Here is a 55,126-nt window from a genome sequence, read left to right on the forward strand (position 1 = left end):
CGTTGTACGGGCCGTAAGGGCCGTCGCTGCTCGAACCCCTGCCCCGGCCGCTGCGGCCGCCACCCGGGAGGGCTCGGATCGCCGGGCGTACGTCGACCATGTAGACGATCGTCGCGACGAGGCCGATGATCGGCAGGAACGACAGGATGTTGAAGATCAGGTTCACCACGAAGGCGAGCCCGAGGATGATCAGCCAGAAGGGCTTGGTCTTCTTGTCGGCCGCTCGGTAGGCGTCCTCACGGCGGATGGCGGCGTCGAACAGCGCGAAGCCGCTGAAAACGATCAGGGCCATGCTCAGCAGCCACATGAAGCCTGCGAACCCCTGCATCAGCACAACGTCCACCACCCGATTCGGCTCTTCAATTCGCGATTACGCGGTAACCGTACCCGTTCCCGCAAGGTCGCTACCCGCACAACGGGCCGGGCACTCGGTAAGTGCCCGGCCCTGAGTTCAGAAGCGTCCCGCGGTGCCTTACTTGGCGGGCGGGGTCTTCTTCGCCGTGGTGGTCTTGCGCGGCGTGGTCTTCTTGGCGGTGGAGGCGGTCGCCGTCTTCTTCGCCGGGGCCGCGGCGGCGGGCGTGACCGGCTTCGCGACCGGGGTCGCGGGCACCGGGTCCTTGACCTCGACCGGCTCGGCGTTCGGCTCGACGGCGATGGCCAGTTCCTCGATCTCCTCGGCCGCCTCGCCCCGCCAGGTCTTGACGGCCTGCTCGCCGTGCTCGGCGACCTTCTCGTAGGTCTCGCGGGCCTTTACGGCGTACTCGGCGGCGACGCCGACGCTGCGCAGGGCGAGGTCCTGGGCGGACTCACCGAGCTTCTTCAGGTCCGCGTCGATGGTGGTGCCGAGCTTCTTCAGGTCGCCGTCGAGGCTTGTGATGAACTCGCCGACCTTGGTCTGCAGGGTCTCCTGCGTCTCCTTGACCTTGGCTCCGGCCTCCTTGGCACGGGCCTGGGCCTTCTCCTGGACCGCCTTGGGGTCGGTGCCGCGCACGGCCTCGATGCGGGCCGGCGCGTCGGCGCGGAGCTGCTCCACCAGACCGGGCACCTTCTTGGCCTCCTGGAGGGCCAGGTCGCCGGCGCCGGCGAGGAAGTAGAGCGGGGTCGGGTCCTTGACGGCCTTGCGGATGTCGTCGGTGATGGCCATGGTGATGGTCCTCCCGGATCACTTGCTGATGAGGGTTTTGGGTCCCGCGGCACCTGTCGGCGTGTGCCGGGCCGTGCCGAGCCGTGTCGGGCTCAACTGGCCGTCTGCTGCGGGTCGGCGTCGCTGCCGTCGGTCTTGGGGGGCTTGCGGGTGGTGCGGGGTCTGCGGGTGGTGCGCGGCCGGCCGGCCTCCCGTATCGCGGTGCCGTCCGGCCGTATCGCGGTGCCGTCCGGTTCGCCGTCGTCGGGGACGTCGCCGTCCCGAAGGTCCCGCTGGGCGTCCGCCGTACCGCCGCCCATGCTGTCGCCCGGGCGGTCGCTCTGCCCGTCGCCCGGCGCGGGGGCCGCGCCCGGCGGGGCGATCTCGAAGCCGTTCTCCTTGCGGAAGGACTCGTAGATCTGGAGCAGCACCTGCTTCTGCCGCTCGTTGAGCGTGGGATCGGCGAGGATGACCGCACGTGTCTCCACGTCGTCCCGGTCGCGCTCGGCGTCGAGGATGCCGGCCCGCACGTACAGCGTCTCGGCGGAGATCCGCAGGGCCTTGGCGACCTGCTGCAACACCTCCGCGCTCGGCTTGCGCAGCCCGCGCTCGATCTGGCTCAGATACGGATTGGACACCCCGGCGGCATCGGCGAGCTGCCTGAGCGACAGCTGCGCGCTGCGCCGCTGCTCACGCAGATAGTCACCGAGATTGCCGACGTTGAGCGATGCCATGCGTCCACTGTGCCCCACCCGCGCTAACTATTGCAAGCAGCCGCTTGCAATAGTGCGCCGTGCCACTCGGACGGCGGAGTCGTCGATACCGGTGATACCGGTGATACCGGTGCTCGCGCGCTCGGCGGTCAGTGTCCTGTCTCTGTGATGTCCGGGCAGTCTCGGAGAACTCCGATCCCGGTCGGCATTGACAACCGCCCTCACACCCCTCCACCATCATTCCACTAATCAAGTAGTGGAATGATGGTGGTGATCGTGGAGTACCGCATCGACAGGCGGAGCGGGGTCCCCGCCTTCCAGCAGATCGTGCAGCAGACCAAGCAGGCCCTCCGGCTGGGTGTACTCGTGCCGGGTGACCGGCTGCCCACCGCCAAGGAGGTCGCCGCGACCAGCACGGTCAACCCGAACACCACCCTCAAGGCGTACCGCGAACTGGAGCGCGAGGGCCTGGTCGAACCGCGACCGGGCCAGGGCACCTTCGTACGCCGCACGCTGGGCCGCCCCGAGACGGGCACCGACTCGCCGCTGTACGTGGAGCTGGTGGCGTGGATGTCGAAGGCGGCCGGGGCCGGTCTGGAGCAGGAGGACGTGGCCGCGCTGGTCGCGTCGGCGATGGAGAAGCAGTACGCCGCCGGGAACGTGGCGGCAACGCGGTCCACGACAACGGGGTCCACGGGGGCCACGACAACTAGGAGCACAGGTGAGTGAAGGTACGTACGCGGGGGAACCGGCGATCGAGGCGTATGGGCTGGGGATGCGCTACCGGCGGGGCTGGGCGTTGCGGGACTGCTCGTTCCGGCTCCCGGCGGGACGGATCTGCGGCCTGGTGGGACCCAACGGGGCGGGCAAGACCACGCTGCTGAGCATCGCGGCCCATGTCCTGCAGCCGACGAACGGCTCGATCAGCCTGTTCGGTGAGGCTCCGGGCTCGGTGGAATCCGGTCGGCGCACAGCGTTCCTCGCCCAGGAGAAGCCCCTGTTCCGCCGCTTCACCGTGGCGGAGACCCTGCGTCTGGGCCGGGAGCTGAACCCCGGTTGGGACCAGCGCGCCGCCGAGGACATCATCCGCGCGGGCAACGTGCCCTTCGACGCGAAGATCAGCACCCTCTCCGGAGGCCAGCGCACCCGCGTCGCCATCGCCCTCGCCTTCGGAAAGCGCCCCGACCTGCTGATGCTCGACGAGCCGATGTCAGACCTCGACCCGGTCGTGCGCCACGAGATCATGGGCACCCTCCTCGCCGAGGCCGCCGAGCGCGGAACCACCGTGCTGATGTCCACCCACGTCCTGGCCGAACTGGAGAACGTGTGCGACTACCTCGTCGTCGTCTCCGGCGGCGGAGTGCGCCTCGCCGGTGACGTGGACGAGCTGATGTCCGTGCACACGCTGGTCACGGGCGCGAAGGAGGGTGACGGCATGCCTCCCGCCCTCACCCTCGGGCACCACACCCTCGTCGAGTCCCGGACCAGCGGACGGCAGTTCACCGCGCTCATCCGCCCCGAGGGCCCGGTCACCGGCCCCTGGGACATAAACGCCCCGAACATGGAAGAACTCCTGCTCGCCTATCTCCGCTCACCCGACGCACCACCGCTGATCACCCCCACCGCACAGGTCCATGGCCAGGGGTTCGGCACCGGGGCGGTGGCGGCATGAGCACCTTCACTCGCAGCTCGACCAGCACCTCGACCGGCTCCACGAGCGACGGCAAGAACGGGACCATGAACGGGACCATGAACGCGACCACCACGGAGGCCAACCGGCGCCCCCGACTCAGCGGTATGACCTGGCTGGTCTGGCGCCAGCACCGGGCCGCGTTCTGGACGATCCTCGCCGCCACCGCGCTCTCCGTGGCCTGGATCGTCTACCAGCGCGGCCAGTTGGTCGACTTCCTCGACGGCTACGGCTATCCCGGCAAGAGCCTCGACGAGGCGGGCAGCAAGTTCCAGCAGTACAACGACGCGTTCTCCTTCGTCTCCATGGGTCTCCAGGCGATACCCATCCTGCTCGGTGTCTTCCTCGGCGCCCCGCTCATCGCGGGCGACCTGGAGAACGGCACCGCCAAGCTGGTCGCCGCCCAGTCCACGAGTCGGACCCGCTGGCTCGCCACGAAGCTGGCGCTGGCCGGACTGGTGGTCGTGGTGAGCACGGCCGTGTTGTCGGCGGTGTTCGGCTGGTGGTGGAACCCCGTCAAGTCCGAGGTCGCGGTCATGGACTGGACCTCGGGCGCCGCGTTCAACACGACGGGCCCGATGCCTGTCGCCCTCACCCTCTTCTCCGTCTTCGGCGGGGTGGCGATCGGTGTGGTGCTGCGGCGCACGCTGACGGCCATGGTGGTCACCTTCGGTTTCACCGTCGTCCTCCAGCTCGCCTGGGGCTACTTCCTGCTGTCGCTCGGCAACGTCGTCACGGTCACGACGAACAAGGGCGTCACGGGCGAGAACGTGTCCCCGTCGCTCCCCCACGGCGCCTACGAAATCGACCAGTCGTATCTCACCGGCAGCGGGGATCTGGTGGGATGGGGCACCTGTTCGGGGTCGCAGACCGACGCGGCACGGCAGGCGTGCCTGGACAAGGCCGACGTCGTGGGCTGGTCGGTGGATTACCTCCCGATGTCGCAAATGAACGGTATGCAGTGGTTCGGGGCGTCGATTCTGTTCGCCCTGACCGCCGGTGTAGTGGCGTTCCTCTTCGTCGGGGGTCGTAAGCGGCTCGTCTGAGTCCGTACGCCCCGCGCCCCTTTGCGAAGGGCGCCTCTGTCCCCCCGAGGGGAGGAGGGGAGCTGAGCAGGAAGCCGCCGTGGGCGGCAGCGCCACCGAAATGGATCTGCTGCGCGCCGAGGCGAACACAAGCTGAACCGTCTCACTGATCTCCGGGCACCGCAGGTCACCGACTCCCGCTACCCGGACGTACCTGAGACCGGACAGTCAGGATGGCTGGACCTGGTCGAACTGGGCGATGGCTTCGGCGGGGTCCGGGCTCACGAGGCGTTCCAGACCGGCCGTGGTGATCTGCGCCCACTTGCCGGCCCGTGCCCACATCCGTTCCTCGAAGGCGCGGACCGCCTTGTCCAGATCTTCGGGGCCGGCGGCGATGACCTCGGCGAGTTCGGCGCCGTCCAGCATCGCGAGGTTCGCGCCCACCCCCAGTGGGGGCATCAGATGGGCGGCGTCGCCCAGGAGCGTCACCCCGGGCACATGGGTCCAGGTGTGGGACACGGGCAGGACGTAGCAGGGGCGGGAGATGAAAGCGGTGCCGTGGCGGAGGAGGTCGCGGACGGGAGCGGCCCAGCCGTCGAACAGAGCCAGCAGACTCGATCGCACGGCCTCGACGTCGGCCAGGTCCAGGTTCGTGTGCCAGTCCAGGGGCGCGCGGAACCTGGCGTACACCTTCACGTGGCCGCCGCTGTTGCGCTGGGCGACGAGGCCACGGTTCACGCCGTACACGGCCACGGAACCGTCGCCGATCAATCGGGCGAGGTCGGGGTGGCGGGTGTCGACATCGTCGAGGGAGGTCTCGATCGCGGTGATGCCGGTGTAGTGCGGCGTCACCGACGAGACTGCCGCGCGGACCCGGGACCGTGCGCCGTCCGCGCCGACCACGAGGTCGAACGTCTCCTGTCCCCCGTCCGCGAAATGGACCTGCGCACCGTCCCGGGTCCCCGGCACCACCCGCGTCACGCCCCGGCCCCACTGGACGTCGAGAGATCCGAGCAGCAGGTCACGGAGTTGTCCGCGGTCGATCTCGGGATTGGCCCGGTCATCCGGGCGGGGTCGCCAGTCGCGCAGGACCGTCCCGTCCGTGTCCAGGATGCGCATGGCCTGCCCCTCCGGGCGGGACAGCGCTTCGAACTCCGCCAGCAGCCCCGCCTTCTCCAGCGCGAGCTGGCCCATCCCCGCGTGCAGGTCCAGCGTGCCGCCCGGAGGTCGGGCGTCGGGGGCGGGATCGCGTTCGAGGACGGCGGCGGGGTGGCCATGGCGGTGCAGGACGCGGGCGAAGGCAAGACCGGCAGGACCGCCGCCGACCACTGCGATGCGATGTCTCATGGCGATACACCGTATTGGTTCTGTACGTCGTATCGCAACGGTACGGTGAGAGCATGACTGTCTGGGACCGGCCGGAGCCGCCGACTCGCCCCGTGCCGCTCGACCGGGAGCGCATTGTCGCCGCCGCCATCGCACTGGCCGACGAGGGCGGGCTGGAGGCGGTGTCGGTGCGCAAGGTCGCGGCCCACCTGGACGCCGGTCCGATGCGGCTGTACAGATACATCTCCACCAAGGAGGAGCTCTTCGACCTCATGATGGACGAGGTCCAGGCCGAGATTCTCCCGGAGGAGCAGCCCGGTGACTGGCGGGAGGCGCTGCGCGTCCTCGCCCGGCGCACCAGGCAGGCCGCCCTCCGTCACGAATGGCTGGCCGACCTGCTCGGCGGTCGCCCGGCCCTGGGGCCGAACGGCCTCGCCGTGACCGAGGCCACACTGGCCGCCTTCGACGACCTCACCGATGTCGACACCGTCATGCGCGCCGTGGAGACCGTCAGCGCCTACTTCATCGGCGCGATCAGGCGCGAGGTCGCGAACCTGCGGGCCGAGCGCGCCACGGGCCTGTCCAAACACGACTGGCAGCGCGCCCACGGCCCGCATGTGACGAGAATGCTGGCCACCGGCCGCTTCCCGGCGCTGGCCAAGGCCGTGTACGACGGCACGGACGTGGACGCCGAGACATCCTTCGCGACCGGCCTGGACTGGGTACTCGACGCCGTGGCCGCAAAGCTCACCCGGCCGCCGGCGTGACGCTCGGCTCTTGCAGAAGGTGAGCGGGTCCGGCCGGGCCGAAGTCCCGGGGCCTCTCGTCGAACCTTGTCGACGCGGGGCGGTGCATAGGATCGGCGGCATGGCACTGCGACCTGTTCAGGTGAACGTGAAGGCTGTGGACGGGGCGGCGGTCGGTCGGTTCTGGGCGGAGGCGCTCGGGTGGAGTGCCTACAGTCCCGGTGTGACCACCTACGTCGGCCCCGCGGGCGGCCTCGTGTGGCCGGACCCGGTCGAGCTCGGTATCGACGTCGTTCCCGTCCCGGAACCCAGGACGGCGACGAAGAACCGCCTGCACCTCGATCTCGCCACCACCTCCGTGTCTCATCAGGCGGAGCTGGTCGCGCGGCTGAAGACGCTGGGCGCGACGCCCGCCGACGTGGGTCAGGGCGATGTTCCGTGGACGGTCCTCGCCGACCCCGAGGGCAACGAGTTCTGCGTGCTGGAGCCTCGTGAGGTCTACCGGGACACCGGGCCCATCGCCGCCGTGGTGGTGGACTGCGTGGATCCGCGGGCCATGGCCCGGTTCTGGGGCGCGGCGATCGACTGGACCGTGCACGAAGTGACCGACGGCCAGGCGGTGTTGCGTTCCCGCGAGGGGACGGGCCCCTATCTCGAGTTCCTCCGTACCCTCGACGTGAAGACCGTGCCGGACCGCGTCCATCTCGACCTGCTGCCGTACCCCGGTGACGACAAGGCCGCGGAGGTGGCCCGGCTGCGTGCCCTCGGCGCCACCGACCTCGACCTCGGCCAGGGCGACGTCCCGTGGACGTGCCTGTCCGACCCGGAGGGCCACGAGTTCTGCGTCCTGGCCCCGTCCTGACACAGAGCCTCCGGCGGCAACCGTGACAACGTTCCGCTGCCAGGCAGGTCGGGCAGGTCGGGCAGTTGGGAGGCGTCCCCGTGGATCCAGCGCGCCCGCTCACTCCCCTGCTTCCCCCGGGCCACGTCGAGCGAGGCCAGGGCGGGATCGACCCCGACGACCTCGACGCCCCGTCCTGCCGGCAGCAGCGTGAACACCCCTGTCCCGCAGCCGACGTCCAGCACCTGCCGTGCCCCGAACTCCTCCACCATGCGGAGATATGCGTCGAGGTCGCTGCGATCGGGATCGAGCGCGTCGTAGACCGCAGCCGGCCGTGGATGCGTGAAGCCTTCGTCAGCCATGCGGGCGACCGTAGAGGGAGCGGGCTGCGCCGGCCACTCGATATCGTCCGGTCACCGTCCCTCTCTCGTCAGCCACTCCTCCAGCACCGAGAAGTCCCCTTCGGTGAGCCCCACTCGGTGATCGACCCGGTGCAGGAGAGCCGGTTCGGGATGGTGGGCCGCCACCCAGACCCGGTCGGCATCGGTGATCTCGTCGTCGATCCAGACAAACGGTCGTCCGGCCGCCCAGGAGACCAGAGGGCGGGTCTTCCAGTGCAGGTCGCCCGCCTCGTCGTCGTCCGAGTCCGGCCAGTCAACGAGCGGCAGCGTGGGCAGCCCGAGCCAGGGCGCCATAACGGCGTTGGCGTCGTCACCCCAGGTCGTGGCCCACACCAGCGCACAGCCCAGCGATGTCAGACGGGCACCGAGCGCGGGGTTTACGCGAGGCAGCAGCGGATGGCCGGTGACGTCATCCGGCAGCGCAGACGCGGGCCCGTACAGCGGATACGGCTCCGCCGCCCCGAACGGCAGCAGCGTCCCGTCGACGTCCAGGAAGAGCAGCACGCTCACCCCTCGACCCCGCCCTCCGCGAGGAGCTCGTCGATGCGGGCCCGGTGCGCCGCCTCCCACTCGTCGAGCGTCTCGGCCGCCTCCTTCGCCAGCTTGGCGCGGGCAGCGGCGAGGACGTCGGCCCGTCGCGCGGCGGGGACCGCGACGACCCCCTCCTCGTCGGCGACCACCACGTCCCCGGCCTCGACCCGCACACCACCACACCGCACGCCCCCGCCCAGCGGCGTCACGGCCTTCTTCGCGCCCGGGATCGGAATGACCCCTCGGGCGAACACCGGGAACCGGGCCTCCCGCACCTCGGCGAGGTCGCGGATCAACCCGTCCAGGACGAACCCGGCGATGCCCCGCCGCTGCGCGACCGCGCACACGTTTCCGCCGGCCAGGGCGTGGTCGAGGTCTCCCGACTCGACCACGACGACCGAACCGGCCGGCGCCCGGTGGATCGCCGCGTGCAGCATGAGGTTGTCGCCGGGAGGGCACCGTACGGTGAACGCGCGCCCCGCCACCTGCGGCACCGGCCCCCACAGCGGCCGGATCCCGATGTCCATGACCTGGTCACGACCGAGCAGATCGGCCAGGGTGGTCGTGGGAATGTCCGCAAACTCGGTGGTCTCGGTCATGCCCCGGACGTTACCGTGCCCGCATGACTGCCGGGTCGGCCTTGTGCCGTGAGCGAGTTGGGTGCCCGGCCTCTGAGTGAGGCCGGGGAGGGCGAGGAGCCCTCCGCTTTCTCTGAGTCGTCCAGGAAATGACCGGAGACCAGAGAGAGCAGAGAGAGTGACCAACCCCATCCAGGACTTCAACCAGCGGATCATCGACGAGTTCCGCGCGAACCACGGCCGGGTCGGCGGCCCCTTCGAGGGCGGCCGCCTGATCCTCCTCACCACCACCGGGGCCCGCACCGGCACCCCGCACACCACCCCCGTCGGCTATCTCCCCGACGGCGGCGACCGCATCCTCGTGATCGCCTCGGCGGGCGGCTCACCGCGCCACCCCGACTGGTACCGCAACCTCGTCGCGCACCCTCAAGTCACCGTCGAGAGCGGGGTGTTCACGTACGAGGCGCAGGCGGTCGTGCTTGCGGGCGAGGAGCGGGACCGAGCCTTCGCGCGTGCCGTGGAAGCGGATCGCGGCTGGGCCGTGTACCAGGAGAAGACCGACCGCGTCCTCCCCGTGATCGCCCTGCACGAGATCGCCCGCCCGGGCCCGCCGAACATCAACGCCTCCTCCCCGGGCGAGGCCATCAGGCTGGTACACGACGCCTTCCGCCGCGAACTCGCCCTGATCCGAGCGGAGTTGGCCTCCGGGACCACTACCCTGGGCGCCCAACTCCGCGTCAACTGCCTGACGTTCTGCCAGGGCCTGCACAACCACCACACCGGTGAGGACGTGGCGATGTTCCCCTTCCTGGCCGACCGCCACCCGGAGGCGGCTGCGGCCATCGACCGCCTGCGCGCCGAGCACGAGCACATCGCCGGGCTGGTCGAGGAGTTGCGGGAGGCGCTGTCCGGCACGGATCTCGGCTCCGTCCGGACGGAGGTCGACCGCCTGACGACCGAGCTGGAGTCCCATCTGACCTATGAGGAGGAGCAGTTGCTCCCCCTCTTCGCCCACGCCTGACCCACCCGCGAGACGGAGCACCTCAAGCTGCCCGCGCGAGGCGGCCGCCACCCCCGACTGCCCGCGCGAGGCGGCCGTCACCCCGGAACACCCACGCGGGACGGCCGCCGCCCGGGGGGCGTTCGGGCGCTAGAACGGCAGCGGCCGCCCGTGCACCACCACCAGCCGTGACACCGCCCGGGTCAGCACGACATACAGCCGGTGCGGCCCCCGCTCCTCCGCCTCCGCGATCGCCGCCGGCTCGACGGCCACGACATGGTCGTACTCGAGTCCCTTGACCACACCGGCCGGTACGACGCTCACCCGTGCGCCCAGCTCGTCCGGCCCGGCGGCGGCGATCCCGGCCGCGTCGAGGGCCTGCCGTACGCGGTCCACGTCCGCGTCGGCGGCGACGACCCCCACGGACCCCTCGTGCGCGAGCGATTCGCGTACGGCGTCCACGACCGCGCCCGGCACGTCGTCCGGGGAGGTGGGCCGGATCCTCAACTCCCCGTCCCCGCGCAGGGATCGCCCCTCCGGCACATCCACATCCAGCTGCGCGAGAAGCCGGTTGGCGAGCCCGACGACGGCCTGCGGCACCCGGAACCCGATGGTCAGCGGCACGACGGCCGCGTCCGGCTTGCCGAGATGGCGCAGCACGGCGTGCCACGAGCGGGCCGCCCAGGGCGTGGTCCCCTGTGCCAGGTCACCGAGCACGGTGACCGACCCGAATCGGGCCCGGCGCGCGATCGCCCGGCACTCCATGGGAGACAGGTCCTGCGCCTCGTCGACGACGAGATGGCCGTACCCCTCAGGATGCTCCACCAGCCCGGCGACCTCGTCGAGCAGCACCAGATCGGCCGCCGACCACCGAGCCGACTTCCACGACCTCGGCGGCTTCGCCCACAGCAGGTTCTTCTGCTCCTCGGCGTCAAGAATCCCCTTGGCGGCGACCGCCAACCCCGCACCGTCACCGAGCAGTTCGGCCACGACCTCCTCGGGCCGCACCTTGGGCCACACGGCGTCCAGGAACGCCCCGATCACCCGGGACCGCGAGACCCGCTGCACCCAGGCGCCGTTCTGCGGCCCGGCCCGCCGTTCGGCCTGCAACTGCACACTCCGCACCACCCGACTGCGCACCCGCTCCCGCCCGGTCCCGTACGGCGGCTCCTCCTGTCGTACATCCGCCACGATCCGCCCGAGTTCACCGACGCCGACCCGCCAGCTGTACGAACCGTCTTTGATCTCCAGGGAGTTGACCGGACCGGTCGACACTCGGGCGTAGAGCGCCCGGCGCAGCACCTCCGCCATGCGGGGGTCGTGCTTGAGGACGGCGGTGGGGTGGGCGTCGGTGGCGGTGACCGGGTGGCGGGCGATCTCGTCCTGGAGTGTGGACTGCCGTACTCCGCTCTCGCCGAGCGCGGGCAGCACCTGGGAGATGTAGGAGAGGAAGGTCCGGTTGGGCCCCAGGACGAGCAGCCCGCCGCGCCGCATGCGCTGCGGGTCGGTGTAGAGGAGATAGGCGGCCCGGTGCAGCCCGACGGCGGTCTTGCCGGTGCCGGGAGCACCTTGGACGCAGACGGAGACGGCGAGGTCGCTTCTTACGAGATCGTCCTGCTCGGGCTGGATGGTCGCGGCGATGTCCCGCATGGGTCCGACGCGGGGCCGTTCGATCTCCCGGGTCACGATGTCGCTGACCTGCGGCGGGCCGCCGTCCTGGAGATGCTCGTCCTCCAGCCCGGTGAGATCGGCGGACTCCCCCTTGCTGCCGGGCGCCCAGCCGAACCGCCGCCGCACGGCGACCCCCTGGGGGTCGCGGGCGCTCGCCTGGTAGAAGGCGCGGGAGACGGGCGCGCGCCAGTCGACGACGAGGGGCGGGGCGGCGGGGTGCTCGGTGATCCGCAGCCGGCCCAGGTGATACGCCTGCCCGGCGTGGTCGCCGCGGTCGAACTCCAGCTTCCCGAAGAACAAGGGCCCGTCGGGCAGCTCCCGCATCTCCTTGGCCTGACTGCGCAACTGGTACCCGAGGACTTCGGCATCCGCCCCGGAGGCGGACACGTCCTCACCGACGACGACCTGCTCCTGAGCCCCGTCGACCATGGCGGCGAGGGCGGTACGGCAACGGTCGTGGTGGACGCGCTCGCGGTGGAGGGACTCTTTCAGGGCTGGATCGGGAGCGGGGCCGGCTGAGGTCATGAGGACGAGAGTACGGGAAAAAGTGAGACCGGGTTAAATTTTTTACGCTGACTCTGTTCTCGCTCGGGTGAGCCACGGCAACCCGTCCGCCAACACCCCGAACGCGCGCTCGGCCGCGGCCACGGCATCCCCCCGCACGTCCTCGAGCGGCTCCCCCGCGGCGATCCGCCGCCAGTTCTCCATGGCGAGGATCCGCCGCACGGCGATGATCTGCCCGGCTGCCAGCCGCGCGTCGAGATCACCTCCGAGCACCTCGGCGAGCGCGGCCTCCTGCCGTTCCAGGTGCCCGTGGGCCCGGGCGACGAGGGCGGGAGTGCCGTAGAGCAGCGAGTGGAAGGCGAGAACGCCCGGGTGATCATTGAGCCCGGTGACGGGGTCGTCCCGCTCCAGCCCTTCCAGGAAATGCCGGCAGAGGGCTACGAGAGGCGCCTCGTCCGACTGGGCCACGACCCGCGCGGCCTCGTCCTCGTGATCGGCGATCCGGTGGAGGACGAGGTCCTCCTTGGCCGGGAAATACCGGAAGAGTGTCGGCTTGGAGATCTCGGCGGCGGCGGCGATCTCGGCCACGGAGACGGCGTCGAAGCCCTTCTCGAGAAACAGCCGGATGGCGATCTCGGACACGGTCTCGTACATCCGCTGCTTCTTGCGCTCACGCAGGCCGGGGGCGGTCATGGGGTGAGCCTACGCAGGAAACCCGGGACGGGGTCCGGAGCTGTGCCCTGATGCCAGTGGGGTCCCCCGGCCCGTGCGGCGACGATCCTCAGTGGTCTCCGTGCGGCAGGGCGAGGACCAGATAGGGATTGGTCGTCAGCTTGGCCCGCAGACCGAGTGTCGCGGTCGCCGCGGTCAGGGTCATGGCATATGTCCCCACAGCACGGCTCACATTGGGTGCGTCGAGGCTGTCGCGGGTCATCAGCCGGTCCAGGTCCACATAGGCGGAGCGCACCGTCTCGATCCAGCGGTACACGCGCCAGTCGAGACGCCATCCTCTCGTGCAGTCCTCCGGCAGGAGCTGCGCCCACCGGTCGAACATGCGCGTACGGATCTCCGGGAGAGTAGGCGTCAGGTGCATGTGGCGGACAAGATCGTAGAGGGGGTCACCCACCATCGCCATTTCCCAGTCGATCAGGGTCAGACCCGTCCCGTCCTCGCGGCGAATCATGTTCCACGGATTGAGGTCTCCGTGCAGAAGCACCGAGCGTCGAGGAGTCACCGTGTGCCGACGGAGGATCTGTTCGAGACGGAAGCCGCTGGTGGGCAGCCCGAGTTGCCCCGCCAGCTGAAGCGTTTCCTTCGGAAGGCCCGACACCATCCGGATCAGCTCGTCACACAGCTGTTCGTGGAACCCTCTGCCCGGCGCGTACGAGTCGTCCGTCAGCTTCGTGCAGTCGATCTGTGTGAGGGCGTGGAGCTGGTTGACGAGGTCGTCCGCCTCGTGGGGCAGAAGGCCACCCTCGGGGTGATCGGGAGCCTGGATCTCCCCCTCCGGCCCTTCGAAGGAGTGGATGGTGAACTGGTCTCCGAGTTCACTGGTCCCCAGTGCCAGCACGCGCGGCGCGCGCACCGCCACGCCCGAGTCCTCGATCGCCCGCAGCACGACGTGCTCGTTCAGGAACCGGCGCTCCCGGGAGTTGGCGGTTCCCACCTTGCGCCGCACCATCACCGGGTACGGCACGCCTTCCACGCGCACCGCCGTGCTGAGGTGTGCCGTCCCCTTGAACACCCGGTCGGCCAGAGCAGCCCCCTCCTCGAAAAGGGCTTCCTGCACGGCCGACTCGGAGAACGCCGGATGCGCGGGGACCCGCTGATCGCGTACCCAGGAGATGGACGACACCGCGCGGTCACGGCTGTGACGCTTGCCGTGTGAGACGTTCCAGCGGAAGAGGATACGTTCGATGGCCTTCTCGTCCGGCACGCTCTTCAGCCGCAACGGCTCTTCAGCGGCCTGCAAGGCCCAGTACACCGCCTCGGTCGCGGCGTCCAGATCCTTCTGGTCGAACGACGCTCCGAGGGACGTCACGGCACGCATCACGTCCGGATAGACCGACTGGGCGCGTTCGAAGGCGACATAGTGCCGCAGGTCGCGCTCCAGGCCGTTGACCGCCTTGGGGCGCCGCGACATCATCGCCGAGCGCCACGCCTCGACGGCCTCGTCCCACTGACCGGGCGGGTAACCCATGCGCACCAGATGGGTGGCGAGATCGTGCAGCGGATCGCCGTAGCTCGACAACTCCCAGTCCACGCAGATCAACGGCGGGCCGGCCTCGTACGAAACGATGACGTTGTCGCGGTGCAGATCTGTGTGAAGGAGGCTGAAAGGGCGGCTGATCATCGCGGGCACGCGCTCGGCGAACCGCACCATGGCGTCCTCGGGGATGCCGAGCATCGCGAACAGACCGCCGAACCGGTGCCAGTTGCGCTGACGGACCTGTGTCTCCGTGGCCAGGGCCAGTGTGCGCAGAAAAGCCCGGCTGTCCCGGCTGGACCGGGGCCAGGACTGCGGCAGGGGAGGCAGTTCCTTGCGGCCGACTTGCGTCATGTCCGCCAGCAGTTCGGCCAGGGCCCGGACCAGATGCTGGTCCACGGGCTTGCCGTTGGGGCAGACGCTCGACAGGGGCACGCCGTCGACATAGCTCATGACCGCGATGTCGCCGTACTTCAACAGGCACCGGGGTACGTGGGGAAGGACCCCGCCGATCGCCTCGAGGATCGCCGCTTCGTCCTGCCAGGTCCGGATCACCACGGGCAACGCGGAGCGCTGACGCTCGCGCACCATGACGAACTTGAGATCCGCCAGCCCGTCAAGCCAGGGTGGGGGCGGAACAATGTAGTTCAGGTTGTGATGGCCACGGGTGAGTTTCCCCTGGGACCGGGCGTGGGAGACCAGTTCGCCGAGCGCCTCGCGGACCGCCCGCCCCGCGAACGCGGCAGCGGGCCCGGATGGAACACCCACAGGCACTCCTGAGCAACTATGCAGCGCCTCCGATTTTCATGCGCAGCACGAGAGGACCACACTGTAGTGCCCAAGTAACACCTGACACGGGCGTTATTCGGAATTGACTACCCACCTGAGACAGTCTTCACTCCTTGGCCTCACACCGTTCGAGGTCATGGACGAACAACGAACACGATCAAGGCAGGTCATAGCGGTGCCAGCAGGAGTCGAACCACTCCTGCCAGCTCTGCATGAAAACGGATCCGACGGCGTTGGGGTCACCCTCGTCATGGACGAGGCGTATCAGGGTCGAGCCGAGTCCCAGGACGTCCCAGGCGTCGATCTCCGTGTCGTCGTCCATCAGGATCCTGCGCTCCACGATCTTGTACGGGCCGATCAGCCCCTCGACGCCACGCCGTAGATACAGCTTGTGCGTCGGCACCAGTGGAACCTCACGGACCTGCACATCCACGTCTGGCACCAGACCGTCTGTCTTGAGGTTGCGTAGGGCATTGCGCAGGGAAGAGGTATGCCTCCGGATGATTTCCCGCGTCCGGACCTGCAGGATCCGGTCCAGTTCCGTCACCTCGGTGGCGGACTTCTTGGCCGCTCTGGCCCGTGGATACGGCAGCTCGGTGTCGTCGGAAGGCAGCAGTATCCGAAGCGCGATGCGCTCCGGTGCGACGATCTGACCGTTGCGGATCCTCTCGGCCTGGAGCCGCATGTGGGTGTCGAGGCTCTCCGACGTGAACGTGAAGACGTCCAGCTCCACAGCAGGTTCGGCAAAGGCGCGGTCGACGAAAGGCCCCAGGGCTATACGGCCAGGGGGCACCTTCGGCTGCGTCGTCACGTGGATGGGAAGCGTCACTCGGACCTTCGAGCCGCTGCCCTGTCGGGACTCGATCCAGCCCTCGGTCTTCAGCTCCTCCAGGACACGCTGGATCGTGTCGCGCGAGACCGCGAACTCTTCGGCGAGAGCGCGCTGCGGGGGCAGGTTGTAACCCGGCCGGTAGTCCCCGCCGGAGATCCGGGACCGCAGCGTCGCCAGGATCGTGGCTCCCTTTCCGCGTTCTTCGCTCACACCGCGACCGTACCTCCTTCACCGCGCACACAAACCGAAGTGGCGGCCCGCTTTTGGTCCACAGGCAGTCCAGCCCGTCGGGCCAACAGCCCAATATTTGCTTGGGGGTTAGACGATCAACCAGTCAGGGCACAACCAGATTTGAAGAGATCAGTCCAATTGGACCGCTATTGATCAGTCTTATCAAAGTGGACGGCGGGTGGACGACATGGTGGACCGGTTACATGCAGGGAGCGGCGACACCTCAGGACCGGGTGCGCAGGACGTCCAGCACTTGCTTCATGGAGCTCACGACCACCTCGGCCCCGGCGTCCCTCAGGAACCGCTCCTTGTCCTCGTTACGCGCGTAGCCCAGGAACGCGACCCCCGCCTGGCGCGCGGCATCGAGGTCGGTCGTGGCGTCGCCGATCATCAGCGTGCCCGAGGGAACGGCTCCCATTGCCTTGATCGCCTCTTCCAGGCAATGCGGGTTCGGCTTCATCAGATCGAGATTCGGCGTGCGGCCGTAGACGTAGGGGAAGCAGTCCGACAGTCCGCGGCTCTCCACATACGCGGCCGCTGCCTTGGCGGAGTTGTTGGTGGTGATGGCGAACCTCACGCCGTACGACCACCACGTCCTGATCAGCGGATCGGTGTGCGGGGTGGGAAACGCCCCGGGAACGGCGTCCAGTTCGCGCCGGGTGAGCCACTCCTCCAGTTCGAGGACCAGATCGCTGCCCGGACGCTGCTCGTGGAAGGCTCGCAGGGTGTCGTGCGGGTCCTCGCTGGATCGTTCCTGCTCGGTCAGCAGTCCGCCCATGCCCAACTGGTCGATCTTGGCGACCAGTTCACCGGCTATCTGGGGCGCCGGATACCTCGCGAACAACCGGCAGATCGGCCCGTCCAGGTCCCAGAGCACGTACCGAGCGGAGGCGACCAGTGATGCGAGTCGTGCTGTCTGTGCTGTCACCGGTTCAGTGTGCGTCGTCTCAGGAGTCACTAGGAGAGTGTCAGGTCCGTCGTGATGGTTTCCCAGAGGGCGTCGAACCACTTCTGCGATTGATCGACGAACGCGGCGTCGCGCTCGCCGGAGTTCCTGTCGAAGGAGAAGAGCAGGGACTCCGTGCCGAGGACGTCGTACATGTCGAGCATCCCCGCGTCGGTGGCCTCCTCCCGGCGCGCGACCATGTAGTACGCGATCAGCGCCTCCACGCCGTTGAGCAGGTACAGCTTCACCGGCGGGGTGAACGGCAGCGCCCGGAACCTGACGTTGACGTCGATCCCGTGGGAGGAGCGCAGGGAACGGAGATTGTGGCGCAGGACGTGACCCTGGGCGTTGCGCATCTCCAGCCAGCGCTGGTGGACCGGGTTGTCGTCGTCGGGGGCCTCGACCGGCACCGGGAAGGCCAGGTTGATGTCACGGGAGGGCAGCAGGATGCGGACGTCGATGGACTCGGGGTGGATCCGGCCCTCGTGGATGAGGCGGACCGGTTCGCTCAGGGCCACCATCAGCGTCTCCGCCGTGAGACAGGCCGCGTCGATCCGGACCTTGGGGCCGGCGAACGCGTCGGCCAGGCGGGGTGCCAGGGCCACCATCGTCGGCTGCGGGCCGCCCTGAGTGACCGGCACCTCCGCGATCCGCGGCGGACTCCCCTTGCTCACGTTGCTGAGCAACCCGTCGTCCTGCAGCGCGCGCAGGGCCTGGCGGACCGCGCCCCGTTCCACCCCGAACTCCTCCGCGAGTTCGGCCTGGGTGGGGAGGCGGTCGCCGGCTTTGAGATCGCCGGTGCGGATGCGTTCCCGCAGGGTGTCGGCGATTTCCTGGGGCGAGAGCCTTCTGCTGCCGTTCACTGCCACGTTCTCCTGGGTCACGACCAAACGTTACAACTCCAATCCATCTATGGGGAGTTGTTCCGAAGTTGTTTATCAACTGCCACCAAGTGGGGACAACATAGTTAGAGTTGGTTGCCAACTTACTTGAGTTGGTGGAAGTTTTGCCTCCGCACTGCCCGCCTCGCCCGCACGAAGCCCGAAGGGGGAACCACCATGCCGGCCCTCGCTCTCCTCTCCGCCGTCTTCGTCGTCGGCGTCGAGCAGACCCTGCAGTGGAAGTACGGTGCCAGCGGCATCATCGGGATGCTCCTGCTCACCATCGGTATCAAGGCCAAGAACCCCGCGATCAGCTCGACCGGGGCCGTGGTGCTCGCCCTGCTGGTCGCGGGACCCGCCCTATGACCCGAGCACACCGGGATCCGCCCCTGTGGGAGACCTCAGTTCGTGAGCGCCAGCTCCGAACTGATCGTCTCCCACAGTGCGTTGAACCACAGGTGGGACTGCTCCACGAACGTGGTGTCCCGCAGGCCGGCCCCCTGCTCGAAGGCGAACAGCATCGACTGGGTGCCCTCGGAGTCGTACAACTCCAGGTGCTCGTCGTCGATCTCCTCCCTGCGGCGGGTCAGCGTGTAGTACGCGAAGAGCGCCTCCATACCGTTCAGCAGGTACAGCTTCACCGGTGGTGTGAAGGGCAGGGCGCGGAAGGTGACGCGTACGTCGATGCCGTGGGTGGCGCGCAGGGCCAGGAGGTTGTGCTGGAGGACCTGCCCCTGCGCGTTGCGCTGGGCCAGCCAGCGCTCGTGGACCGGGTCGCCGTCGCGGCCGTCCACCCGCACCGGGAAGGCGAGGTCGACGTCCCGGCCCGGCAGCAGGACACGGACGTCGATCTTGGCCGGATTCAGTCGTCCGGCGTGGATCTGACGCAGTCCCTCGCCGATGGCGAGGTTGAGGGAGACCGACGTCAGGCACAGGGCGTCTATCTCGACGTGCGAGGCCGCGAAGGCGGCGGCGATCCGGGGACCGAGGGTGACCATCGTGGGCTGCGGCGCGGCCCCGGGGCCGGCGGTCGCCCCGCTGAGCCCCAGGTCGGGGGCGACGGTCGCCGGGCTGCCCTTGGAGACGTTGGTGAGCAGGTGTTCCGTCTGCAGCAGATACAGCGCCTGCCGTACGACCCCCCGTTCGACGCCGAACTCGTCGGCCAGCCGCGCCTGTGTCGGCATGCGCTGACCTGCCCGCAGCGTGCCGGACCGGATCCGGGCGCGGAGCTCGTCGGCCACCTCGCGATGTGTCCTCTGTGGCCGCTGCGACCTCTTCCGTCCATTGACGGGGGCGTGTTTCGGGTCCACGACCAAACCCTACAACTTCCCGCCATCTTTGGGCAGTTCACTGGAAGGTGGTTATGAGCCGCATCCAAACGGAGATAAGTACAGTGAAGTTGGTCGCCAACTTGGTCAACCTTGAGAAACATGGTCAAAACTTCACAGGGTTGGCCAACTCGACGGTCAACAGGTGCCACCGTCCCGAAGGGGGACCGTCATGCCGTTCATCGCTGTCGCCATCGCCTCCCTCGCAGTCGGCTTCGAAGCGCTCGTCCAGTGGAAGTGGGGCGCGATGGGCATCATCGCGTTCCTCGCGCTGACCATCGGCGTCAAGTCGAAGAACGTCGCGATCGGCGGCATCGGAGCGGTCATCCTCGTGATGCTGCTCGCCCAGTCCGGATGACGCCCGCCCGCCGGGCCCAGGATCCGGCTGACCGGGCTCCCCCCTGGAGGGGAGCCGGGAGCCCGGTCGGTCTGCACAGCCACAACTGAACACCGACAACTGAACAGCAGCCTCGGCTGCACCCACTCGCACAGCCACAACTGAACAGCTCGCTACGGATGCGAAAGCACCACCAGGAACACCGTCCGCCCGCCCCCGCCAGAAGGGAGCGTCAGAACATGTCCGGGCACCAAGGTCGCCTGGACGTACGCAGCAGGGCGTCGGCCCCCCGGCCGGCGCCCGCTCGTTCTTCCCGCACCCGCCCCAGCGCCGCGAGCCGCACCGCGGACTCGTCCCCGAGCCACAGCGTCGCCAACTCGCGTACGTCCAGCGTGAGATCCGCGCTCCGGGTGGTCGCCGTACAGGAAGCTCCCTCGGGCGAGGCCTCCAGCCGGTACCGGCCGCCCGTCATCCCGGAGCCGTCCACGACCTCCAGCACCAGCGCCCCCTCCCCCTCGTACGTCCGCGCCTCCAGGGCCCGTACGACGTCCAGGATCCGCACCCACAGCCAGTCCGCATGCATGGTGATCCCGGCCGCCGGGGGGTTAGGCAGGAGGTGCGGGAGCAGGTCGTCGGGGGCCCGCCAGCCGCTCTTGACCCGCATGACCCAGTCGATCGAGCACAGGTAGTGCCACAGGGCGCGCTCGGCCGCCGGGGTCGAGGCGATCAGGCTCCGCACATTCGCCGTGTTCGACGGCTGCATGGTGTCGGCCCACTTGTCGTCGACGTCGTACGCCATCAGCCCCTCGACCGTGCCGTCCGCAGTCCGGTACACCGCGAAGAACGGCTCGGTCCACCCCGGCTCGGTGCGCACGGCGCCCGTGTTCAGCCGCCACCACCAGTCGTCCCGGCTGATCGCCCCGGGCGTGGCCCGGCGCATCCGGTCGTGCAGTTCGGGACCGAGCTTGCGTACCTCGTCGGGGTCCACCAGGTCGATACGGCCGCCGTCCAGATCCGGGCCGCGGGGGTCGAGGCCGGCGCGCGGCACATCGATCGTCCACTCGGTGCCCGAGGTGGCGGGGCCGAAGCCGTAACGGCCGTAGATCCGGTACTCGGCGGCGATCAGCGTGGCCAGGACGTCCCCGCGCTCCCTCGCGGCGGCGAGGTCCTCGCTCATCATGCGGGTCAGGAGACCGCGTCGGCGGTGGGTGGCGGTCACGGTGACGCCGGAGATCGCGTCGGCGGCCACGAGCCGGCCCCCGACCGCCGTCACCTCCTGATCGAACGAACGGAAGGTCGCCACACAACGGTCCCCGTCGAAGGCCCCGATGTACCGGCCGGGCTCGAACTGTCCCCTACGGGCCTCCAGTTCCGCCGCCGACACGACCGGCTCCCGCAGAAACCCGGCCCGCAGGGCACGCAGCCACTCCGGGTACTCGGCCTCGGCGATCGGACGGACGGCCAGGTCGGCTGGGGCGCTCATGTGGTCACGGTAGGCGGGCGGGGTGGGAGGTGTCGCGCCGTTTTCCGCACCCCGGACGGCCGCACGCTTGCTAGGTCAGCAGATCCTCCACCTGCGCCTCTCCCTCCCGGTACCGCCGGGCGATCTCCCCGCTGCACTCGTCCGCCGTCCGCTGCAGCCGCTGCCGTCGCCCCGACACCTGCTGCTCGTACCGCACGAGCCGGCCCATCGCGGTACTCAGTTCCAGGTCGGTCCGCGCGCAGAGGTCCGAGAGCTCGACCTCGGCGAGCATCTCGGCGGCCAGTAGCCGGTACTCCTCGCTGAGCGGGGTGCCCAGCCTGACATGGCGGGCCGAGGAGCGGTGCCGGGCCGGGGCGTCGGTGAGGATCTCCGGGAGCCGCTCGAACACCGAGGCCTCCGGGAGCCGGTCGGGCACCGAGCCCGTCGGGGACCGGCGGAGCAGCTCCGCGCGAAGGATGTCGATACGGCCCTGCAGCAGCCGCCGGACATAGCTGAGGTCGGCCTCGTCCCGCTGGGCGTCCCTGCGCAGGGTGCGCAGTTCGGGCAGGCTCAGCGTGGCGAGGTCCTGTTCGGGTGGGTCGGAGGGCAGCTGTGGGCTGTCCGTACGCTGCGCGGGCGGCCGGGGTGGTTCCGGCTCCGCCCTGTGGGCAACGCGGACGGGCCCGAAATGCTGCCCGGTACTCGGTGTGCTCATGCGCCTCTACCGTCCCCTCGACCGGCGTGTGGAAGCATCGTCCCACCCCAAGTGGCCGCTATGTGACCGAGTGCCCCCGAACGGCCCCGAACGGCCCCAGATGGGGGGTTAAGGATCAAATACAAACCCGAACACGGGCCCTTGCCGCGGGACCGGCATGATGGGGCGCATGCGTGCAGTGGTGCAGAGGGTGGACGGCGCGAGCGTCGTCGTCGACGGTGAGACGGTCGGGGAGATCAGCGGCGAGGGACTGTGCGTCCTCGTCGGGGTCACGCACGAGGACACCAAGGAGAAGGCGGCCCAACTCGCCCGCAAACTCTGGTCGGTGCGGATGCTGCACGACGAGAAGTCGTGCAGCGACATCGACGCCCCGCTGCTCGTGATCAGCCAGTTCACCCTGTACGGCGACGCCCGCAAGGGCCGCCGCCCCACCTGGAACGCGGCCGCCCCCGGCGACATCGCCGAGCCTCTCGTCGACGAGGTCGTCGCCCAGCTCCGCGCCCTGGGCGCGACGGTGGCCACCGGGCGCTTCGGCGCGCGGATGCGGGTGTCCCTGACGAACGACGGCCCGTTCACCGTCCTGCTGGAGATGTGAGCCTACGGCTCGACGACCGCCTCCTGGGCCGCCGCCGTGCTGTCGGCCAGCAGCCGGGCGTCCAGGGGGACGTTCCGCTTGACCAGGGCGAGCGCCACCGGGCCGAGCTCATGGTGGCGTACGGACGTGGTCACGAAACCGATCTTGCGGCCGTCGGGCCCCTCGTCCGCCAGCCGGATGTCGGTCCCGGCGGGCGGCAGGTGCACCTCGCTGCCGTCCAGGTGCAGGAAGACCAGGCGCCGCGGGGGCTTGCCGAGGTTCTGCACACGGGCGACGGTCTCCTGGCCGCGGTAGCAGCCCTTCTGGAGGTGTACCGCCGTGCCGATCCAGCCCAGCTCGTGCGGGATGGTGCGGTGGTCGGTCTCGAAGCCGAGGCGGGGGCGGTGCTGCTCGACCCGCAGCGCCTCGTAGGCCAGCAGACCCGCCGCGGGACCGGCCTTCTCGGCGTACGACTCCAGATCCGCACGCGGCAGGAACAGATCGCGGCCGTACGGCGTCTCGCGTACGACCACCCCCTGCGGCACCTCGGCGATGGAACCGGCGGGAAGGAAGACGACCGCGAACTCGTCGGTGCGGTCGGCGACTTCGACCCGGTAGAAGAACTTCATCGACTCCAGGTAGGCGATCAGCGCGTCCTGGGTGCCGGGTTCGACGTGTGCCCACACGGTCGTGCCGTCGTCGACGAGATACAGCGCGTGCTCGATGTGGCCGTGCGCGGAGAGGATCAGCGCCTCGGTGGCCTGGCCCGTGGGGAGGTCGCTGACGTGCTGGGTGAGCAGCAGGTGCAGCCAGCTGAGGCGGTCCTCGCCGGTGACGGACACGACCCCGCGGTGCGAGAGGTCGACGAATCCGGTGCCTTCGGCGAGGGCGCGCTGCTCACGGAACAGGTCGCCGTAGTGCGCGGCGACGCCTTCGTCCACACCTTCGGCGGGGACGGCTCCGGGCAGGGACAGCAGAGGGCTCTTCATATGACTAAGCCTACGACTCGGTAGTTGAAGCCTTGAGAGAGCAGTCCTTGCAACGGCCGAAGATCGCGAAGTGCTTCATGTCGGTCTCGAAGCCGAACTCCTGCCGGAGCTTCGCGGTGAAGTCGGCGGCCACCTTGATGTCCGCCTCGATGACGTTCTGGCAGTCGCGGCAGACCAGGTGGATGTGGTGGTGGCGATCGGCGAGGTGGTACGTCGGCGCCCCGTGCCCCAGGTGGGCGTGGCTGACCAGACCGAGCTCCTCCAGGAGCTCCAGGGTCCGGTAGACCGTGGAAATGTTGACCCCCGACGCCGTTTTCTTCACTTCCGTGAGGATGTCGTCGGGGGTCGCGTGTTCCAGGGTGTCCACAGCTTCGAGGACAAGCTGGCGCTGCGGCGTCAGCCGGTAGCCGCGCTGCCTGAGGTCGCTCTTCCAGTCGGTGCTCACCACATGGCCAAGTCTAGGGCGCCGTCACCGACCGCCGTCATGTTCGAGGGCCAGAGCGCCCGTCATGAGCAGATCGGCGAGAGCACTGCGGTACTCACTCGTCGCCTGGGCGATCTCGGTGTGTACGCGGATTTTCTCGTCCAGAGCGGCCAGGGTCTCGCCGATGGCCTGTCTTTCGCCGGGAGGGGGGACGAACACCGGCAGTTCGCCCAACTCGCGGATGCTCAGTGAGGGGATCACGGCGCTGGCCGACCGCTTACGCATCCAGTTCTGCGCGAAACCGGCACTCAGATAGCCGACGAGATAGGCGGCCAGATCACGGTCCGGGCCGTCGAGCCGGAGCCTGAAGAGGTTCGCGTGATAAAGCCAGCCGTCGTGCTCCCCGGTGACCAGGGCGCACCGCCCGACCGTGCCGGTCCGGATGACGAGTACGTCTCCCTCAGCGAGAAGGTACTTCTGCAGCGTGTGTGCCTTCTTCGGGACGACACCGACGCTTTCGACGGGCGTGATCCGTTGGTGGACGACGTCCCTCGGCAGCACGAGCGGAACACCTGCCGCCGCGTCGGTGCGCTCCTCGCCCTTGACCGCCGGGCCCACCTGAAGGGAGCACAGTTCCCTCAGCGTGCACTGCTGCCAGCCCGCGGGCAGGGGCTTCGGGCTGTCGCTCGCGACCGTCACAGGCCGTACCTCCTCAGACTTCTCTCCGCCCGGCCGTCGGCGGCGCGCGCCTCTTCCTGCAGTTCCCTCAGCCGCGCGGACAGCTTCGCCAGCAGATCCCGTGCGATGTCCGGAGCATCGAGGGCACCCGGCGCGGGAAGGTCGTCCCGTACGTACAGTGTGGGTTCCAGCCGGTGGTCACGGACCGCGATCTCCGCGGCGGCCACCACCCGAGTGAGGCCCGGCCCGTCCGCGTACCCCGTGCCGTGCTTCTCGGCCGCGCGCCAGGAGGCGTACGCACCGACGAGGCCGTCGATCTCCTCGTCCGACAGCACCCGACGCGTCCTGGTGGCCATGCTTCCGAGGTTCGTCCCGTCCACGAAGAGCACTTCGCCCGGGCCTTCGCGAGGGGGGCGCAGGAACCAGATGTGCGTCTGGATCGTGGTCAGCTCGAAGAGTTGCGCCGGCAACGCCATCACGCACTCGACGACACCGGCCTCGATCAGATCGGCCCTGAGCTTTTGCTCCGCGCCGCCCCGGGAGCCGGCCCCCGAGGGCATCAGGACCGCGGCCCGGCCGTCGGGAGCGAGGCGGGAGACGACGTACTGGAGCCAGTCGAACTCCAAGGAACGGGAAGTGCCGTACCGCCAGTACACCGGAGGGGCGTCCCGCCAGGCGCCCCCGCTCCCGAAGGGGGGATTGGTGATCACCACGTCGCACGCCCCTGGCAGATCACCCTGGTCGCCGTACTGTGCAGGGGACAGGCGGCCCAGCAGGAAGCTGGGCCGTTTCGCGCCGTGCAGCTCGGTGTTCATCCGGGCGAGGCCCAGGAAGTCCTCCCGCGGCGAGCGGCCGCTGACCGAGGGCGGCGGCTCGCCGTGGTGCGCGCCGACGGCGTCCAGGTAGGCGGAGAGCAGTTCCCCGGTACGGCAGAAAGGGTCGTGCAGCCGCTTCGCGAGGCCTTGAGCCGCCAGCGCCCGCCCCATGACACGGCTCACCGACCTCGGTGTGAAGAACTCCTCGGAGCCGCGGCCATCGACAGCGCAGAAGAGTTCGAGCAAGCGGTCGAAAGTGGCGCGGCTCTCGTCAGGGGACGCCGGCGGGTTGTTGTCGAGGAACCGGATGACGTCGGACAGGGGCTGTTCTCCGTGCTCGGGCACGCCCAGTTCCCGCAGAGCGATCCGCGGATCCTCGACATAGCGGGACCACCGCTCGTCCTGGCAACTCTGGACATGGACCAGCTCCAGCAACAGACGCAGGTAGTCGGACATCCGCAGCTGACCACGCACCCGCTCGGCGTCCCGCCACGCCAGCCGCTCGACGGCCGCGCGGAGCCTTCCCGCCGGTGCTCCACCCAGGCCGGCGCGGAAGCGATCACCGTACGTCGTCCCCGCAGGCTCTCCCGGCTGGAGCGCGTTGGACGGGATCGTGCGGCCGGAAAGCCAGTCCAGGATCTGGGCGGCGCGGAACACCTCAGGCTCCCCGCTCCCCGCGGGCGGCACTACAGGAACGGGGAAGTCCGGGTGCCGCCGCTCCCAGTTGGTGACGGCGGGTCGCCGCACTCCGGCCAGGCGGGCGATGTCGGAGCGCGAGACCAGCACATCCCCGATGTCACTCAAGAGGATCCTCCTTGCCGTCGAGAACGGACCGGATCCGGTCCATCGCCCGCACCTCCTTGGCCAGGTCGGGGCTCAGGGCCTCCAGTACCCGGTAGATCCTGGCATGGTGGGCGTCAAGATCCTCCCCGTGGACGGGCTCATAGTGCATGACGCGATTGCGCAGTCGGACGAGAGCGCGCAGGTCGCCGTGGAGGGCGTCGCGGCGTCCCCGGTAGTACGGGAAGGCCCTGTGCAGGGTGGGCACCCAGAACAGCCGGTCGTAGCGGGACACCAGCAGGGTCTCCCAGAAGCCGAAGGTGAGCTCGGTGACGACGTCGTCGACGGTGACCGGCCGCTTCCGGCGCCGCTGTTCCCGCGCCCGCCGAGCCTCGTTCCGCCCGCACTTCGCACGCGCGCGCTCGACGAGGTCCTTCCCTGCCGGGTCGAGCGGCGCCACGGTCCACCAGTCCCGTCTGCCGTACTGGTCGACCAGACTGCCGTGCAGGGCGTTGCGCACGGCCAGTTCGACATACTGCAGCGGGGTGTACAGGGCGCTCGACACCTCCGTGTTCCACTGGTACAGCCGCATCGCTGCTCCGGCGTCCCCACCCGCCGCACGCAGATAGGGCTTCATGCGCGGCTCGGAGACGAACCGCTCGACCCACTCGGGCATCCTGTCGACCACTGTTCCCCCTCCTTCCGGGCATACGGATGCCCGGGACGATGACTCCTCACGGAAAATGACGTGCTGTGCTAACGTGGACGGCGAACGTTCTGGGATCGCCTCTGCTTGCATGCCACTCAGGACATGGCTTATCGGGACCCCGGCCGCAGCGTCATTGCGGCCGGGGTCCCGTGCGTTGCGTCAACGGTAGCCTGCAGGAGCCCCCCTCCGCAAGCGCATTGCCGTGCAATTGAATCTGTTAACCCCTACGAGGGAACGAAACAGGGCCCTGCAGAAGCCCGCAAGGCCCTGTGCGCCACGTGAACGGCTACTTGAAGAAGGCGATCCCGTCGTCCGGCATGTCGTCGGGCAGGGCCTTGGCCCAGCGCTCGACCTCCTCCGGGGTGACGACCTTCTTCAGGTGGGCCGACATGTAGGGGCGCAGCTCGACCTCGGGGGTCTGCTTCTCGCCGACCCACATGAGGTCGCTCTTCACGTAGCCGTACAGGCGCTTTCCACCGCTGTACGGCCCCGAGGCGGCCGTACGCGCGACGGCGTCGGTCACCAGGTCGATCTGCGGCTTCTGGTCGGCCATCTCGCCGTACCAGATCTCGACGACACCGTCGTCGCGGACCATCGTCACCTCGACCTTGCGGTCGGCGTCGATGCGCCAGAAGCCGTGCTCCGACTCCAGCGGGCGGACCTTGTTGCCGTCGTTGTCCAGCACCCAGGTGTGGGACGCGTACTCCAGGAAGTCCCGGCCGTCATGGCCGAAGGTCACCTCCTGGCCGAAGTTGCACTTCTCCGAGCCCGGGAAGTCGTGCACGCCCGCGCCCGCCCAGTTGCCGAGCAGGAAGGCGAGCGGAACAAGGTTCTTGTGGAGGTCGGACGGGATCTCGATCATGAGTGGCGGTTCCTAGACGGGGGTCAGCGCTGGCCCTGGTACAGCTTCTTCACGGTCAGTCCGGCGAAGGCGAGAACGCCGACGCAGACCAGGACCAGCAGGGCTTCGAAGAAGATCTCCACGGGGTGCTCCTCGGATGAGCGGAGTGCGGTGCATGTACACGGGCCGGGCCCCAGCTTACGCGGCCGGGGCCCGGGGGGCCGTGCGGGCCTCCTCACGCCAGCAGTTGGCTCTGCAGGGTCACCGTCTGCTGGAAGGGGACGGGGTTCACGGTGCCCTTGCGGTCCTGGATCACCAGGGCGAGGACGTCGCCGGCGCTCAGGTAGGCGTGGCGGGTCTGATCCTTGCCGTACGGCTTGCTCTCGACGTACGCGACGCGTGAGACGTTCGTGACCAGGGAGGCGTCGGGGAAGTCCTCGTCGGCCACCGATTCGACGGCGCCGCGCAGCGGGTGGCCGGGACCGTCGTACGGGGCGAGCTCGCGGGTCAGCTCGTCGAGCACGGCGGCGGAGTCGAACTGGAGCAGGTAGACCGCGGTGCGGGTGCCGTCGGGCGTGCTCCAGCCGCGGGCCGCGATGTGGCGGAGGCCGTAGTCGGTGAGCTTCTGGGCGAGTTCGTCGCGGTCCTCCTTCTCCGCGTACCGGGAGAGGAAGTCCTTCGTCGGCAGCCAGCCGTCCGTGCCGGCCAGCTCCTTGTCGACACTCGCGCCGTGCGGCGCGGGCAGCACGAGCCGCCGTAGGTCGGCGTAGTGGGAACCGGTCTTGTTCGTGTCCGCGAAGGGGCCGGGGCTGCCGGAGGGCAGCGGGGGTTTCGTGAGTGTGGGGTAGTCCCAGCGGCCGTCCGATTGCGTGGCCAGGCCGGGGACGTCGGTGCGCTCCAGGCCGGCGACGGCGTAGGCGGTCCCGGTGGCGAAGGCCGCGAAGGTGAGCAGGGCGGTGGTCCAGCGGAGGGCGGCGCGCAGGGCTCGGCGGGGCTTGCGGGCCGGTCCCGGGTGCTCGCCGTCGGCGGGTGCGGGCTCCGTGGGCCGGGCGGACTCAGCGGCCTCGGTCTGCTCGGTCATACCGCCTCCCCCGGTTCCGCGATGCGGTCGAGCTGCTCGCGCAGCAGCATGGCGACGCCCTTCTGTTCCATCGGCTTCGGACCGTTCGCGGTGAGGCTGACCAGGACGTTGCCCTGATGGGCGAAGCAGACCATCGAGTCGAGCTTCTCGTCCTTGTCCTCAGGGGCCAGGAAGCAACGGGCGTCCTTGTGTCCCTTGATGGCAGGCCCCTTGCGCAGGATGGCGCCCAGCACGTCGACGAGCTCCTCCTGGTAGCCGGAGAGCTCGCGCACGGCCGACGAGTTCGCCAGCTCGGACAGCTCGATGGTCACCGCGGAGGCATGCTCCGCGTAGAAGGAACTGAGGTAGCTGCGCATCGCGATCCCCTGGAGGCGCTGCTTGTCGATCTGCTTCTCCAACGCCTTGCGCTGGGTGCGCGGCAGCCCGCTCAGCGACTCCTTGCGCAGGGCGGTCGCACGGGCCCCGCTCAGCTGGGCGTCGTAGCCGTACTCCCCGATGTCGGGTCCTCGACTCCAGCTGTCGGTGCCGTACGGCACGAGCATCCCGGCGAGCCCCTTCGCCGAGGCGGGCTTCGCCGTCTCGGGCGTGGCTTTGGGGAACTCCCACAGCGGCGCTCCCGCGTCACGATCGGCGCCGTCGACGGTGGCCACGGTGTATCCGACCCCGCCGATGACGCCGACGGCCAGCACGAGCGACCCCAGGAGAGCGGCGACACGACGACGCCGGGCGGAGGCGCGGGCGGGCCCGAGGGACGCGATGGACTCGGCCGGATCGACGGGCACGGCTGTCCCGGTGGCCTCCGTCGGCGTGACGGGGGCCAGGGGTTCGGTCGGCTCGGTGGGAGTCTCGGCCGCCGTGACAGGACCGGGCTCGGGCGCCTTCGTCGGCGCGTCGGTGTGCTCCGCCGCGAGGTCCGGCTTCGTCAGGTCGGCCGGCACCGGCTGGTTCTCGTTCTCACTCACAGCCGCTCCATCTGACGCTCGGCGAGGTCCATGATCGTCTTCTTGGTGAGCGGCTCGGTGTCGAAGACCCGGATCTCCATGACCACGTCACCTCGCCAGGCGTAGGCCTCCGCCCCGTAGGCCGCCAGGTACCCGGGCTCGGTGTCGGGCTTGTCGTGCACGTACGCCTTGCCCTCCCCGGTGCCGGGTATGGCCCAGCTACGGATCGAGCCCTCCTTCTCCGCCCAGTACTGGTCGTCGGACGCCTCGTCCCCGGCCACGAGGGACTCCTCCTGCCGGTACTGGACCAGGCGGACCGTCACCCGCCTGTCACCGCTCTCCCAGCCCGTGACGGCCGCACGGCGGAAGGTGTCACCCAGCTGGTATCTGAACGCCTCGGCGGGATCGTCGTAGATCTCGGCGTACGCGGCCAGGTCAAGCCAGCCGTCGTCGTCGCCCAGCCAAGCGGCGTCCTTGGCATCACTCGGCTTCTTCAGCAGCAGTTTCCGCAGGTCGCCGTCGGTCTTCACCCGGCGGTCCCGGGCGGCGGACAGCGGCTCGGGCGCGGGGCCCTTGGCCTGGGCGAGCGTCGGCTGGGAGAGCGAGGGCAGCTTGGTCGGCTCGCGGTCGGCCTGGATCAGATATCCGGTACAGCTCCCGGCGACGACACCGAGTACGGCCGCGGCGGCGATCAAGAGAGTCGTACGACCCCGGCGACGCCCACCGGTTCTCTCTTCGGATACCTCGGGTACTTCCAACGCGTCCCCCACAAGACGAGAAGCGCGCATTCCGTATGCGCGCTCACAGGAGACCGCTGGTCAACCTCCGGAGTTGTACTGAAGGTTGATTACGATCCGGGCACATCCGCAACGAAGACGCTGCCCTTGCGCCACGTCACACCGCCATGCGGCGACCCGTCCGCAGTGGCCGGGAGTGGCAGGCCGATCCGGCGGCGCTACGGCCGGCCACCGACCAGGAGCGGCTGATGTGCCGGGTCCGCGCGGCGAACGACCGTGCGCGGGCCGGTCGCTCGGTGTGCCCGGCGACCGACCGCCCGTTCCTGGTGGCCCGTCTGCGGTGCGGGCACGAGCGGGAGGAGGACCTCGCAGGAACCTGCCGCCGCCCTACGATCCGTATCCGCTTTCGAGCGAGGCCCCTGAGCGGGCGGCGCCGCCCGAGTCGGCCACCCGCCCCCGCGGCGTCGGCGCCGACATGCTCACCGCGCTCAGCATCGCGGGGCTGGTGGCGATGATCATCGCGGCGGCCTGACCGCCGTACGCACTACGCTGCCCGCATGGCGAAGAAGCTCGTGATCAAGGTGACCGCCGGAGCCGACGCCCCCGAGCGCTGTTCGCAGGCGTTCACCGTCGCGGCGGTGGCCGTGGCCAGTGGGGTGGACGTCTCGCTGTGGCTGACCGGGGAGTCGGCGTGGTTCGCGCTGCCGGGGCGGGCCGCGGAGTTCGAGCTGCCGCACGCGGCCCCGCTGCCGGACCTGCTCGAGTCGCTCCTCGCGGGCGGCCGGGTCACGCTGTGCACCCAGTGCGCGGCCCGCCGGGAGATCACGGAGAAGGACGTCATCGAGGGCGTACGGATCGCGGGGGCGCAGGTGTTCGTGCAGGAGGCGCTGGGAGACGAGACGCAGGCCCTCGTCTACTGAGCCGACACCGGTACTGAGCCGCGGCGGGCGGCCCTGTGGACTGTCACAGCTGATCGACAATCCGGCGGTCGCCTCACCCGGCACGATTAGTCTCACGCTCGACGGCCACCCGTCCGTCGACAACACCGCCGCTCTGGGGGAATCCACCGCATGCGCGCCCTGCGAATACTTCTGATCATCGCCGTGATTCTGGGCGGGCTGTTCGTCGCCGCCGACCGTCTGGCGGTCCACTTCGCGGAGGGCGAGGTCGCGGACCGGCTGAAGACGCAGGAGGGGCTGACCACGACGCCGAGCGTGGACATCAAGGGGTTCCCGTTCCTGACCCAGGTGGCCGGCGGTGAGCTCGACGACGTCGAGGTCGGGATGAAGGACTACGACGCGGACACCGGCACCAGCGGGGGCACGATCCGCATCGACGACCTGAGCGCCGCCATGAAGGGTGTCGCGTTCTCCGGCGACTACAGCTCCGCCACCGCGTCCACCGCCGCCGGCACCGCGACCATCGCCTACGACCAGCTGCTGAAGGCGGCCGGGTCGGAGGAGGCCCAGCTCCCGCTGGGCGTCACCGCCAAGGTCGTCGGCCTCTCCGACGGCGGGAACGGCAAGATCAAGGTCGACATCAAGGTGAGCGCCCTGGAGAAGCCCGTCTCCGTGCTCAGCACCGTCTCGGTCGTCGACGGCGACACCGTGCGGGTGCACGCCGACTCGATCCCCAGCTTCGGCAACATCACCCTCGCCGACTCCGACGTCCGTTCGATCGCCGACTTCGACCAGAAGATCGAGGGCCTGCCGGGCGGTATCAAGCTCGACAGGGTCGAAGCGGGTGCGAACGGTGTGGAGATCGCGGTGAAGGGTTCGGACGTCAAGCTCGCCGGGTAGGACGAGCCGGGCGGGACGAACGACACGCCGGACGCGTGCGTCCGACAGGCGAGACGGTGACGTCCGTACCGTAGATGTGATGACGGCCGCAGCCGCCCGGGACCCGTGGGAGCACGGCCCGGGCGGCTTTCTTGTCTCACATCCCGGACGATCGCATCTCAACATGCGACACACCGGTGACATGCCGGTATGTCCGTCCCTACGATCGACACCATGAAGCGACAGGCGGATCTCACGAAGCGGCGGGCAGTAGACCTGTGCCGCGTCGCCGCCATGCTCTGTCGCCCCTTCTGAGCGGACGGCACCGGCCTCCGCATCCCCCGCCCTGGCGTCCCAGGGCATCCGTGCGCCCCGCGCACCCTTCCGCACGCCCCGCCGCAACTGCCCCGGAGGAGAAAGAGCATGAGCCGCAGCGACGTCCTGGTCGACGCCGACTGGGTCGAGGCCAACCTCGACGACCCGAACATCGCGATCGTGGAGGTGGACGAGGACACGTCCGCCTACGAGAAGAACCACATCCGCAACGCGATCCGCATCGACTGGACCAAGGACCTGCAGGACCCGGTCCGCCGCGACTTCGTCGACCAGGAGGGCTTCGAGAAGCTCCTGTCGGCCAAGGGCATCGCCAACGACACCCTGGTGATCCTCTACGGCGGCAACAACAACTGGTTCGCCTCCTACGCCTACTGGTACTTCAAGCTGTACGGCCACGAGAACGTCAAGCTTCTCGACGGCGGCCGCAAGAAGTGGGAGCTGGACGCCCGCGAGCTGGTCGAGGAGGTGCCCGAGCGCCCGACGACCGACTACAAGGCGAAGGCCCAGAACACCGCGATCCGCGCCTTCCGCGACGACGTGGTGGCGGCCATCGGTTCGCAGAACCTGGTCGACGTGCGCTCCCCCGACGAGTTCTCCGGGAAGCTCCTGGCCCCGGCCCACCTGCCGCAGGAGCAGTCGCAGCGTCCGGGCCACGTCCCGTCCGCGCGCAACATCCCGTGGTCGAAGAACGCCAACGACGACGGCACCTTCAAGTCGGACGAGGAGCTCAAGGAGCTCTACGCCGAGGAGCAGGTCGACCTCGCCAAGGACACCATCGCGTACTGCCGTATCGGTGAGCGCTCGGCCCTGACCTGGTTCGTGCTGCACGAGCTGCTCGGTGTCGAGAACGTCAAGAATTACGACGGCTCCTGGACCGAGTACGGCTCCCTGGTCGGCGTTCCGATCGAGCTCGGCGCCAACAAGTAAGACACCCCGTTCGACCCGACCGGCCTTCCTTCCGGTCAGACCCCTCTTTGGAGAAAGACATGTGTGGAGCGAAGGCCGGCGGCCCGGACGCCTCGACGATCAAGCCCGGCGAGACCACGATCCAGGGCCAGGTGACGCGTGACGGCGAGCCTGTGGTGGGCTACGTCCGCCTCCTGGACTCGACCGGCGAGTTCACTGCGGAGGTCCCGACCTCCGCGACGGGCCAGTTCCGCTTCTACGCGGCCGAGGGCACCTGGACCGTCCGCGCGCTGGTCCCCGGCGGTACCGCCGACCGTACGGTCGTCGCCCAGCAGGGCGGCCTGGCCGAGGTCGCGATCGCGGTCTGAGGCAGGTCAGCAGTGGGAGGGCCGTACCCCAGGGGTACGGCCCTCCGGCCTGTCCGGGCCTACGCTGGAACCATGTTGGCGCGACGGCGGCATGTCTACTTCGCCATGATGGGCACGTGCATCGGGCTGTTCGTCCTGGCCTGGGGCGTCGTGCGGCTCTGGTCGGTACCGGTGGCCGTGGGGATGTGCGTGGTCGCCATGGTGATCCCCCCGCTCGCCGCGATCGTCGCGAACCGGCGCGGCCCCGACGACCGCTGGTGGGACGACCCCTCCGGCGACCCCAAGTCCGACGAGTGGTGGGACGAGCTGGACGGGAAGAAGCGGCACCAGTAGGAAGGCGGGCATGTCTTCTTCCGCGAGGCTGTCCACCGTCGTCCTCGACTCCCACGACGCCCACGAACTGGCCGCCTTCTACCAGCGCCTGCTCGGGTACGTGGTGCGCGCCGAGGAGCCGCACTGGGTCCTCATCGGACCGCCGGCCGGCACCGCGGGCACGTCCCTGGCCTTCGAGACCGAACCCGCGTACGTGCCGCCCGTCTGGCCCACCCGCAAGCCCGGCGACCAGCAGATGATGCTGCACCTGGACATCGAGGTGGACGATCTGGAGGCCGAGACCGCGCGGGCGGTGGCTCAGGGAGCGCGGCCGGCCGAGTACCAGCCGCAGGACGACGTACGGGTGCTCTACGACCCGTCCGGGCACCCTTTCTGCCTCTGGGTCGAGACGCCTAGCTGATCGCGCGGCCCAGGATGTACACCGCCGGGGCCGCCGCGGCCAGGGGCAGGGCCACGCCTGCTGTGAAGTGCACGAAGCGGGACGGGTAGTCGTAGCTCGCGACCCGGTGGCCGATCAGCGCGCACACCGCGGCGCCCGCGCCGAGCAGGGCGCCCTTCGCGCCGATGCCCGTCATGCCGCCGACGGCGATGCCCGCGCCCGCCGCGGCGAGCAGGGAGACGACCACGGAGGCCGGGGTCGGCAGGGGCAGCGCGCGGGCCAGGACCGCCACGGCCACCGCGGCCGCGCCGACCGTCACCGCGTCCGGGTCCGCGGCGAGGTGGCCGGTCGCGACGATCGCCAGGGCCGCCGAGGCGACGGTCGCCATCAGGCCGTACATCCGCTCGTCGGGGTCGGCGTGCGAGCGGAGCTGCATCACCAGGCTGAGCAGGACCCAGACGCCGAGGGTGCCGAGGATCGCCGCGGGCGCGTTCTCCCGGCCGGCCGTCAGCAGGGCCGCGTCCGCGACCAGCGCGCCGAGGAACGCCAGCGCGATGCCCTGCCGGGCGGGCCACATGCCGTTCAGCCGGAACCAGCCGGCCGCGGTGACGGCCTGGAGGACGACGAGGGGCACGAGGAGGGCGTACGACCCGACGGCCGCCGCACCGGAGAGGAGCAGGCCGAGCAGCGCGGTGAGCGCGGCGGGCTGGATACCGGGCTCGATGACCGGGGACCGGCCTTCGAGCCGGGCACGCTGGGCGTCGGTGACCCGGGCATTGCCGGCGACGGTGGCGGGGCCGTAGTCGGAGGACGCGGCTCCGGGGGCGTCGGGTACGGGAGCCGCGGGCACGGAGCCGTAAGCACCGGGACCGGTGGACGGGGGTCCGTAACCGCCGGGACCGGTGGACGGGGGTCCGTAAGCACCGGGAGCGGCGCCCCCCTGCTGCCCCGCGCCGTACCCCTGCTGCTCCGCGTCGTACGCCTGCTGGGGCGGATACGCCGGCCCCGCGGCCGGTGCCCCGACCTGGGTCTCCCAGGTCTGGCCCTGCCACTGCTGGGTGTACTGCTGGGCGGCCTGCGCGTCGTCGTACCCCTGCTGGGCCGGCCAGCCCTGCTGCGGGTACTGGTCGTAGCCCTCGTACGGCTGGTTCGTCATCGTCACCCTCCTGCGAACGGCGGGAGCACCTCGACCGTGCCGCCGTCGGCCAGCCGTACCGTCTCATGTCCGCGGGTGCCCACGGGGTCACCGTCGACGAGGAACGAGCATCGCCGCAGGACGCGCACGAGTTCACCGGGGTGTCGCTCGCGCGCCGCGTCCAGCGCCTCGGCGAGCGTGGCCGCGTCGAACGGCTCCTCGGCGATCCCGGCCGCGGCCTTCGCGGCGGCCCAGTAGCGCACCGTGACCTTTGGCATCCGCTTCCTCAATCGATCGGTGGTGTACGGGGCCCAGGCTAACCGCCCGCTGTGACAGCCCAGTCCCCGATACGGTCCAGCAACTCGTCGCCGACCGCGTGCTCGGCATGGCCCATGGGCTCGATCCACAGTGCGCCGTGGCCGTCGGCGGCCTCCGCGAGCATCCGCGGGTGGTCGAGGGGGAAGTAGCCGTCGCGATCGCCGTGGACGATGAGCAGGGGGGTGGGGGCGATCCTGGGGACCGCCTCGACCGGGGAGAGGGGGACGGGGTCCCAGTCCCGGTGGTGGATCCGGGTGCGGAACCCGTAGCGGCCCACCAGACGGCCGGCGGGGCGGGTCACCAGCCAGTGGAGCCTGCGCATGGGGGCCGTGCCGCGGTAGTACCAGCGGGCCGGGGAGCTGACCGAGACCACCGCGTCCGTGTGCGCGTCCGCGCCACCGCCGCTCTCCCGCCGGTACAGCGCCGCGTGCCGCAGCACCACCGAGCCGCCCATGGAGAAGCCGACGGTCGCCACACGCGTGTGGCCGAGTTCGCGGGCCCACGCCACCGCGGCGGCCAGGTCCAGCACCTCGCGGTCGCCGACCGTCGAGCGCCCGCCGGAGGCGCCGTGGCCGCGGAAGGAGAAGGTGACCACGCCGCCGTACCGCGTGAAAGCCTCCACCACCCGGCGAACATGCGGGCGGTCCACGTCGCCGGTGAAACCGTGCGCCATCACGAACACCAGGTCACGCGCGGGTGGCCGGGAGGCGTCGTATACGAAGGAGGGCGGATCGTATACGGAATCGATCGTCACACCGTCGTCGGTGTGCAGAAACGTCCGTATAGGTGCAGGTCTGCGCGTCTCAGAGTGCGGACTTACCGTGGAAGACGCCACACGACCTGCCGGATCAATGCTCATGTGGGCTATTCTCGTCGGAACAGGACTCGGGCAATGCAGCCCCCGGGTCCTTTTGTGCTTTCGGATACCCCTGTATACGAAAGCCGTGACCTCGCGGGACCGAGGAGGAACAAGACATATGAGTTCTCTGCTGCTCCTGACCAACGCCCTCCAGCCGTCGACGGAGGTGCTTCCGGCCCTCGGCCTGCTCCTGCACAACGTGCGCGTGGCTCCGGCGGAGGGCCCCGCTCTCGTCGACACCCCCGGTGCCGACGTCATCCTCATCGACGGACGCCGTGACCTGCCCCAGGTCCGCAGCCTGTGCCAGCTGCTGCGCTCGACCGGGCCCGGCTGTCCGCTCATCCTCGTCGTGACCGAGGGCGGCCTGGCCGCCGTCACCGCCGACTGGGGCATCGACGACGTGCTCCTCGACACCGCCGGTCCGGCCGAGGTCGAGGCGCGGCTGCGCCTGGCCATGGGCCGCCAGCAGATCGTCAACGACGACTCCCCCATGGAGATCCGCAACGGCGACCTGTCGGTCGACGAGGCGACCTACTCCGCGAAGCTCAAGGGCCGGGTCCTCGACCTCACCTTCAAGGAGTTCGAGCTCCTGAAGTACCTCGCCCAGCACCCGGGCCGCGTCTTCACGCGCGCGCAGCTGCTCCAGGAGGTCTGGGGCTACGACTACTTCGGCGGCACCCGCACGGTCGACGTGCACGTACGACGGCTGCGCGCGAAGCTCGGCCCCGAGCACGAGTCGCTGATCGGGACCGTCCGGAACGTCGGTTATCGATTCGTTACGCCCGAGAAGGGCGACCGGGTCACCGACGAGGCGAAGGCCAAGGCGGACCGGGCAAAAGTGGAGGATGCGGACGACAGTGCCGCCCTCGAGGACGTAGAGGCGTAGCGGGTCCCGCGCATGGGCATGGCTCCGGCACCGATGTACTCCCGCACGGCTCACAGCGGGAGTACGGGGACCTCCTTCACGCCCTGCCCAGAGCGGGTTTATCCGCGTAGACTCCGCGCGTGGCCAAGGTAACCAGGGATGACGTGGCGCGACTGGCGGGAACGTCCACCGCCGTAGTGAGCTATGTCATCAACAACGGACCCCGGCCGGTCGCCCCGGCCACGCGCGAGCGTGTCCTCGCCGCGATCAAGGAGCTGGGGTACCGGCCCGACCGGGTCGCCCAGGCGATGGCGTCGAGGCGCACCGATCTCATAGGCCTGATCGTGCCGGACGCGCGACAGCCGTTCTTCGCGGAGATGGCGCACGCGGTCGAACAGGCCGCCTCCGAGCGCGGGAAGATGGTGCTCGTCGGGAACTCCGACTACATCGGTGAGCGCGAGGTCCACTATCTGCGCGCGTTCCTCGGGATGCGGGTCTCCGGGCTGATCCTGGTCTCGCACGCGCTGAACGACAACGCGGCCGCCGAGATCGACGCCTGGGACGCCCGGGTCGTCCTGCTGCACGAGCGGCCGGAGGCGATCGACGACGTCGCCGTCGTCCTCGACGACCTCTCCGGCGCGAAGACCGCCGTCGAGCATCTCCTGGGCCACGGCTACCCCTACGTCGCCTGTATGGGCGGCACCGCCGACACCCCTTCCGTCGGCGACCCGGTCTCCGATCACGTCGAGGGCTGGCGTCGGGCCATGGAGGAGGCGGGGCTCCCGACCGAGGGACGGCTCTTCGAGGCGCCGTACAACCGCTACGACGCGTACCAGGTGGCGCTCGGAGTGCTCTCCGGGCCCGACCGGCCGCCCGCCATCTTCTGCTCCACCGACGACCAGGCGATCGGCCTGCTGCGGGCCGCGCGCGAGCTGCGGATCGACGTGCCGGGCGAGCTGGCGGTCATCGGGTTCGACGACATCAAGGAGGCCGCGCTCGCGGATCCGCCGATGACGACCATGGCGTCGGACCGGTCGGCGATGGCCAGGGCCGCGGTGGATCTGGTGCTGGACGACGGGCTGCGGGTCGCGGGGTCCCGCCGGGAGCGGCTGAAGGTGTTTCCGTCGAAGCTGGTCGTGCGCCGGTCCTGCGGCTGCGAATGACGCCTGCGAATGACGCCTGCGAATGACGGCTGCGAATGACGGCTGCGAGTGAGTTTCTGAAGGCCGTCTGAGAACACCTGGCCGGAGGCCAGCGGCGGCTTTATATCGGGCATACGAGGTTCTGCCGGGCTTCTCAGGGAGCACTCAGGAAGCTCTCATGGTCGCGGGACAAGCTTTTTGTCATGACCGAGAGCTTCCGCCGCGACGGCGAGTACGAGCAGTACGAGAACCCCTACCAGGGCGCCCAGCAGCAGCACGCTTCGTCGCCCGTGAACCCCGAGTGGCCGCCCCCGCCGGCCCAGCCGCCCGCCACTGCCCCGCAGGCCCCGGCTCACGCGCAGCCCGCCGCCTTCGCCTCCGGGGGCGCCGGCTCGTACGGCGGTGACGGCAACGACGGCGGAACCGCTCTCCTCACCGCGGCCCCCGGGGAGCCCGGGGCACCCACTCCCGCTCCCGCTCCCAAGAGGCGCACCCGTGGCCCCCTCGCCCTCCTCGCCGCCGTCGCGATCGTCGCCGCGGCGATAGGCGGCGGCACCGCCTACGGCATCCAGGAGCTGACCGGAAACGACAGCACGGTCGCCTCCAGCAGCACCAGCACCAGCGTGGTGCCGTCCTCCGCCAAGGGCACGGTCGCCGGGGTCGCCAAGGCGGTCAGCCCGAGCATCGTCGAGATCAACGCCACCTCGAACGCCGGCGAGTCCACCGGCTCCGGCGTGATCATCACCAGTGACGGCGAGATCATCACCAACAACCACGTCATCTCCGGTGCCTCCACCATCAAGGTGAGCACCAGCGACGGCAAGACCTACACCGCCAAGGTCGTCGGCACCGACAGCAAGAAGGACCTCGCCCTGATCAAGCTGGAGAACGCCTCCGGTCTGACGGTGGCCACCCTCGGCAACTCCGACGGCGTCCAGGTCGGCGACCAGGTCGTGGCGATCGGCTCCCCCGAGGGCCTGACCGGCACCGTGACCAGCGGCATCGTCTCGGCCCTGAACCGGGACGTGACCGTCGCGACCGACGAGGGCCAGAGCCAGGGCCAGGGCGGCGGCAGCGACCAGTGGCCGTTCGAGTTCGGCGGCCGGCAGTTCAACGGCGACACCGGCTCGTCCACGACGACGTACAAGGCGATCCAGACGGACGCGTCCTTGAACCCGGGCAACTCCGGCGGCGCGCTGATCGACATGAACGGCAACATCATCGGCATCAACTCCGCGATGTACTCGGCCACTTCGGACTCGTCCACGGCAGGCAGCGCGGGTCTCGGCTTCTCCATCCCGATCAACACCGTCAAGTCCGACCTGGCCACGCTGCGGGCCGGCGGCACCGACAGCTGACACCCCCCGACCCTCGCGAGGAGTACGCCATGATCAAGCAGGTTTCGCACACGGTGGCCGGTACCGACCCGGCCGGGTTCGCCCTGGCCCTCGACGTGGCGTACGCACTGCACGCCCCGGTGCCCCGGGCGCCCGAGGTGGCGTCCCCGGCGGTGGCCCGCCGCGGGGTGAGCGCCGCCCGCAGCCGTCGTCGCAGCGCCGCACGCGGCTGAGTCCGCCGGAGCACGTCCTTCAGCGCCAGCAGGGAACCATGCGAGGCTGAAAGCGTTGACCACCCTCAGTCCCGTGTCCTTCCCACCGCACCCGAGGAATCCCCAGCCATGAGCCCCGCCGAAGGCGACCGTGACCCCCAGCGCATCCTGATCGTCGACGACGAGCCGGCGGTGCGCGAAGCACTCCAGCGCAGCCTCGCCTTCGAGGGCTACGACACCCAGGTCGCCGTGGACGGCGCCGACGCGCTCGACAAGGCGACGGCGTACCGGCCCGACCTGGTCGTCCTCGACATCCAGATGCCCCGCATGGACGGGCTCACGGCCGCCCGGCGCATCCGCGGCGCGGGCGACACGACCCCCATCCTGATGCTGACGGCCCGCGACACGGTCGGCGACCGGGTCACCGGGCTCGACGCGGGCGCCGACGACTACCTGGTCAAGCCGTTCGAGCTGGACGAGCTGTTCGCCCGGGTCCGCGCACTGCTGCGGCGCAGCTCCTACGCCGCGGCGGCCGGGGCGGGTTCCGTCGAGGACGACGAGGCGCTCACCTTCGCCGACCTGCGCATGGACCTCGCGACGCGGGAGGTCACCCGGGCGGGGCGGCCGGTGGAGCTGACCCGTACGGAGTTCACCCTGCTGGAGATGTTCATGGCGCACCCGCGCCAGGTCCTGACCCGCGAGCAGATCCTGAAGGCGGTCTGGGGCTTCGACTTCGAGCCGTCCTCCAACTCGCTGGACGTGTACGTCATGTACCTGCGCCGCAAGACCGAGGCGGGCGGTGAGCCGCGGCTCGTGCACACCGTGCGGGGCGTGGGGTACGTACTGCGCCAGGGCGGCGCGGAGTGAACAGGGTCGTACGGCGGTACCGGTCCCTTCCGCTCCGGTCACGGCTGGCACTGCTCGTGGCGGCGGCGGTGGCGTTCGCGGTGGCGGCGGTATCGGTGACGTGCTGGTTCATCGTGCAGGGGAAGCTGTACGACCAGGTCGACGGTGACCTGAAGGAGATGGCGAGCAGGCCCGGTACGGTCGAATCGCTGCTCGCGAGGTGCACACAGACCCCGGAGAAGATCACGCAGGTGTTCCCCGGCCGGAACAACTACGTCCAGGCGATCAAGGAAAAGGGCGACCCCTGTGTCGACCCGAACTCCCCGGGCACGGTCGAGGTCACCGATGCCGACAAGAACGTCATCAAGAACGCGCGAGCCGACGAGATCTACTTCCGCAACGGCACCGACGCGGACGGCGACTCCGTACGGGTGCTGACCCGGTACCTGGGCGTCGACACGAACGACTCCCAGGGTGTCGCCCTGGTTCTCGCGACCCCCCTCAAGGGGACCCGGTCCACCCTCAACGAACTCGCCCTCATCCTCCTCCTCGTCTCCGGCGTGGGAGTCCTCGGTGCCGGCGCCGCAGGTCTCTTCGTCGCCCGCGCCGGCCTGCGCCCCGTGGACAAGCTCACCGAGGCCGTCGAGCACGTGGCCCGGACCGAGGACCTCGGCATCCGCATCCCCGTGGAGGAGGACGCCGAGGACGAGGTCGCCCGGCTGTCCCGCTCCTTCAACTCGATGACGAGCTCCCTCGCCAGCTCCCGCGAGCTCCAGCAGCAGCTCATCGCCGACGCCGGGCACGAGCTGCGCACCCCGCTCACCTCCCTGCGCACCAACATCGAACTCCTCACCCGCAGCGAGGAGACCGGCCGCCCCCTCCCCGAGGCCGACCGCAAGGCACTGCTCGCCTCGGTGAAGGCACAGATGACCGAACTGGCCGCTCTGATAGGCGACTTGCAGGAGCTGTCCCGCTCGGAGGGCCAGCGCGGCGAACGCGTACAGGTCGTCTCGCTGGAGGACACCGTCGAGGCGGCCCTGCGCAGGGCCCGGCTGCGGGGTCCGGAGCTGACCGTCAACGCCTCGCTGGAGCCCTGGTACACCCGCGCGGAACCGGCCGCTCTGGAGCGCGCGGTGGTCAACATCCTCGACAACGCGGTGAAGTTCAGTCCCGAGGGCGGGATCATCGACGTCCGGCTCACCCAGGGCGTCCTGACCGTCCGGGACCACGGCCCCGGCATCCCCGCCGAGGAACTCCCGCACGTCTTCGACCGCTTCTGGCGCTCCCCCAGCGCCCGCGCGCTGCCCGGCTCCGGCCTCGGTCTGTCCATCGTGGCCCGCACCGTCCAGCAGTCCGGCGGCGAGGTCACCCTCGACCACGCCGAGGGCGGCGGCACCGTCGCGACCGTACGACTGCCGGGGGCGCCGACTCCGCCACCGGAGGCTCCCGCCGCCGTACTGTGAAGGCCAAGCTGTCGATGTCCTGTCAACCTTCACGCGTTCTCGACCCTACTCGCGGGTTCTCTGCCAGCTTCCTGAGGTGTCGAACAGGTGCCCCACGCATCTGTCCTCAGCACTCAGGAGTGAAGAACCCCCCATGCGTTTGTTTCGTACCTCGACTCTGAAGAAGAGCGCCCTCGCCGCCGCGTCCGCGGCCCTCGCCGTCACCGGCCTGCTGGCCGGTTCGGGGACCGCCCAGGCGGCCGGTCCCGGCGGGGCCCAGAACGTCCGGGGCGTGGACCCCGGGAACACCGACGTCATGCTGGACCGGCTGTGCAGCCAGGAGACCAGCCTGACCGGGGTCTACGGCGCGCTCAACGTCGACACCGGCGAGTTCAAGACGCAGGACGAGTACCTGCGGGACGTGTTCGGGCTGTGGGTGCCCGCCGGACCGTGGGAGCTGTTCCGCGGCTGGTGCGGGTACGCGCAGGCCTCGACCTGGTCCGTGAAGGGCGAGCCCGTCCGCACCTCCGAGTGGACCGGCAACCACGGCACGACCGAGGACAAGGTGACCTTCGTCAGCGGGTACAGCACCAAGACCTTCGCCAAGAAGAGCGTCGGCGCCAACATCAGCCTCTCCCTGGCCAAGAGCATCTTCTCGGGCACCCTGGGCGGCAGCGCCGGCTACGAGTGGGGCTGGGAGAAGACCTCGTCCTTCGAGCGGCGCAGCGAGAAGTCGATACCGCCCTGCAGCCAGGTGGCGACCACCTGGACGCCGTACCAGCGGGTGGTCCGCGTGAACCCGGTGTTCTACGTCGAGGACTACCAGTGGAACAAGGGCGACGGCGAGGTCACCGCGCACACCTGGCGTGGCCGGGACGCGAGCTGGAAGACGATCTACTCGTACGGCTACTACATCGACGGCGTCTCCGACAAGCTCCTGCCCGACGGCCGGCCGGACGGCCGTGAGGACAAGTGGCAGGAGAACCTCGACCCGAAGTCCTGCGCCAAGTAGGCGAATTCGCGCGGCAACCTTCCGTGCGGGGGCGGCGACTGCACTGCGGTCCCTACCCCCCCGCACGGAACGGATGACCCCATGGCCCAGCATCGCCGACGCCGAACCACCGCACTCGCCCTCGGTGTTCCGCTCGCCCTGACGGCCGCCGGAGGACTCGCCTACGGCTTGCTGCCCGGCGCCCAGCCCAAGGCCTCCGCCACCACCACCGCCGCCCCCACCTGGGCCACCGCCACCGCGGACGGCTTCGCCTCCGTCGACGCGCTCGGCCAGAACGGGACGTACGGCGGCCGGGACGGTCAGATCGTCACCGTGAGGACGCTCGCCGACCTGGAGAAGTACGCGACCGCGAGCGAGCCGTACGTCATCGTCGTCGCCGCGGCCATCACCATGGACCCGGTCGGCAAGGAGATCAAGGTCCAGTCGAACAAGACCATCGTCGGGTCCGGGACCTCCGGGCAGATCGTCGGCGGCGGCTTCTTCCTGGGGTCCGGTGTGCACAACGTCATCATCCGGAACCTGACCATCAGGGACGCCTACCAAGGTGTCTGGAACGACAAGGAACACGACTTCGACGCCATCCAGATGGACGGCGCCCACCATGTGTGGATCGACCACAACGATCTGCGGCACATGGCCGACGGACTCATCGACGTCCGCAAGGACAGCACCTATGTGACGGTCTCCTGGAACAAACTCAGCCAGGACAACAAGGCGTTCGGCATCGGCTGGACGGAGAACGTCGTCACCGACATCACCGTCCACCACAACTGGATCCGCGAGACCGAGCAGCGCAATCCCTCCACCGACAACGCGGCCCACGCCCACCTCTACAACAACTTCCTGGAGGACGTGGCCGGGACGGACATCAACTCCTCCTACGGCAACTACTCGCGCGGCGCGACGAAGATGGTCCTGGAGAACTCCTACTTCCAGGGCTTCAAGAACCCGGTCATCAAGGACAGCACCGCGAGCATCGTCCAGAAGGGCAACACCTTCGTGGGCACGAGCGGCAGGAACGAGAGCGGGGGCACCGCCTTCGATCCGAGGACGTACTACGCCTACACCCTCGACACGACGGCCGATGTGCCCGCGCTGCTGAAGTCGGGTGCGGGGCCGCGCGGTTCGATCGGTACGACGGCCACGGCCACCACCAAGGCGGCGGCCACGACGCTCACCGTCGCCAAGGACGGCAGCGGCCAGTACTCGACCGTGCAGGCCGCCGTGAACGCCGTACCGGCGGGCAACACCTCCCGCGTGGTCATCTCCGTGAAGCCGGGGACGTACCGCGAGCTGGTCAAGGTGCCGTCGAACAAGCCGCACGTGACCATCCAGGGCACGAGTTCCAGCCGTAATGACACGGTGATCGTCTACAACAACGCGTCCGGCACCCCCAAGCCCGACGGCTCGGGCACCTACGGCACCGGCGGCAGCGCCACGGTCGCCGTGGAGGCCGACGACTTCCAGGCCCGCAACCTGACGGTCTCCAACGACTTCGACGAGAAGGCGAACCAGAACATCGCCCAGCAGGCCGTCGCCCTGCGCACCGCCGCCGACAAGGTGTTCCTCGACGGGGTCATCGTCACCGGCGACCAGGACACACTGCTCGTGGACACCGCCGCCAAGGACAAGCTGGGCCGCGTCTACATGAAGAACTCCTATGTCGTCGGCAACGTCGACTTCATCTTCGGCCGGGCCACCGCGGTGATCGACAAGTCAGTCATCACGCTGAAGAAGCGCTGGGACGGCTCCTCGGCCGGTTACGTCACCGCGCCCAGCACCGCCGCCAACCGCAAGGGCATCCTCATCGCCAACTCGACGGTGAACGGGGACGTCTCGGCCGCGAGCTTCTACCTGGGCCGCCCCTGGCACGCCGGCGGTGACGCGAGCCTCGACCCGCAGGCGACGGTCCGCAACACGTCCTTGAGCGCGGCGGTCAAGTCCACGCCGTGGACCGACATGAGCGGCTTCTCCTGGAAGGACGACCGGTTCGCGGAGTACAAGAACACCGGCGCGGGCTCGGGAGCGGCCTCCTCCAACCGGCCGCAGCTGACCGACGCGCAGGCCGCCGACCAAGAGGTCGCGGACTGGCTGGGCGACTGGACGCCGAGCGCGTCCTGATCTGGTCCGCTCCTCTGTCAGACCCCCGATCTAGGCTGGTTCCGCAGATCAGGAAGTCGGACGGGGGAGCGGAACAATGGTGCGTATCGAAAGGCATCGGGTCGGCGAGGCGGCCGTCTCGGCGGTGCGGAAGGACTTCGCGAACAGGATCGGTTCGCAGGTCCACTCCATGTCCAAGGCCGGCCCGGTGACGGCGTGGGAGTGGTGGCTGATCGCCCAGGAGTTCGTCGAGTACCTCGGCGCGCTCTCGGTGGAGACCCCCGATCTGCACTCCCCCGAGGCGAAGGCGGTCCTGGAGGACGCGGCCGAGGCGGCGGCCGGCGCGGTGGCGTACGCGGCGTACTTCCCGCGCGACCACTTCGAGGTCTTCCTCACCTACCCGAACTGGGGCCTGGTCTACGACCGCGAGCCCGGCGGCACCCCGGAACCGGTCACCGCCGCCAAGTGGCTGGACGCCTTCTGCCTGGCGATCCTCGTCGAGAAGACCCAATGGCACGGCGAGGCCTTCCACTTCGCGCGCGAGGCCCCCCAGCAGGGCCGTTCCGGACACCCCGACGCCGAACTGATCAACGGCTTCATGGCGTACGTCATCGGCGACACCGACGACGGCACCTACCCGCCCTCCCGCGAGCAGAAGCTCACGGCGCTCGACGCGGCGCTCGACCGGATCCGGGCGCTGGAGGCGGAGACCGGCCGGCAGCTGGCCGGTCAGCCGTACGGCATCGGGCTGCAGGCGCTGCGCGCGCTGACCGCGGGCGACCGGGAGGGGTTCGGCGAGGCGGTCGTACGGCTGTTGAGGCCGCTGACCGGCGTGACCGGGCCCGGAGCGCGTCCGGGCAGTCTTCTCCCGCTGCTGCCGATCGCCCTGACGGCGCTGGCGTACCGGGACGAGGGCTGGCCGCCGCCCGTCGACACCGACTACCTGCCGGACGCGCTGGTCACCGGGTTCAAGGCCACCCCGCCGCGGGTGGGGCCCTACGGCAGGGACCGCCGCCCGGACGCGGTGGCCGATCTCGCCGCGGGAGTGGTGGAGTTCGGGCGGACCCTGGAGCCGCGTCCCCTGGATCCGGACAGCGAGGAACAGTTCGAGCGGTACACCCGGGACGCCGTGACACCGGTGCCGGGCAAGTCGCTCAGCACCTTCGAGCTGGCCTACGCCGTCACCTATCAGGAGTTGCTCTTCCGGACCCGTGCCGCGCACGCGCCCGACGCGAGCGACGCCCAGCTGGAGAACCTGCGGCTGGCCGCGGAGCTGGGCGCCGCGCTGTTCCGTACGACGCTGGCGGAGCCCGGCACCGATGTGCCGGTGACGATCGACGGCAGGACCGTGACGTACCCCGCCTGCCGGGACGAGGACGCCGGGCCGGGGACCTGGCACCGGGCTGTGCACCTCGCGCTGATCACGGGGCGGCGGGAGCATCTGGCGCCGCTCGTGCTGGCGGGGCCGGAGCGCGCCGGTCCGGACCGTTCCGTGTCGGCCTCCTATCGCCGGGCCCTGCACGACTACCTGCGCGGCGAGGACCCCGAGCCCGCCACCGACCTGGCTCTGCGGGACGTGCGCAAGGCCTGCGACCAGGGCTTCCCGCCGCCGCCCGCCGTGCTCTTCTCCCAGCTGGTCGAGGGCGACGAGGAGAGCTTCAACCTGGCCCTCCTGGACGCCCTCACGGCCCACCGCGACCATTACGCCATAGCCGACCGCCCCTCCGACCCCGACGCCGCCCTCAGCCTCGACATCCTGGCCCTCGCCTGCCACGCCCGCCGACGGGGCTGGGAGATCAGGGTGCGGTCGCCGTATCTGCCGGCCCGGATCCTGGGGACCGCGAAGCCGTTCTGACCGAAGCCTCCAGACCGTGCGGGGCCGGGGTACGGCCTGCGCGTCAGCGCCTGAGCAGCACCGTGTCGTCCGGCGGCTTCCGCAGGATCATCGTGTCCTCCGGGAGCGGGCCCAGCAGACGGGCGTAGGCGCCCCGGCGGGCCACCAGTTCCGTGTGGGTGCCCGCTTCCACCAGGCGTCCGCCGTCCACCACCAGGATGCGGTCCGCGTCCGGGGCCAGGCTCAGATCGTGAGTGATCATGATGGTGGTCCGGCCGGACATCAGGCGGCGCAGGGGCTGGACCACCTGGCGGGCGGCGACCGAGTCGAGGCCGGCGGTGGGTTCGTCGAGGATCAGGACGGGCGCGCCCCGGAGCATCGCGCGGGCGACGGTGATCCGCTTGAGCTGGCCGCCGGACAGCGCCGCCGTGCCGGGGGCGATCTCGGTGTCGTAGCCCTCGGGGAGGGCCGAGACGAAGTCGTGGGCCGCGGCCGCGCGGGCCGCCTGTTCGATCTCCTTCTCGCTCGCGCCAGGGCGGCCCGTCTCGATGTTCTCGCGGATCGTGCCGTTGAGGATCAGCGTCTCCTGCGGGAGCAGGGCGATCTGCTCGCGCAGGAACTCCAGGCCCAGGTGCGTGAGCGGCACGCCGTCCAGGGTGATCACGCCCGCTGAGGGGTCGTAGAAGCGGGTGAGGAGCTTGGACAGGGTGGACTTGCCGGCGCCGCTCGGGCCCGTGATGATCACCAGTTCGCCGGGGGCGGCGGAGAAGGACACATCGGTGAGGGAGTCGCGGTGGGCGCCCGGGTAGCGGAAGTGCACGCCGTGGAAGCCGACCCAGCCGTGGACCGGCCAGGTGGGGACGGGTTCGGCGGGGTCGCCGACCGACGGTTTCGCGTCCAGGATCTCGTTCAGGCGCTGGGCGCCCGCGGTGGCCGCCGTGAGGGTCAGACCCAGCCGGCCGAGGTTGCGGACCGGCGGGTACAGGTAGCCGATGAAGGCGGCGAAGGCGAGGAGTTGGCCCAGCGTCATCCGGTCGGCCGAGATCTCCCAGACGCCCAGGCCGATCACGGCAAGTACGCACAGGGTCTCGACGACCTCGACGAACTGCTCGTACATCTCGCTGAGCCGGGCCCCGCGCACGGACGCCTTCATCCAGGCGCGGGCCTCGCGGTCCAGGCGCCGCTCCTCGTCGCGGCGGCGGTTGTACGCCTGGGTCAGCACGACGTTGCCCAGCGACTCCTCCACGACGGAGGTGATCGCGCCGTCGGCGACCCGCTCGTCCTGCGAGACCTCCTTGATCCGGCCGGAGAAGCGCCGGGCGGCGAACAGGAACAGGGGCGCGAGGACAAAGGTGGCGAGCGCCAGGTCCCAGCGCAGATACAGGGCGGCCGCCGAGTAGAAGACGGCCGAGAAGGCGGCGGCGACGGTACCGACGACGCCGGACACCACCATCTGCTCGATGGCCTCGACGTCACCGGTGAGGCGTTCTACCAGGTCGCCCTGGCGGTGCTGCTGGAAGAAGTGCGGGGGCAGGTCCTGGATGTGCCGGAAGACCTTCGCGCGCAGCCGCAGCACGAATCTCTCCGCCGTCCAGGTCGCGAGCGAGTTGCCGAAGTAGCCGACGAGCGCGCCGAGTGCGGCGACGCCGAGCCAGGCGCCGGCCGGACCCCAGAAGGCGCTGAGCGAACCGGCCCTCAGGGCGGTGTCGGTGAGCTCCGCGAACAGGAGGATCGCCGCGGTCTCGGCGAGCGCGGACACCACCACGCAGACGACGATGGCCGCCAGCCACTTGCGGTCGCCGCGGGTCAGCGGCCAGAAACGGCGAAAGGCCTCGCGGACTTCCCTCATGACGACTCCCTTTCAGATACGGCGGTTCCGGGCGGCGGAGACGGCCGAGGCGGGGCCACCGACGCGAGTCGCGCTCGCTGACCGGTGGCCCCGCCTCGTGGCGTGCCGGCTCAGCCCTTGGGGGCGACCGGGCGGCGCTTCGGCTCGTGCTTCTTGCACGCCTTCTTCTTCGGAGCCGGAGCGGGCTTGGCGGCCTTCTTCACGGGGACGATCTTGTGGAAGCTCATGCCTGAATCCTCACTGTGAATGAATTTGACACAGGAATTTAAGGGCGGACATCTACGGACCGACCGCCAGTCCTGAGCCCTTCACGCGCACCCGTATGCCCTCCTTCATCACGCGCACGTCCCGCAGGCGCAGTTCGCCGCTCGGTGGCTCGGGCAGTCGGAAGCCGAGGGAGAGGCGGTCGGCGAGCACCGGGCGGGTCAGCCGGGAGAGCGCGCCCAGGAGCGCCGGGTCCAGGCCCAGGCGGTCCAGGAGTTCGGGGTGGGCGAGGGCGAGATCGAGGAGGTTCAGGCGCATGGCCCCCCGTACGAACTCCGGGCGGCCGGTCAGCCGGGACAGCGCCGCGTCGGAGCGCTGCGCCTCGCGCACGGTGGAGTCGGGCACGCCCAGCGCGCGCACCACGGACGGGACCGCCAGCAGGGCCCGGGCCCGGCGGGTCTCCCGGGCCAGGGCCGCGGCGGACCCGGGCGTCAGATGCAGGCCCTCCGAGGCTCGGGTGCCCGGCCGGTAGGTCGCCAGCTCCCCGATGTCCAGGCGCATCCCGCCGATCCGGGTGTCGACGCCCCGCTCGCCGTCACGCGCCACCCGCACGTCGGCCCGCAGCCTCAGGTCGTGCCCGGCGACCGGGAGCGTGCCGCGCACGGCGACCCGGTCACGGCCGGCTTCCCGGAACGTCACCTGGGACGCGCCGAGTTCACGGTTCATGTCGGCGAAGGAGAGCAGGACGTCACCGTCCAGCTCGGGAACGCGCGCCCCGCGCACGGAGGTCGGCCCGTCGCCGTCGAGCCGTATGTCATGGGCGGTCGCCGACACCGCGGCCAGCGTGACCCGGTCGGCGGCCACGTCCGGGACGGTCAGCTTCACCGAGTCCAGGCGTTTGCCCACGAGTTGGGGCAGAAAGGGGAAGCCGTCGATCTCCACCTCGGGCGCCGCGGTCAGCCGCAGCCGGTCCTTGAGGGTCTCGGCGGCCCGGTGCTCGGCGTAGAGGACGGCCCAGCGGTCGGCGAGGGTGAGGAAGGCGGCCAGCACCAGCAGCGAGGCGACCGTCCTCAGCGCGAAACGGCCCCGCCGAGGGCGCCGGCGACTGCGGCGGTGGCTCGGCGGGGCCGGTCGTTCAGGCTCTTCGTCGTAGTACGGGTAGGGATGCGTCGGTATGTGATGGGGGGCACGCATCGATCCATCCGATCATGCGAACGCCCCCCACCCGCAACCCGCACCGGGCACGTGCGACTCAGCTCACGATCGTGATCCGGTTCGCGACCGGCGGCGCGATCGGGCTGCTCGCCGACGAGTTGGCGGTCAGGTACTCCACGAGAGCGGCGAGGTCGTCGCCGCCGACGAGGTCGTTCGTGCCCTGCCCCAGCGTGGTGAAGCCGTCGCCGCCGCCCGCGAGGAAGCTGTTCGTCGCGACGCGGTAGGTGGCCGCCGGGTCGACGGCCGTGCCGTTCAGCCGCACGGAGTCGAGGACGATCCGCTCCGCGCCGGTCTTGGTCAGGTCCAGGGTGTAGGTGAGGTTCGCCGACGGCTGCAGCACCTTCGGCGAGGCCGCGTTGCCGCCGCTCACCTGCTCCTGGAGCACCTTGAGCAGCTGGGCCCCCGTGAAGTCCTGGAGGTTCACGGTGTTGGAGAACGGCTGCACGGTGAACCCCTCGGCGTACGTCACCACGCCGTCGCCCTCGGTCCCCTTGGCCGCGTAGGTGAGGCCCGCCCGGACCCCGCCCGGGTTCATCAGCGCGAGGTCGGTGCCGGGGTCGAGCTCCTTGCCGTACGCGAGCTGCGCGTCGGCGATCAGGTCGCCCATCGGGGACTCGGTGCCGGTGTTCGGGACGTCGGCGGAGATCCAGCCGACCGCGCGGTTGCCGATGGGCGCCGCGAGGGTGTTCCACTTGCCGATCAGCTGGGTCATGTCGGGCGCCTTGGCGACGGTCCGGGTGACCACGTGGTTCGCGGACTTCACGGCCGTACGGGCGATGTCGCCGGTGAAGCGGTCGTACGTCAGCGTCGTGTCCGTGTAGAGCCGGCCGAAGGAGGCGGCCGAGGTGACCATGCGGGGCTTGCCCGAGGGGTCGGGGATGGTGCACACGTACGCGGCGTGCGTGTGGCCGGTGACCAGGGCGTCCACGGACGGCGAGATGTTCTTGGCGATGTCGACGATCGGGCCGGAGATGCCGTCGCCGGCGCCCGGGGAGTCACAGTTGTAGTTGTACGACCCCGAGGCGGGCTGGCCGCCCTCGTGGATGAGGGCCACGATCGACTTCACGCCCTGCTTCTGGAGCACGCGGGCGTACTTGTTGATCGTCTCGACCTCGTCCTTGAACTTCAGGCCCTTGACGCCCTCGGCGGAGACGACACCGGGGGTGTCCTCCAGGGTGACGCCGATGAAGCCGACCTTGACGTCCTTCTTCTTCCACACCCAGTAGGGCTTGAGGATCGGCCTGCCGGTCTTCTCGTCCAGGACGTTCGCCGCGAGGTAGGGGAAGTCGGCGCCCTCGAACTTCTTGTCGGTGTAGCAGCCGGCGGTGGGGTGGCAGCCGCCGTTCTGGAGACGGGCCAGTTCCTTGGCGCCCTCGTCGAACTCGTGGTTGCCGACGCTCGTCACATCCAGGTCGAGCTTGTTCAGCGCCTCGATGGTGGGCTCGTCGTGGAAGAGACCCGAGATGAGCGGAGACGCGCCGACCATGTCACCACCGGCGGCGGTGACGGAGTAGGGGTTGCCCTTGCGGGCCTCCCGCAGATGGGTGGCGAGGTACTCGACGCCCCCCGCGTCGATCGTCTTCGGCGTCCCGTCCGCCTGGAGCTCGGTGACCCGGCCGGAGGATCCGGACGGCGGCTCCAGATTTCCGTGCAGGTCGTTGAAGGACAGCAGCTGGACGTCCTGGTAGCGGCTCGGCAGCGGCTTGCCGTGCTGGTTGTCGTGCGCGCCCGCGGGCAGCGCGGCGGCGAGGGCGCCGACGGTGGCGAGACCGGCGGCCGCGGCGACGAGTCGGTACGTACGTCTGTGGCGCTGTTGCTGCTGGGACATGGCTGGCATACGCCCCCCTGAGTTCGGGATGTGAGAGTGGCCCCGTCCGGCGCAGCCTAGGGTCAACGCGCGTAGCGCAACAGAGGTTTCGTGGTTACATCCTGGTTGCTTCTTTGCCGCCGCTTTGCCGGGACCTCCCCTTACCCTCGTAGCCATGACCAGCGACGACATCGCACGCCCCGGCATCTCCCGCTCCATCGAGACCCTCTCGGCGCTCTCCCCGGACCAGACCGAGGCGGTCCTCGGGCTCCTCGCCGAGGCCGCGCAGGCCGACGGCCAGCAGGCGGTGTCCGAACAGGGCCGGTTGCAACTGCGGGGCGGCACCCGCGAGGGCGTGTCCCATCTGCTGCTGTTCGTCGGCGACGAACTGGCCGGCTACGCCCAGCTGGAGGACACCGACCCGGTGGAGGCCCCCGCGGCGGAGCTGGTCGTCCACCCCGCCCACCGCGGTCGCGGTCACGGCCGCGCGCTGGGCTCGGCGCTGCTCGCCGCCTCCGGCAAGCGGCTGCGGGTGTGGGCCCACGGCGGCCACAGCGCCGCCCGCCACCTCGCCCAGGTCCTGGGCCTGACCCTCTTCCGCGAGCTACGGCAGCTGCGGCGCCCCCTGACCGGCCTGGAGCTGCCCGACCCGGTGCTCCCGGCGGACGTGACGGTCCGCGCCTTCGTCCCCGGCGAGGACGACGCCGCCTGGCTCGCGGTGAACGCGGCCGCGTTCGCCCACCACCCCGAGCAGGGCTCCCTGACCCAGCGCGACCTCGACGACCGCAAGTCCGAGGCCTGGTTCGACCCCGCGGGCTTCTTCCTGGCCTTCCGGGACGGCGAACTGGTCGGCTTCCACTGGACCAAGGTGCACGCGGCCGAACAGCTCGGCGAGGTCTACGTCCTCGGTGTCCGTCCCGGCACCCAGGGCGGCGGCCTCGGCAAGGCCCTCACCACGATCGGCCTGCGCCACCTCGCCGCCCAGGGCCTGCCGACCGCGATGCTCTACGTCGACGCCGACAACAAAGCGGCCGTCTCGGTCTACGAACGGCTCGGCTTCACGACGTACGAGACCGACCTGATGTACCGCACGGAGACGTGAGGCCCGATGGCTCCCAGCAAGACGTGAGGTCCCGATGAAACTGACCGAACTCGTCGCCCTGGTCCTCACCGACCTGTCCGCCGGGACCCCCGCGGCCCCGAAGGTGTCGTACTCCCCCCCTCGACGAGGGCTGGGTGGAGGTGCTCCTCCAGGACGACGACGGCATGGGCGTCGGCTTCGGGGTCGATCCGGCACGCCCCGAGACCGACGTGCTGTGCGACCTCGCCGACCGGATCCCTGTCGCCTACGTCGAGTTGTACGCCGTCGGCCTGCCGGTCGTACCCGGCACGCCGCGCCCCGCCCGGGCCGACGTGGTGGACGGGGTCGCGGTCTGGACGGACCCGGCGGGCGGGCCGTGGTCCTGCCCGGTGGGCCGGTACGGCGACGCCGTACGGTCAGGACGCCAGGTGTGACCTGAGACCGCGCACCGGCTCCACCGCGCAGGCCGCTCCCAGCAGGACCGCGCCCGCCAGCACCACGGCCCACCGCAGGTGCGCCGCCTCCCAGTCCGGGGCTCCCACCGGGACGAACAGCTCCCAGCGGGCGGGAAGCAGGAGAGGGGCGAGGAGGGCCAGGGTCAGGACGCCGGCCGCCACCGAGGGGCCGGGTTCGGGTTCGTCCGTGAAGCGGACCGCCAGTGCCGCGGCGGCCAGCGCGAGGACGGCCGTCGCCGCCGCCTCCAGGGTGATCGCTCCGAGAGGCGGCCGTGCCCGTCCCGGCAGCAGGGCCAGCGCGGCCGCCCACCACAGCGCGGCGACCGGGGCGACCAGCGCGACCCGCAGCCCACTGCGGACCCAACGCCGGGTGGGCACAGGGGCGGTGAGCCGACGGGCCGGGTCGTCGAGGAGAAAGGCCAGGCCCAGGGCGAAGACGAGGGCGGCGGCCCGGAGAAGGTTCAGGCCGAGCCAGTCGTCCGGCGAGCGGGACAGCAGCCGGGGCAGACCGGCGACCAGCAGGCCGACAACCGCCGCGGCGCCGACAGCCCGCCACGGCACGGTCCGCGCCACGGCCACCACGAGCACCCCTCGGGTGCCCCCGTCACTCCTGCGCACAGTCCCGCTCCCCCTTCGGCACCTCGGTCCCCAGCATCCGCGCCACCCGGTCCGTAGAGACCCCGGACCTGGTCAGCTCGGCCCAGTGCCGCTTCACGGAGGCGGTCACCTCACCGCGCGGCCGACCCAGCAACTCCCGTACGACATCGGTCTGTCCCGCCGACATGGACAGCCCGCTGGTCGGGGCGAGGACGCTCCCGGACCCGGTGACGCTGTCGTCGATCCGGACGTTCGCGAGGTCGGCCATCGG

The 55,126-nt window shown here is 70.1% G+C and carries 60 protein-coding genes and 1 pseudogene (2 of these 61 running past the window's edge); 28 read left to right on the top strand and 33 right to left on the bottom strand.

The features are described 5' to 3' along the window. The 3 genes from ABZT93_RS21140 to ABZT93_RS21150 form a co-directional block, all read right to left on the bottom strand. On the bottom strand, positions 1-328 hold the 5' portion of the coding sequence (locus ABZT93_RS21140) for a DUF2516 family protein (RefSeq protein WP_082319565.1). It extends 11 nt beyond the left edge of the window; 328 of the gene's 339 nt are visible here — the first part of the coding sequence; the start codon lies at positions 326-328; the stop codon falls past the left edge of the window. A 144-nt stretch (positions 329-472) separates the two neighbouring features. Next, positions 473-1,144 (bottom strand): hypothetical protein, encoded by a 672-nt coding sequence (locus tag ABZT93_RS21145; protein WP_356106485.1) that lies wholly within the window; start codon positions 1,142-1,144, stop codon positions 473-475. Positions 1,145-1,236: 92 nt separating this feature from the next. After that, a complete protein-coding gene (locus tag ABZT93_RS21150) occupies positions 1,237-1,857 on the bottom strand; it encodes a helix-turn-helix transcriptional regulator (RefSeq protein ID WP_356106486.1) in 621 nt (206 codons plus the stop codon). 240 nt (positions 1,858-2,097) lie between these two features. On the opposite strand from ABZT93_RS21150, the gene ABZT93_RS21155 reads away from it, so the two are divergent. The 3 genes from ABZT93_RS21155 to ABZT93_RS21165 are packed head-to-tail and all read left to right on the top strand — an operon-like array spanning position 2,098 to position 4,572. Further along, positions 2,098-2,565: a GntR family transcriptional regulator gene (locus ABZT93_RS21155; RefSeq protein WP_356106488.1), complete on the top strand. Its 468-nt coding sequence runs from the start codon at positions 2,098-2,100 to the stop codon at positions 2,563-2,565. Positions 2,566-2,611: 46 nt separating this feature from the next. Continuing rightward, on the top strand, positions 2,612-3,508 hold the full coding sequence (locus tag ABZT93_RS21160) for an ABC transporter ATP-binding protein (RefSeq protein WP_356106625.1): 897 nt from the start codon (positions 2,612-2,614) through the stop codon (positions 3,506-3,508). After that, entirely contained in the window at positions 3,505-4,572 is a 1,068-nt protein-coding gene (locus tag ABZT93_RS21165) for an ABC transporter permease subunit (RefSeq protein WP_356106490.1), read from the top strand. The genes ABZT93_RS21160 and ABZT93_RS21165 overlap by 4 nt, the downstream gene beginning before the upstream one ends. Positions 4,573-4,779: 207 nt before the next feature. Here ABZT93_RS21165 and ABZT93_RS21170 read toward each other — a convergent pair whose 3' ends face one another. Continuing rightward, on the bottom strand, positions 4,780-5,898 hold the full coding sequence (locus ABZT93_RS21170) for an NAD(P)/FAD-dependent oxidoreductase (RefSeq protein WP_356106492.1): 1,119 nt from the start codon (positions 5,896-5,898) through the stop codon (positions 4,780-4,782). Between the two features lie 53 nt (positions 5,899-5,951). On the opposite strand from ABZT93_RS21170, the gene ABZT93_RS21175 reads away from it, so the two are divergent. Both ABZT93_RS21175 and ABZT93_RS21180 read left to right on the top strand, forming a co-directional pair. Further along, on the top strand, positions 5,952-6,644 hold the full coding sequence (locus ABZT93_RS21175; RefSeq protein WP_356106494.1) for a TetR/AcrR family transcriptional regulator C-terminal domain-containing protein: 693 nt from the start codon (positions 5,952-5,954) through the stop codon (positions 6,642-6,644). A 100-nt stretch (positions 6,645-6,744) separates the two neighbouring features. Beyond that, positions 6,745-7,485, top strand: a complete 741-nt coding sequence (locus tag ABZT93_RS21180) for a VOC family protein (protein WP_356106496.1) — start codon at positions 6,745-6,747, stop codon at positions 7,483-7,485. A 59-nt stretch (positions 7,486-7,544) separates the two neighbouring features. Here ABZT93_RS21180 and ABZT93_RS21185 read toward each other — a convergent pair. The 3 genes and pseudogenes from ABZT93_RS21185 to ABZT93_RS21195 all read right to left on the bottom strand — a co-directional run. Further along, positions 7,545-7,826, bottom strand: a pseudogene (locus ABZT93_RS21185) (class I SAM-dependent methyltransferase); the annotation flags it as partial. A gap of 51 nt (positions 7,827-7,877) precedes the next feature. Further along, positions 7,878-8,369, bottom strand: a complete 492-nt coding sequence (locus ABZT93_RS21190; RefSeq protein ID WP_356106498.1) for an HAD domain-containing protein — start codon at positions 8,367-8,369, stop codon at positions 7,878-7,880. A 2-nt stretch (positions 8,370-8,371) separates the two neighbouring features. After that, a complete protein-coding gene (locus tag ABZT93_RS21195) occupies positions 8,372-8,995 on the bottom strand; it encodes an RraA family protein (protein ID WP_356106500.1) in 624 nt (207 codons plus the stop codon). 157 nt (positions 8,996-9,152) lie between these two features. Between ABZT93_RS21195 and ABZT93_RS21200 the strand changes: the two genes are divergently transcribed. Continuing rightward, entirely contained in the window at positions 9,153-9,995 is an 843-nt protein-coding gene (locus ABZT93_RS21200) for a nitroreductase/quinone reductase family protein (RefSeq protein WP_356106502.1), read from the top strand. Positions 9,996-10,124: 129 nt separating this feature from the next. Here the strand turns inward: ABZT93_RS21200 and ABZT93_RS21205 are convergent, their stop codons facing one another. The 6 genes from ABZT93_RS21205 to ABZT93_RS21230 form a co-directional block, all read right to left on the bottom strand. Then, positions 10,125-12,170, bottom strand: coding sequence for an AAA family ATPase (locus tag ABZT93_RS21205; protein WP_356106504.1), 2,046 nt, complete (start codon positions 12,168-12,170; stop codon positions 10,125-10,127). 42 nt (positions 12,171-12,212) lie between these two features. Next, the gene (locus ABZT93_RS21210) at positions 12,213-12,842 is read right to left on the bottom strand and encodes a TetR family transcriptional regulator (protein WP_356106505.1); all 630 of its coding nucleotides are present in this window, start codon (positions 12,840-12,842) and stop codon (positions 12,213-12,215) included. A gap of 88 nt (positions 12,843-12,930) precedes the next feature. Then, positions 12,931-15,123, bottom strand: coding sequence for an aminoglycoside phosphotransferase family protein (locus ABZT93_RS21215; protein WP_356106507.1), 2,193 nt, complete (start codon positions 15,121-15,123; stop codon positions 12,931-12,933). 178 nt (positions 15,124-15,301) lie between these two features. Further along, complete coding sequence (locus tag ABZT93_RS21220; protein ID WP_356106509.1) at positions 15,302-16,186, bottom strand: GntR family transcriptional regulator; 885 nt, start codon at positions 16,184-16,186, stop codon at positions 15,302-15,304. A gap of 244 nt (positions 16,187-16,430) precedes the next feature. Further along, on the bottom strand, positions 16,431-17,135 hold the full coding sequence (locus ABZT93_RS21225; RefSeq protein ID WP_356106511.1) for an HAD family hydrolase: 705 nt from the start codon (positions 17,133-17,135) through the stop codon (positions 16,431-16,433). A gap of 29 nt (positions 17,136-17,164) precedes the next feature. Beyond that, positions 17,165-18,043, bottom strand: a complete 879-nt coding sequence (locus ABZT93_RS21230) for a winged helix-turn-helix domain-containing protein (RefSeq protein ID WP_356106513.1) — start codon at positions 18,041-18,043, stop codon at positions 17,165-17,167. A 168-nt stretch (positions 18,044-18,211) separates the two neighbouring features. Between ABZT93_RS21230 and ABZT93_RS21235 the strand changes: the two genes are divergently transcribed. After that, positions 18,212-18,400: a hypothetical protein gene (locus ABZT93_RS21235; protein ID WP_053851924.1), complete on the top strand. Its 189-nt coding sequence runs from the start codon at positions 18,212-18,214 to the stop codon at positions 18,398-18,400. Positions 18,401-18,435: 35 nt separating this feature from the next. On the opposite strand, the gene ABZT93_RS21240 is transcribed toward ABZT93_RS21235, so the two are convergent. Continuing rightward, complete coding sequence (locus ABZT93_RS21240; protein ID WP_356106515.1) at positions 18,436-19,350, bottom strand: GntR family transcriptional regulator; 915 nt, start codon at positions 19,348-19,350, stop codon at positions 18,436-18,438. A gap of 184 nt (positions 19,351-19,534) precedes the next feature. On the opposite strand from ABZT93_RS21240, the gene ABZT93_RS21245 reads away from it, so the two are divergent. Next, positions 19,535-19,720, top strand: coding sequence for a hypothetical protein (locus ABZT93_RS21245; RefSeq protein WP_356023267.1), 186 nt, complete (start codon positions 19,535-19,537; stop codon positions 19,718-19,720). 211 nt (positions 19,721-19,931) lie between these two features. Here ABZT93_RS21245 and ABZT93_RS21250 read toward each other — a convergent pair whose 3' ends face one another. Together ABZT93_RS21250 and ABZT93_RS21255 are read right to left on the bottom strand one after the other, a co-directional pair. Continuing rightward, on the bottom strand, positions 19,932-21,182 hold the full coding sequence (locus ABZT93_RS21250) for a GNAT family N-acetyltransferase (RefSeq protein WP_356106517.1): 1,251 nt from the start codon (positions 21,180-21,182) through the stop codon (positions 19,932-19,934). 70 nt (positions 21,183-21,252) lie between these two features. Beyond that, positions 21,253-21,876, bottom strand: coding sequence for an aerial mycelium formation protein (locus tag ABZT93_RS21255; RefSeq protein WP_356106518.1), 624 nt, complete (start codon positions 21,874-21,876; stop codon positions 21,253-21,255). A gap of 169 nt (positions 21,877-22,045) precedes the next feature. Here ABZT93_RS21255 and dtd point away from each other — a divergent pair, with 169 nt between their 5' ends. Then, complete coding sequence (gene dtd / locus ABZT93_RS21260) at positions 22,046-22,471, top strand: D-aminoacyl-tRNA deacylase (protein WP_069765012.1); 426 nt, start codon at positions 22,046-22,048, stop codon at positions 22,469-22,471. A 2-nt stretch (positions 22,472-22,473) separates the two neighbouring features. Here dtd and ABZT93_RS21265 read toward each other — a convergent pair whose 3' ends face one another. The 9 genes from ABZT93_RS21265 to ABZT93_RS21305 all read right to left on the bottom strand — a co-directional run bounded on the left by ABZT93_RS21265 (position 22,474) and on the right by ABZT93_RS21305 (position 30,403). Continuing rightward, the gene (locus tag ABZT93_RS21265; RefSeq protein ID WP_356106520.1) at positions 22,474-23,439 is read right to left on the bottom strand and encodes a folate-binding protein; all 966 of its coding nucleotides are present in this window, start codon (positions 23,437-23,439) and stop codon (positions 22,474-22,476) included. A 10-nt stretch (positions 23,440-23,449) separates the two neighbouring features. Beyond that, on the bottom strand, positions 23,450-23,887 hold the full coding sequence (locus ABZT93_RS21270) for a transcriptional repressor (protein WP_057608747.1): 438 nt from the start codon (positions 23,885-23,887) through the stop codon (positions 23,450-23,452). 21 nt (positions 23,888-23,908) lie between these two features. After that, positions 23,909-24,562 (bottom strand): restriction endonuclease subunit S, encoded by a 654-nt coding sequence (locus ABZT93_RS21275; protein WP_356106522.1) that lies wholly within the window; start codon positions 24,560-24,562, stop codon positions 23,909-23,911. Continuing rightward, the gene (locus ABZT93_RS21280) at positions 24,559-26,160 is read right to left on the bottom strand and encodes an N-6 DNA methylase (protein ID WP_356106524.1); all 1,602 of its coding nucleotides are present in this window, start codon (positions 26,158-26,160) and stop codon (positions 24,559-24,561) included. Before ABZT93_RS21280 ends, ABZT93_RS21275 begins: the two co-directional genes overlap by 4 nt. Continuing rightward, positions 26,153-26,824, bottom strand: coding sequence for a hypothetical protein (locus tag ABZT93_RS21285; RefSeq protein ID WP_356106526.1), 672 nt, complete (start codon positions 26,822-26,824; stop codon positions 26,153-26,155). Before ABZT93_RS21285 ends, ABZT93_RS21280 begins: the two co-directional genes overlap by 8 nt. A 307-nt stretch (positions 26,825-27,131) precedes the next feature. Continuing rightward, positions 27,132-27,707 (bottom strand): FABP family protein, encoded by a 576-nt coding sequence (locus ABZT93_RS21290; protein WP_356106528.1) that lies wholly within the window; start codon positions 27,705-27,707, stop codon positions 27,132-27,134. Positions 27,708-27,921: 214 nt separating this feature from the next. Beyond that, entirely contained in the window at positions 27,922-28,767 is an 846-nt protein-coding gene (locus tag ABZT93_RS21295) for a hypothetical protein (protein WP_356106530.1), read from the bottom strand. Continuing rightward, positions 28,764-29,729, bottom strand: coding sequence for a hypothetical protein (locus ABZT93_RS21300; protein WP_356106531.1), 966 nt, complete (start codon positions 29,727-29,729; stop codon positions 28,764-28,766). The genes ABZT93_RS21295 and ABZT93_RS21300 overlap by 4 nt, the downstream gene beginning before the upstream one ends. Continuing rightward, positions 29,726-30,403: a hypothetical protein gene (locus ABZT93_RS21305; protein WP_356106533.1), complete on the bottom strand. Its 678-nt coding sequence runs from the start codon at positions 30,401-30,403 to the stop codon at positions 29,726-29,728. Before ABZT93_RS21305 ends, ABZT93_RS21300 begins: the two co-directional genes overlap by 4 nt. A gap of 382 nt (positions 30,404-30,785) precedes the next feature. On the opposite strand from ABZT93_RS21305, the gene ABZT93_RS21310 reads away from it, so the two are divergent. From ABZT93_RS21310 to ABZT93_RS21345, 8 genes are all read left to right on the top strand, one after another. Beyond that, positions 30,786-30,977 (top strand): hypothetical protein, encoded by a 192-nt coding sequence (locus tag ABZT93_RS21310; RefSeq protein WP_356106535.1) that lies wholly within the window; start codon positions 30,786-30,788, stop codon positions 30,975-30,977. Positions 30,978-31,002: 25 nt separating this feature from the next. Next, positions 31,003-31,365: a DsrE family protein gene (locus ABZT93_RS21315; RefSeq protein ID WP_356106536.1), complete on the top strand. Its 363-nt coding sequence runs from the start codon at positions 31,003-31,005 to the stop codon at positions 31,363-31,365. Between the two features lie 150 nt (positions 31,366-31,515). Then, entirely contained in the window at positions 31,516-32,244 is a 729-nt protein-coding gene (locus ABZT93_RS21320) for a DUF2993 domain-containing protein (protein ID WP_356106537.1), read from the top strand. A 213-nt stretch (positions 32,245-32,457) separates the two neighbouring features. Next, entirely contained in the window at positions 32,458-32,538 is an 81-nt protein-coding gene (locus tag ABZT93_RS21325; protein WP_350751515.1) for an Ms5788A family Cys-rich leader peptide, read from the top strand. 108 nt (positions 32,539-32,646) lie between these two features. Continuing rightward, positions 32,647-33,486, top strand: a complete 840-nt coding sequence (locus ABZT93_RS21330) for a sulfurtransferase (RefSeq protein ID WP_037710971.1) — start codon at positions 32,647-32,649, stop codon at positions 33,484-33,486. 59 nt (positions 33,487-33,545) lie between these two features. Then, the gene (locus tag ABZT93_RS21335; protein ID WP_007382995.1) at positions 33,546-33,833 is read left to right on the top strand and encodes a DUF1416 domain-containing protein; all 288 of its coding nucleotides are present in this window, start codon (positions 33,546-33,548) and stop codon (positions 33,831-33,833) included. Positions 33,834-33,905: 72 nt separating this feature from the next. Beyond that, entirely contained in the window at positions 33,906-34,166 is a 261-nt protein-coding gene (locus ABZT93_RS21340; RefSeq protein ID WP_356106540.1) for a DUF3099 domain-containing protein, read from the top strand. A 10-nt stretch (positions 34,167-34,176) separates the two neighbouring features. Next, a complete protein-coding gene (locus ABZT93_RS21345) occupies positions 34,177-34,566 on the top strand; it encodes a VOC family protein (protein WP_356106541.1) in 390 nt (129 codons plus the stop codon). Here ABZT93_RS21345 and ABZT93_RS21350 read toward each other — a convergent pair. The 3 genes from ABZT93_RS21350 to ABZT93_RS21360 are packed head-to-tail and all read right to left on the bottom strand — an operon-like array spanning position 34,559 to position 36,857. Then, a complete protein-coding gene (locus ABZT93_RS21350) occupies positions 34,559-35,701 on the bottom strand; it encodes a hypothetical protein (RefSeq protein WP_356106543.1) in 1,143 nt (380 codons plus the stop codon). The genes ABZT93_RS21345 and ABZT93_RS21350 overlap by 8 nt on opposite strands. A 2-nt stretch (positions 35,702-35,703) precedes the next feature. Continuing rightward, a complete protein-coding gene (locus ABZT93_RS21355; protein WP_007382997.1) occupies positions 35,704-35,958 on the bottom strand; it encodes a MoaD/ThiS family protein in 255 nt (84 codons plus the stop codon). Positions 35,959-35,996: 38 nt separating this feature from the next. Further along, a complete protein-coding gene (locus tag ABZT93_RS21360; RefSeq protein ID WP_356106545.1) occupies positions 35,997-36,857 on the bottom strand; it encodes an alpha/beta fold hydrolase in 861 nt (286 codons plus the stop codon). Between the two features lie 118 nt (positions 36,858-36,975). On the opposite strand from ABZT93_RS21360, the gene ABZT93_RS21365 reads away from it, so the two are divergent. The 9 genes from ABZT93_RS21365 (at position 36,976) to ABZT93_RS21405 (ending at position 47,668) form a co-directional block, all read left to right on the top strand. Beyond that, positions 36,976-37,743: a response regulator transcription factor gene (locus ABZT93_RS21365; protein ID WP_356106546.1), complete on the top strand. Its 768-nt coding sequence runs from the start codon at positions 36,976-36,978 to the stop codon at positions 37,741-37,743. Between the two features lie 119 nt (positions 37,744-37,862). Beyond that, positions 37,863-38,885 carry a LacI family DNA-binding transcriptional regulator gene (locus tag ABZT93_RS21370; protein ID WP_351988794.1) on the top strand — a complete coding sequence of 341 codons (1,023 nt, stop codon included), beginning with the start codon at positions 37,863-37,865 and terminating at the stop codon, positions 38,883-38,885. Positions 38,886-39,067: 182 nt separating this feature from the next. Next, complete coding sequence (locus tag ABZT93_RS21375; protein WP_356106548.1) at positions 39,068-40,222, top strand: trypsin-like peptidase domain-containing protein; 1,155 nt, start codon at positions 39,068-39,070, stop codon at positions 40,220-40,222. A gap of 29 nt (positions 40,223-40,251) precedes the next feature. After that, positions 40,252-40,434 (top strand): hypothetical protein, encoded by a 183-nt coding sequence (locus ABZT93_RS21380; RefSeq protein WP_356106549.1) that lies wholly within the window; start codon positions 40,252-40,254, stop codon positions 40,432-40,434. A 108-nt stretch (positions 40,435-40,542) separates the two neighbouring features. Next, a complete protein-coding gene (locus ABZT93_RS21385; RefSeq protein ID WP_356106551.1) occupies positions 40,543-41,280 on the top strand; it encodes a response regulator transcription factor in 738 nt (245 codons plus the stop codon). After that, entirely contained in the window at positions 41,277-42,722 is a 1,446-nt protein-coding gene (locus ABZT93_RS21390) for a HAMP domain-containing sensor histidine kinase (protein WP_356106553.1), read from the top strand. Before ABZT93_RS21385 ends, ABZT93_RS21390 begins: the two co-directional genes overlap by 4 nt. Before the next feature lie 133 nt (positions 42,723-42,855). Further along, positions 42,856-43,713, top strand: coding sequence for a hypothetical protein (locus tag ABZT93_RS21395; RefSeq protein ID WP_356106555.1), 858 nt, complete (start codon positions 42,856-42,858; stop codon positions 43,711-43,713). 81 nt (positions 43,714-43,794) lie between these two features. Further along, a complete protein-coding gene (locus ABZT93_RS21400) occupies positions 43,795-45,834 on the top strand; it encodes a pectinesterase family protein (RefSeq protein WP_356106556.1) in 2,040 nt (679 codons plus the stop codon). A 76-nt stretch (positions 45,835-45,910) separates the two neighbouring features. Next, positions 45,911-47,668 carry an immunity 49 family protein gene (locus ABZT93_RS21405; RefSeq protein ID WP_356106558.1) on the top strand — a complete coding sequence of 586 codons (1,758 nt, stop codon included), beginning with the start codon at positions 45,911-45,913 and terminating at the stop codon, positions 47,666-47,668. Between the two features lie 43 nt (positions 47,669-47,711). Here the strand turns inward: ABZT93_RS21405 and ABZT93_RS21410 are convergent, their stop codons facing one another. The 3 genes from ABZT93_RS21410 to ABZT93_RS21420 all read right to left on the bottom strand — a co-directional run bounded on the left by ABZT93_RS21410 (position 47,712) and on the right by ABZT93_RS21420 (position 52,752). Beyond that, positions 47,712-49,496: an ABC transporter ATP-binding protein gene (locus ABZT93_RS21410; protein WP_356106559.1), complete on the bottom strand. Its 1,785-nt coding sequence runs from the start codon at positions 49,494-49,496 to the stop codon at positions 47,712-47,714. Between the two features lie 279 nt (positions 49,497-49,775). Continuing rightward, on the bottom strand, positions 49,776-50,894 hold the full coding sequence (locus ABZT93_RS21415; RefSeq protein WP_356106561.1) for a DUF2993 domain-containing protein: 1,119 nt from the start codon (positions 50,892-50,894) through the stop codon (positions 49,776-49,778). Between the two features lie 58 nt (positions 50,895-50,952). Further along, entirely contained in the window at positions 50,953-52,752 is a 1,800-nt protein-coding gene (locus ABZT93_RS21420) for a bifunctional metallophosphatase/5'-nucleotidase (protein WP_356106563.1), read from the bottom strand. Between the two features lie 145 nt (positions 52,753-52,897). Here ABZT93_RS21420 and mshD point away from each other — a divergent pair, with 145 nt between their 5' ends. Continuing rightward, entirely contained in the window at positions 52,898-53,824 is a 927-nt protein-coding gene (gene mshD, locus ABZT93_RS21425) for a mycothiol synthase (protein ID WP_356106564.1), read from the top strand. Positions 53,825-53,958: 134 nt separating this feature from the next. After that, a complete protein-coding gene (locus ABZT93_RS21430; protein ID WP_356106566.1) occupies positions 53,959-54,237 on the top strand; it encodes a hypothetical protein in 279 nt (92 codons plus the stop codon). Here ABZT93_RS21430 and ABZT93_RS21435 read toward each other — a convergent pair. Both ABZT93_RS21435 and ABZT93_RS21440 read right to left on the bottom strand, forming a co-directional pair. After that, positions 54,220-54,876 (bottom strand): ABC transporter, encoded by a 657-nt coding sequence (locus ABZT93_RS21435; RefSeq protein WP_356106568.1) that lies wholly within the window; start codon positions 54,874-54,876, stop codon positions 54,220-54,222. The genes ABZT93_RS21430 and ABZT93_RS21435 overlap by 18 nt on opposite strands. Continuing rightward, a protein-coding gene (locus ABZT93_RS21440; RefSeq protein ID WP_356106569.1) for an ABC transporter permease crosses the window boundary here: on the bottom strand, positions 54,863-55,126 show its final stretch. 1,281 nt of this gene lie beyond the right edge of the window; 264 of the gene's 1,545 nt are visible here — the last part of the coding sequence; its start codon lies off the right edge, out of view — the gene reads right to left on this strand; its stop codon occupies positions 54,863-54,865. The genes ABZT93_RS21435 and ABZT93_RS21440 overlap by 14 nt, the downstream gene beginning before the upstream one ends.

This window comes from Streptomyces sp. NPDC005303, assembly GCF_040607335.1.
Taxonomy (GTDB): Bacteria; Actinomycetota; Actinomycetes; order Streptomycetales; family Streptomycetaceae; genus Streptomyces.

Bases quoted from the DNA above. Each gene is read 5' to 3' on its own strand.
- ABZT93_RS21145 (WP_356106485.1), bottom strand. From the start codon at position 1,144: ATGGCCATCACCGACGACATCCGCAAGGCCGTCAAGGACCCGACCCCG.
- ABZT93_RS21150 (WP_356106486.1), bottom strand. From the start codon at position 1,857: ATGGCATCGCTCAACGTCGGCAATCTCGGTGACTATCTGCGTGAGCAG.
- ABZT93_RS21155 (WP_356106488.1), top strand. From the start codon at position 2,098: ATGATGGTGGTGATCGTGGAGTACCGCATCGACAGGCGGAGCGGGGTC.
- ABZT93_RS21160 (WP_356106625.1), top strand. From the start codon at position 2,612: ATGCGCTACCGGCGGGGCTGGGCGTTGCGGGACTGCTCGTTCCGGCTC.
- ABZT93_RS21165 (WP_356106490.1), top strand. From the start codon at position 3,505: ATGAGCACCTTCACTCGCAGCTCGACCAGCACCTCGACCGGCTCCACG.
- ABZT93_RS21170 (WP_356106492.1), bottom strand. From the start codon at position 5,898: ATGAGACATCGCATCGCAGTGGTCGGCGGCGGTCCTGCCGGTCTTGCC.
- ABZT93_RS21175 (WP_356106494.1), top strand. From the start codon at position 5,952: ATGACTGTCTGGGACCGGCCGGAGCCGCCGACTCGCCCCGTGCCGCTC.
- ABZT93_RS21180 (WP_356106496.1), top strand. From the start codon at position 6,745: ATGGCACTGCGACCTGTTCAGGTGAACGTGAAGGCTGTGGACGGGGCG.
- ABZT93_RS21195 (WP_356106500.1), bottom strand. From the start codon at position 8,995: ATGACCGAGACCACCGAGTTTGCGGACATTCCCACGACCACCCTGGCC.
- ABZT93_RS21205 (WP_356106504.1), bottom strand. From the start codon at position 12,170: ATGACCTCAGCCGGCCCCGCTCCCGATCCAGCCCTGAAAGAGTCCCTC.
- ABZT93_RS21210 (WP_356106505.1), bottom strand. From the start codon at position 12,842: ATGACCGCCCCCGGCCTGCGTGAGCGCAAGAAGCAGCGGATGTACGAG.
- ABZT93_RS21235 (WP_053851924.1), top strand. From the start codon at position 18,212: ATGCCGGCCCTCGCTCTCCTCTCCGCCGTCTTCGTCGTCGGCGTCGAG.
- ABZT93_RS21245 (WP_356023267.1), top strand. From the start codon at position 19,535: ATGCCGTTCATCGCTGTCGCCATCGCCTCCCTCGCAGTCGGCTTCGAA.
- ABZT93_RS21250 (WP_356106517.1), bottom strand. From the start codon at position 21,182: ATGAGCGCCCCAGCCGACCTGGCCGTCCGTCCGATCGCCGAGGCCGAG.
- ABZT93_RS21255 (WP_356106518.1), bottom strand. From the start codon at position 21,876: ATGAGCACACCGAGTACCGGGCAGCATTTCGGGCCCGTCCGCGTTGCC.
- dtd (WP_069765012.1), top strand. From the start codon at position 22,046: ATGCGTGCAGTGGTGCAGAGGGTGGACGGCGCGAGCGTCGTCGTCGAC.
- ABZT93_RS21265 (WP_356106520.1), bottom strand. From the start codon at position 23,439: ATGAAGAGCCCTCTGCTGTCCCTGCCCGGAGCCGTCCCCGCCGAAGGT.
- ABZT93_RS21290 (WP_356106528.1), bottom strand. From the start codon at position 27,707: ATGATCGAGATCCCGTCCGACCTCCACAAGAACCTTGTTCCGCTCGCC.
- ABZT93_RS21295 (WP_356106530.1), bottom strand. From the start codon at position 28,767: ATGACCGAGCAGACCGAGGCCGCTGAGTCCGCCCGGCCCACGGAGCCC.
- ABZT93_RS21315 (WP_356106536.1), top strand. From the start codon at position 31,003: ATGGCGAAGAAGCTCGTGATCAAGGTGACCGCCGGAGCCGACGCCCCC.
- ABZT93_RS21320 (WP_356106537.1), top strand. From the start codon at position 31,516: ATGCGCGCCCTGCGAATACTTCTGATCATCGCCGTGATTCTGGGCGGG.
- ABZT93_RS21325 (WP_350751515.1), top strand. From the start codon at position 32,458: ATGAAGCGACAGGCGGATCTCACGAAGCGGCGGGCAGTAGACCTGTGC.
- ABZT93_RS21330 (WP_037710971.1), top strand. From the start codon at position 32,647: ATGAGCCGCAGCGACGTCCTGGTCGACGCCGACTGGGTCGAGGCCAAC.
- ABZT93_RS21335 (WP_007382995.1), top strand. From the start codon at position 33,546: ATGTGTGGAGCGAAGGCCGGCGGCCCGGACGCCTCGACGATCAAGCCC.
- ABZT93_RS21340 (WP_356106540.1), top strand. From the start codon at position 33,906: ATGTTGGCGCGACGGCGGCATGTCTACTTCGCCATGATGGGCACGTGC.
- ABZT93_RS21345 (WP_356106541.1), top strand. From the start codon at position 34,177: ATGTCTTCTTCCGCGAGGCTGTCCACCGTCGTCCTCGACTCCCACGAC.
- ABZT93_RS21350 (WP_356106543.1), bottom strand. From the start codon at position 35,701: ATGACGAACCAGCCGTACGAGGGCTACGACCAGTACCCGCAGCAGGGC.
- ABZT93_RS21355 (WP_007382997.1), bottom strand. From the start codon at position 35,958: ATGCCAAAGGTCACGGTGCGCTACTGGGCCGCCGCGAAGGCCGCGGCC.
- ABZT93_RS21360 (WP_356106545.1), bottom strand. From the start codon at position 36,857: ATGAGCATTGATCCGGCAGGTCGTGTGGCGTCTTCCACGGTAAGTCCG.
- ABZT93_RS21365 (WP_356106546.1), top strand. From the start codon at position 36,976: ATGAGTTCTCTGCTGCTCCTGACCAACGCCCTCCAGCCGTCGACGGAG.
- ABZT93_RS21375 (WP_356106548.1), top strand. From the start codon at position 39,068: ATGACCGAGAGCTTCCGCCGCGACGGCGAGTACGAGCAGTACGAGAAC.
- ABZT93_RS21380 (WP_356106549.1), top strand. From the start codon at position 40,252: ATGATCAAGCAGGTTTCGCACACGGTGGCCGGTACCGACCCGGCCGGG.
- ABZT93_RS21385 (WP_356106551.1), top strand. From the start codon at position 40,543: ATGAGCCCCGCCGAAGGCGACCGTGACCCCCAGCGCATCCTGATCGTC.
- ABZT93_RS21395 (WP_356106555.1), top strand. From the start codon at position 42,856: ATGCGTTTGTTTCGTACCTCGACTCTGAAGAAGAGCGCCCTCGCCGCC.
- ABZT93_RS21400 (WP_356106556.1), top strand. From the start codon at position 43,795: ATGGCCCAGCATCGCCGACGCCGAACCACCGCACTCGCCCTCGGTGTT.
- ABZT93_RS21405 (WP_356106558.1), top strand. From the start codon at position 45,911: ATGGTGCGTATCGAAAGGCATCGGGTCGGCGAGGCGGCCGTCTCGGCG.
- ABZT93_RS21410 (WP_356106559.1), bottom strand. From the start codon at position 49,496: ATGAGGGAAGTCCGCGAGGCCTTTCGCCGTTTCTGGCCGCTGACCCGC.
- ABZT93_RS21415 (WP_356106561.1), bottom strand. From the start codon at position 50,894: ATGCGTGCCCCCCATCACATACCGACGCATCCCTACCCGTACTACGAC.
- ABZT93_RS21420 (WP_356106563.1), bottom strand. From the start codon at position 52,752: ATGCCAGCCATGTCCCAGCAGCAACAGCGCCACAGACGTACGTACCGA.
- mshD (WP_356106564.1), top strand. From the start codon at position 52,898: ATGACCAGCGACGACATCGCACGCCCCGGCATCTCCCGCTCCATCGAG.